46 protein-coding genes and 2 pseudogenes (1 of these 48 running past the window's edge) are annotated in these 57,671 nt (G+C 67.5%); 18 read left to right on the top strand and 30 right to left on the bottom strand.

Going from position 1 to position 57,671, the window contains the following annotated elements:
- Nucleotides 1-183 precede the first annotated feature (183 nt).
- A complete protein-coding gene (locus J7J50_RS12575) occupies nucleotides 184-390 on the top strand; it encodes a hypothetical protein (RefSeq protein WP_215058465.1) in 207 nt (68 codons plus the stop codon).
- 119 nt (nucleotides 391-509) lie between these two features.
- On the opposite strand, the gene J7J50_RS12580 is transcribed toward J7J50_RS12575, so the two are convergent.
- The gene (locus tag J7J50_RS12580) at nucleotides 510-1,376 is read right to left on the bottom strand and encodes an alpha/beta hydrolase (RefSeq protein ID WP_215058466.1); all 867 of its coding nucleotides are present in this window, start codon (nucleotides 1,374-1,376) and stop codon (nucleotides 510-512) included.
- Between the two features lie 413 nt (nucleotides 1,377-1,789).
- On the opposite strand from J7J50_RS12580, the gene J7J50_RS12585 reads away from it, so the two are divergent.
- Nucleotides 1,790-1,969: a hypothetical protein gene (locus J7J50_RS12585; RefSeq protein ID WP_215058467.1), complete on the top strand. Its 180-nt coding sequence runs from the start codon at nucleotides 1,790-1,792 to the stop codon at nucleotides 1,967-1,969.
- 147 nt (nucleotides 1,970-2,116) lie between these two features.
- On the opposite strand, the gene J7J50_RS12590 is transcribed toward J7J50_RS12585, so the two are convergent.
- The 4 genes and pseudogenes from J7J50_RS12590 to J7J50_RS12605 all read right to left on the bottom strand — a co-directional run.
- The gene (locus tag J7J50_RS12590; protein ID WP_215058468.1) at nucleotides 2,117-2,839 is read right to left on the bottom strand and encodes a hypothetical protein; all 723 of its coding nucleotides are present in this window, start codon (nucleotides 2,837-2,839) and stop codon (nucleotides 2,117-2,119) included.
- 120 nt (nucleotides 2,840-2,959) lie between these two features.
- Nucleotides 2,960-5,692: a methionine synthase gene (gene metH / locus J7J50_RS12595; RefSeq protein WP_215058469.1), complete on the bottom strand. Its 2,733-nt coding sequence runs from the start codon at nucleotides 5,690-5,692 to the stop codon at nucleotides 2,960-2,962.
- 151 nt (nucleotides 5,693-5,843) lie between these two features.
- Entirely contained in the window at nucleotides 5,844-6,971 is a 1,128-nt protein-coding gene (locus J7J50_RS12600; protein WP_215058470.1) for a homocysteine S-methyltransferase family protein, read from the bottom strand.
- A gap of 43 nt (nucleotides 6,972-7,014) precedes the next feature.
- A pseudogene (locus J7J50_RS12605) lies at nucleotides 7,015-7,944 on the bottom strand (metalloregulator ArsR/SmtB family transcription factor); the annotation flags it as partial.
- Nucleotides 7,945-8,454: 510 nt separating this feature from the next.
- Between J7J50_RS12605 and J7J50_RS12610 the strand changes: the two are divergent.
- The 3 genes and pseudogenes from J7J50_RS12610 to J7J50_RS12620 all read left to right on the top strand — a co-directional run bounded on the left by J7J50_RS12610 (nucleotide 8,455) and on the right by J7J50_RS12620 (nucleotide 16,091).
- A complete protein-coding gene (locus J7J50_RS12610) occupies nucleotides 8,455-9,615 on the top strand; it encodes an acyl-CoA dehydrogenase family protein (protein ID WP_215058472.1) in 1,161 nt (386 codons plus the stop codon).
- Between the two features lie 574 nt (nucleotides 9,616-10,189).
- Nucleotides 10,190-15,103 (top strand): annotated as a pseudogene (locus tag J7J50_RS12615) (NAD-glutamate dehydrogenase domain-containing protein); the annotation flags it as partial.
- A gap of 208 nt (nucleotides 15,104-15,311) precedes the next feature.
- Nucleotides 15,312-16,091: an NAD kinase gene (locus J7J50_RS12620; protein ID WP_215058474.1), complete on the top strand. Its 780-nt coding sequence runs from the start codon at nucleotides 15,312-15,314 to the stop codon at nucleotides 16,089-16,091.
- Nucleotides 16,092-16,143: 52 nt separating this feature from the next.
- Here J7J50_RS12620 and J7J50_RS12625 read toward each other — a convergent pair whose 3' ends face one another.
- Together J7J50_RS12625 and J7J50_RS12630 are read right to left on the bottom strand one after the other, a co-directional pair.
- Nucleotides 16,144-16,569 (bottom strand): NUDIX domain-containing protein, encoded by a 426-nt coding sequence (locus J7J50_RS12625; protein WP_215058475.1) that lies wholly within the window; start codon nucleotides 16,567-16,569, stop codon nucleotides 16,144-16,146.
- A complete protein-coding gene (locus J7J50_RS12630; protein ID WP_215058476.1) occupies nucleotides 16,566-17,516 on the bottom strand; it encodes a LysR family transcriptional regulator in 951 nt (316 codons plus the stop codon). The genes J7J50_RS12625 and J7J50_RS12630 overlap by 4 nt, the downstream gene beginning before the upstream one ends.
- A 167-nt stretch (nucleotides 17,517-17,683) precedes the next feature.
- On the opposite strand from J7J50_RS12630, the gene J7J50_RS12635 reads away from it, so the two are divergent.
- A complete protein-coding gene (locus J7J50_RS12635) occupies nucleotides 17,684-18,280 on the top strand; it encodes an NADPH-dependent F420 reductase (protein ID WP_215058477.1) in 597 nt (198 codons plus the stop codon).
- Nucleotides 18,281-18,292: 12 nt separating this feature from the next.
- On the opposite strand, the gene J7J50_RS12640 is transcribed toward J7J50_RS12635, so the two are convergent.
- A complete protein-coding gene (locus J7J50_RS12640; RefSeq protein ID WP_215058478.1) occupies nucleotides 18,293-19,669 on the bottom strand; it encodes an amino acid permease in 1,377 nt (458 codons plus the stop codon).
- Nucleotides 19,670-19,856: 187 nt separating this feature from the next.
- Between J7J50_RS12640 and J7J50_RS12645 the strand changes: the two genes are divergently transcribed.
- On the top strand, nucleotides 19,857-20,777 hold the full coding sequence (locus J7J50_RS12645) for a 5'-nucleotidase (RefSeq protein ID WP_215058479.1): 921 nt from the start codon (nucleotides 19,857-19,859) through the stop codon (nucleotides 20,775-20,777).
- A 293-nt stretch (nucleotides 20,778-21,070) separates the two neighbouring features.
- Here J7J50_RS12645 and J7J50_RS12650 read toward each other — a convergent pair whose 3' ends face one another.
- The 17 genes from J7J50_RS12650 to J7J50_RS12730 all read right to left on the bottom strand — a co-directional run bounded on the left by J7J50_RS12650 (nucleotide 21,071) and on the right by J7J50_RS12730 (nucleotide 37,258).
- Nucleotides 21,071-21,460, bottom strand: coding sequence for a lysozyme inhibitor LprI family protein (locus J7J50_RS12650; RefSeq protein ID WP_215058480.1), 390 nt, complete (start codon nucleotides 21,458-21,460; stop codon nucleotides 21,071-21,073).
- A gap of 158 nt (nucleotides 21,461-21,618) precedes the next feature.
- Nucleotides 21,619-22,140 (bottom strand): CHRD domain-containing protein, encoded by a 522-nt coding sequence (locus J7J50_RS12655; protein WP_215058481.1) that lies wholly within the window; start codon nucleotides 22,138-22,140, stop codon nucleotides 21,619-21,621.
- 214 nt (nucleotides 22,141-22,354) lie between these two features.
- On the bottom strand, nucleotides 22,355-22,906 hold the full coding sequence (locus J7J50_RS12660; protein WP_215058482.1) for a DUF2939 domain-containing protein: 552 nt from the start codon (nucleotides 22,904-22,906) through the stop codon (nucleotides 22,355-22,357).
- A gap of 249 nt (nucleotides 22,907-23,155) precedes the next feature.
- Nucleotides 23,156-24,331, bottom strand: a complete 1,176-nt coding sequence (locus tag J7J50_RS12665; protein WP_215058483.1) for a DUF4785 domain-containing protein — start codon at nucleotides 24,329-24,331, stop codon at nucleotides 23,156-23,158.
- Nucleotides 24,332-24,342: 11 nt separating this feature from the next.
- Nucleotides 24,343-25,251 (bottom strand): hypothetical protein, encoded by a 909-nt coding sequence (locus J7J50_RS12670; protein ID WP_251044107.1) that lies wholly within the window; start codon nucleotides 25,249-25,251, stop codon nucleotides 24,343-24,345.
- A gap of 359 nt (nucleotides 25,252-25,610) precedes the next feature.
- The gene (locus tag J7J50_RS12675; protein WP_215058484.1) at nucleotides 25,611-26,066 is read right to left on the bottom strand and encodes a DUF6196 family protein; all 456 of its coding nucleotides are present in this window, start codon (nucleotides 26,064-26,066) and stop codon (nucleotides 25,611-25,613) included.
- A gap of 137 nt (nucleotides 26,067-26,203) precedes the next feature.
- Nucleotides 26,204-27,403, bottom strand: coding sequence for an MFS transporter (locus tag J7J50_RS12680; RefSeq protein ID WP_215058485.1), 1,200 nt, complete (start codon nucleotides 27,401-27,403; stop codon nucleotides 26,204-26,206).
- A 164-nt stretch (nucleotides 27,404-27,567) separates the two neighbouring features.
- On the bottom strand, nucleotides 27,568-28,254 hold the full coding sequence (locus J7J50_RS12685) for a DUF2461 domain-containing protein (RefSeq protein WP_215058486.1): 687 nt from the start codon (nucleotides 28,252-28,254) through the stop codon (nucleotides 27,568-27,570).
- Nucleotides 28,255-28,467: 213 nt separating this feature from the next.
- The gene (gene sbcB, locus J7J50_RS12690) at nucleotides 28,468-29,919 is read right to left on the bottom strand and encodes an exodeoxyribonuclease I (protein WP_215058487.1); all 1,452 of its coding nucleotides are present in this window, start codon (nucleotides 29,917-29,919) and stop codon (nucleotides 28,468-28,470) included.
- 2 nt (nucleotides 29,920-29,921) lie between these two features.
- A complete protein-coding gene (locus J7J50_RS12695; RefSeq protein ID WP_251044105.1) occupies nucleotides 29,922-31,292 on the bottom strand; it encodes an NAD(P)/FAD-dependent oxidoreductase in 1,371 nt (456 codons plus the stop codon).
- 109 nt (nucleotides 31,293-31,401) lie between these two features.
- Nucleotides 31,402-31,698: a GIY-YIG nuclease family protein gene (locus J7J50_RS12700; protein ID WP_215058488.1), complete on the bottom strand. Its 297-nt coding sequence runs from the start codon at nucleotides 31,696-31,698 to the stop codon at nucleotides 31,402-31,404.
- Between the two features lie 63 nt (nucleotides 31,699-31,761).
- Nucleotides 31,762-33,048 carry a kynureninase gene (kynU, locus tag J7J50_RS12705; protein ID WP_215058489.1) on the bottom strand — a complete coding sequence of 429 codons (1,287 nt, stop codon included), beginning with the start codon at nucleotides 33,046-33,048 and terminating at the stop codon, nucleotides 31,762-31,764.
- A gap of 43 nt (nucleotides 33,049-33,091) precedes the next feature.
- The gene (locus J7J50_RS12710; protein ID WP_215058490.1) at nucleotides 33,092-34,102 is read right to left on the bottom strand and encodes an amidohydrolase family protein; all 1,011 of its coding nucleotides are present in this window, start codon (nucleotides 34,100-34,102) and stop codon (nucleotides 33,092-33,094) included.
- A gap of 7 nt (nucleotides 34,103-34,109) precedes the next feature.
- Nucleotides 34,110-34,655: a 3-hydroxyanthranilate 3,4-dioxygenase gene (locus J7J50_RS12715; protein ID WP_215058491.1), complete on the bottom strand. Its 546-nt coding sequence runs from the start codon at nucleotides 34,653-34,655 to the stop codon at nucleotides 34,110-34,112.
- A gap of 5 nt (nucleotides 34,656-34,660) precedes the next feature.
- Entirely contained in the window at nucleotides 34,661-35,098 is a 438-nt protein-coding gene (locus J7J50_RS12720; RefSeq protein ID WP_215058492.1) for a RidA family protein, read from the bottom strand.
- Nucleotides 35,095-35,823, bottom strand: a complete 729-nt coding sequence (gene can, locus J7J50_RS12725; RefSeq protein ID WP_215058493.1) for a carbonate dehydratase — start codon at nucleotides 35,821-35,823, stop codon at nucleotides 35,095-35,097. Before can ends, J7J50_RS12720 begins: the two co-directional genes overlap by 4 nt.
- Before the next feature lie 7 nt (nucleotides 35,824-35,830).
- Nucleotides 35,831-37,258 (bottom strand): aldehyde dehydrogenase, encoded by a 1,428-nt coding sequence (locus J7J50_RS12730; RefSeq protein ID WP_215058494.1) that lies wholly within the window; start codon nucleotides 37,256-37,258, stop codon nucleotides 35,831-35,833.
- A gap of 438 nt (nucleotides 37,259-37,696) precedes the next feature.
- Here J7J50_RS12730 and J7J50_RS12735 point away from each other — a divergent pair, with 438 nt between their 5' ends.
- The 9 genes from J7J50_RS12735 to J7J50_RS12775 all read left to right on the top strand — a co-directional run bounded on the left by J7J50_RS12735 (nucleotide 37,697) and on the right by J7J50_RS12775 (nucleotide 50,610).
- Complete coding sequence (locus J7J50_RS12735) at nucleotides 37,697-39,325, top strand: TldD/PmbA family protein (RefSeq protein WP_215058495.1); 1,629 nt, start codon at nucleotides 37,697-37,699, stop codon at nucleotides 39,323-39,325.
- 20 nt (nucleotides 39,326-39,345) lie between these two features.
- Complete coding sequence (locus tag J7J50_RS12740) at nucleotides 39,346-40,680, top strand: TldD/PmbA family protein (protein WP_215058496.1); 1,335 nt, start codon at nucleotides 39,346-39,348, stop codon at nucleotides 40,678-40,680.
- Nucleotides 40,681-40,775: 95 nt separating this feature from the next.
- Nucleotides 40,776-42,401 carry a TldD/PmbA family protein gene (locus J7J50_RS12745; protein WP_215058497.1) on the top strand — a complete coding sequence of 542 codons (1,626 nt, stop codon included), beginning with the start codon at nucleotides 40,776-40,778 and terminating at the stop codon, nucleotides 42,399-42,401.
- 98 nt (nucleotides 42,402-42,499) lie between these two features.
- Nucleotides 42,500-43,174 (top strand): DUF4159 domain-containing protein, encoded by a 675-nt coding sequence (locus J7J50_RS12750; protein ID WP_215058714.1) that lies wholly within the window; start codon nucleotides 42,500-42,502, stop codon nucleotides 43,172-43,174.
- A 225-nt stretch (nucleotides 43,175-43,399) separates the two neighbouring features.
- Nucleotides 43,400-44,407, top strand: coding sequence for a MoxR family ATPase (locus J7J50_RS12755; RefSeq protein ID WP_215058498.1), 1,008 nt, complete (start codon nucleotides 43,400-43,402; stop codon nucleotides 44,405-44,407).
- 98 nt (nucleotides 44,408-44,505) lie between these two features.
- Entirely contained in the window at nucleotides 44,506-45,399 is an 894-nt protein-coding gene (locus tag J7J50_RS12760) for a DUF58 domain-containing protein (RefSeq protein ID WP_343222495.1), read from the top strand.
- Nucleotides 45,396-46,574 carry a BatA domain-containing protein gene (locus J7J50_RS12765; RefSeq protein ID WP_215058500.1) on the top strand — a complete coding sequence of 393 codons (1,179 nt, stop codon included), beginning with the start codon at nucleotides 45,396-45,398 and terminating at the stop codon, nucleotides 46,572-46,574. The genes J7J50_RS12760 and J7J50_RS12765 overlap by 4 nt, the downstream gene beginning before the upstream one ends.
- Nucleotides 46,571-48,760 (top strand): DUF4175 domain-containing protein, encoded by a 2,190-nt coding sequence (locus tag J7J50_RS12770; RefSeq protein WP_215058501.1) that lies wholly within the window; start codon nucleotides 46,571-46,573, stop codon nucleotides 48,758-48,760. Before J7J50_RS12765 ends, J7J50_RS12770 begins: the two co-directional genes overlap by 4 nt.
- 8 nt (nucleotides 48,761-48,768) lie before the next feature.
- Entirely contained in the window at nucleotides 48,769-50,610 is a 1,842-nt protein-coding gene (locus J7J50_RS12775) for a carboxypeptidase regulatory-like domain-containing protein (RefSeq protein ID WP_215058502.1), read from the top strand.
- 145 nt (nucleotides 50,611-50,755) lie between these two features.
- On the opposite strand, the gene J7J50_RS12780 is transcribed toward J7J50_RS12775, so the two are convergent.
- The 4 genes from J7J50_RS12780 to asnS form a co-directional block, all read right to left on the bottom strand.
- Complete coding sequence (locus J7J50_RS12780; protein WP_215058503.1) at nucleotides 50,756-51,541, bottom strand: SDR family NAD(P)-dependent oxidoreductase; 786 nt, start codon at nucleotides 51,539-51,541, stop codon at nucleotides 50,756-50,758.
- 43 nt (nucleotides 51,542-51,584) lie between these two features.
- Nucleotides 51,585-51,896, bottom strand: a complete 312-nt coding sequence (locus tag J7J50_RS12785) for a hypothetical protein (RefSeq protein WP_215058504.1) — start codon at nucleotides 51,894-51,896, stop codon at nucleotides 51,585-51,587.
- The gene (locus J7J50_RS12790; protein ID WP_215058505.1) at nucleotides 51,896-52,201 is read right to left on the bottom strand and encodes a hypothetical protein; all 306 of its coding nucleotides are present in this window, start codon (nucleotides 52,199-52,201) and stop codon (nucleotides 51,896-51,898) included. The genes J7J50_RS12785 and J7J50_RS12790 overlap by 1 nt, the downstream gene beginning before the upstream one ends.
- A gap of 251 nt (nucleotides 52,202-52,452) precedes the next feature.
- A complete protein-coding gene (gene asnS / locus J7J50_RS12795) occupies nucleotides 52,453-53,853 on the bottom strand; it encodes an asparagine--tRNA ligase (RefSeq protein WP_215058506.1) in 1,401 nt (466 codons plus the stop codon).
- 118 nt (nucleotides 53,854-53,971) lie between these two features.
- On the opposite strand from asnS, the gene J7J50_RS12800 reads away from it, so the two are divergent.
- Both J7J50_RS12800 and J7J50_RS12805 read left to right on the top strand, forming a co-directional pair.
- Nucleotides 53,972-55,198 (top strand): DUF2891 domain-containing protein, encoded by a 1,227-nt coding sequence (locus J7J50_RS12800; protein WP_215058507.1) that lies wholly within the window; start codon nucleotides 53,972-53,974, stop codon nucleotides 55,196-55,198.
- A 228-nt stretch (nucleotides 55,199-55,426) separates the two neighbouring features.
- Nucleotides 55,427-55,765: an iron-sulfur cluster assembly accessory protein gene (locus J7J50_RS12805; protein WP_215058508.1), complete on the top strand. Its 339-nt coding sequence runs from the start codon at nucleotides 55,427-55,429 to the stop codon at nucleotides 55,763-55,765.
- A 36-nt stretch (nucleotides 55,766-55,801) separates the two neighbouring features.
- On the opposite strand, the gene J7J50_RS12810 is transcribed toward J7J50_RS12805, so the two are convergent.
- Nucleotides 55,802-57,671: the 3' portion of a glycosyltransferase family 39 protein gene (locus J7J50_RS12810; protein ID WP_215058509.1), read on the bottom strand. 260 nt of this gene lie beyond the right edge of the window; 1,870 of the gene's 2,130 nt are visible here — the last part of the coding sequence; its start codon lies beyond the right edge, outside the window; it ends in the stop codon at nucleotides 55,802-55,804.

A 57,671-nucleotide genomic window follows, 5' to 3' on the forward strand; every position in this document is an offset into this window, starting at 1 on the left:
GCAGGATCAAACGCCTAAAGCTTCCGCCATGGAGCGGCGGGTCACTTTCTTTGTCCAAAGCGACAAAGAAAGTAACCAAAGAAAGGGCTTTAGCTGTTTCGAGTCAAAAGCCACGAGTGCGATGCCGACGCAGGCAGGTGCCACATTGGGCATCCTGCCCAAGGCGGCACCCGGCGCACGTCCATGTGCGCCGCCCTCCGGGTGTCCATCGGTCTCGCGAGTTACAAGCGGCGCCGGGCAACAGCAATAGCAATAGCTGAAGCCAAAACCAAAACCAAAACCAAAACCGAAGCCGAAGCCGAAGCCGAAGCATGGCAAAGCGAAGACGAGGAAAGCAAAATCTTGGCAACGGCAACGGCAACGGCAACGGCAACGGCAACGGCGAAGTAAATTTCATCTTTCGCCGGAATGACAGGCGTGAAAGATCGACTCCCATTGCAGCGATGAAGCAGCGACCGGCTTCTGTCGAAATTACGGGATCGTGGAGATCACAAACCCACGAACCGATCTCAGGCCCTCACAGCCGCCGCCAGCGAAGCCTCCGCGACTTCCCGATGCCCACCCGGCGCGATCGTATCGATCATCGCCTCGATCGCCTGCGCCGTTTCCATCGGACGCTCCATCGGAAACAGATGACCGCCCTCTATCCACGCCCAGCGTTCGCCGACCAGACGCCGGGTCGCGGCGGTGCCGGCGTTGCGCAGTTCGCGCGAATGCGTGCCGGCAAGAAAACCGACCGGAACCCGCAACTTCGACGACAACCCACTGAGCGTCGTGGTCGGCAGACTGCGATAGATTCGGTATTCGATTTCACGCTCGAACGCGAGTTCGCGCGCGCCGGCGTCGTCGGCGCGCGTGCCGTGTTCGACGTAATCGTTCAACACCCGCGCATCCCAACGCGCGAACGCCGGCTTGGCCAGGAAATGCGCGCGCACCGCGGCGCGGTCGGGCCAGTGCTTGCGCCGCTGCAAGGTCGCGCGCGTCGGCATCACCAGATTGTCCAGGCCGGTGCGGCGGCCGATCGACACCAGATGCGCGCGCCAGCCGGCGATCAGCGGCGAGTCGAGCATGATCACCCCGGCCAGGCGCGAGGCGCTCGCCGAATCGGCCAGACGGTGCGCGGCCAGCAGGCTCAGGTAGCCGCCGAGCGAATGCCCGACCAGCCAGATCCGGCGCGCGTTGCCGGCGGCCGCCTCGACCCGCGCGGCCAGCTCATCGACCAGATGTGGCCAGTTCAAGGTCACCGGATAACTCGGATCGTGGCCAATCCGCTCCGGTCGCACGACGCGGTAGCGCGCGGCCAGCGCGTCGAGCATCACGCGGTAGACCGGCGCGGGAAAACCGTTGGCATGGGAGAACAGCAGAAGATCAGGCATGCAGGCCGCGTCTGGGGAGAGGGCGGCGGCCAGGAACGGCCGCCGACACGATGACGGGCGAAACATACCATTGCGTACTGTCCGGCGATAGGACGCCGGACAGGGCGGCCGTCGAAAATCCGGACGGCCGGGCTCAGGCGGCGGCGCGGTAACGCGGCGCCGGCTGGGATTGCATGAAATTCGCCAGCATCGCCTTGCGCGCGGCCTCGAAGACGTCCCACTGGCCGGCGTCGTGCAGGGGCGGATCGTCACCGGCTCGCGGCGGTCGTAACCGGCCAGCGCGGCATCGACCAGATCATCGACCTCCATGACCGCCGGCAAAGCGTTGACGTCCTTGCCCGAGCGCTCCCAGATCCCGGTGCGCGTCGCCGACGGCAGCACCGCATGATCCGCGCCGGGAGCAGTCGCCGCGCGTGCGCGTGGTGCACAACACCATCATGTCGCGCGAGCCGACCGTGGCCCAGGGCATCAGCGGCGCGGCCGACGCCACCTGCATCGAGAACGTGTTCATCAACACCCAGCGCTCGGGTTTCTCCGAGTGCGCGGTCACCCGCTACAACGTCGAACAGCCGGCGCCGCCGCAAGGCCCGTAAGCGGTTCGGGCCCGGTATCGGGTCGTCTGCGCTCCGCCGGCGGTGTCACCGCCGGCAGAGTTTTCGTTTGCGGATCGGCGATGTCGGAGCGAGCCCGACGCGGCGAGGGATGCCGAGTCGCGCGGGCGCTGACCGCTCAACCGCCGCTCAATCGAGCGCGGCATCGATCCACTGCAGCGAGCGATGGCCCAGTTCGCGCACGGTAGACACGCCCAGGTCGCGGATGATGCGATGGGTGCTGTGCGGCAGCGGCGATTCGTCGATGTCGTGCGGGGCGATGTTCTTGCCGGGGACGCCGGGCAGGAATTCGATGCCGCCGGCGGCGTAGCAGTGCTGCACCAGCGCCGAGCAGTACAGCGCGCCTTCCTTGGCCAGCAGATTGCTGCGCTTGCGCAGGCGGCGGCTGTGCATGGCCATCAAGGTGCCGACCAGCTCGCTGATCGAATAGCTGGACAGCCCCGATAGCAGGTCGAGCCCGGCGATCTGGATCTTGCGCAGCTGTTCCTCGTTCAGGCCGAAATCGAGGATCGCGATGTTCGGGAACGCTTCGGCGTCGTAATAGCGCTCGACGCGGTTTTCCTGCACGCCCAGACGGATCTGCTTGTAGCGCATGTCGAGGTCGGACTCGATCACCCACCAGTGGCCGTCGATGCGCCGCTCGCTGAACAAGAACGCGTGCGACCACAGGCTGCGATGGCCGTCCACGGTCAGCGGCGACTGCGCCTTGCGGATCAGCTTGTTGATGAAATCGCGGCCGCCGCACAGGCCGATGCGGCCGGGGCCGGCGTGCTTCTCGATGAAGGCGGCGTTGCCGCGCGGATCCGAGGATGCTTCGTCGACGATGTCTTCGGGCAGGAGAATGTCGCTCATCCGTGCAACTCTCGTATCGGTCCGGTGGATCGGCAATGGCTTCAGGCCGGCGCGCGCGGAAGGGCGGCCGGCGAGGGCTGGGGATCGAGCGACGCGGGCCGGGCGGCCCGCATCGGCGCGTCAATCCGGATCGTAATCCAGATTCGAGGCCAGCCAGCGCTCGGCCTGGATCACGCTGACGCCCTTGCGGCGGGCGTAGTCCTCGACCTGTTCCTTGTTGACCCGGCCGACCACGAAGTACTGGCTGCCCGGGTGGCTGAAGTAATAGCCCGAGACCGCCGCGGCCGGGTACATGGCGAAGCTCTCGGTCAGCTCCAGGCTGGTGTGGCGGGTCGCGTCGAGCATCTGGAACAGTGTGGCCTTCTCGCTGTGCTCCGGGCAGGCCGGGTAGCCCGGGGCCGGGCGGATGCCGCGGTAGCCTTCGTCGATCAGCGCTTCGTTGTCCAGGGTCTCGTCGCTGCCGTAGCCCCAGAACTCCTTGCGCACGCGCTGGTGCAGGCGCTCGGCCAGGGCCTCGGCGAGGCGGTCGGCCAGCGCCTTGACCATGATCGAGTTGTAGTCGTCGTGATCGGCCTCGAAACGCGCCACGTGCGGTTCGATGCCGATGCCGGCGGTGACGGCGAAGCCGCCGATCCAGTCCTGGCGGCCGGAATCCTGCGGCGCGATGAAATCGGCGAGGCAGAAGTCGGGGCGGTCGACCGGCTTGTCGGCTTGCTGGCGCAGGAAGTGCAGAGTTCGGGAATGGGGAATCGAGAATCGGGAATCGGAAGACGCTTCGGCCGTCTGAGCCGATTCCCAGACGACGACATCGTCGCCCACTGAATTCGCCGGCCACAGTCCGAACACCGCCTTGGCCCGGATCCATTTCTCCTCGACCAGTTGCTTGAGCATCTTGCGCGCGTCGCGATACAGCTCGGTGGCCTGCTTGCCGACGATCTCGTCGCTCAGGATCGCCGGATAGCGCCCTGCCAGTTCCCAGGTGTTGAAGAACGGCGTCCAGTCGATGTACTCCACCAGCTCGGCCAGCGGATAGTCGTCGAACACGTGCAGGCCCGGATGCTTCGGCGCCGGCGGAACGTACTCGTCCCAGCCGCCGTCGAAACGCTGGCCGCGGGCTTTCTCCAGCGACACCAGGCGCTTGCCGTCGCCGCGGTTGCGGTGGCGCTCGCGGATCTCCGCGTAGTCCGAGGCGTTGGCGGCGACGAAGGGCTCGCGCAGCTCGATCGAGATCAGCGACTGCGCCACGCCGACCGCGCGCGAAGCGTCCTTGACCCACACCGTCGGCGATTTGTAGTGCGGGTCGATCTTCAGCGCGGTGTGCGCGCGCGAGGTGGTCGCGCCGCCGATCAACAGCGGCATGGTGAAGCCCTGGCGCTGCATTTCGCGGGCGACGTGGCTCATTTCCTCCAGCGACGGCGTGATCAGGCCGGACAGGCCGATCAGGTCGGCCTTCTCCTCGCGGGCGCGATCCAGAATGGTTTGCGCCGGCACCATCACGCCCAGGTCGACCACGTCGAAGTTGTTGCAGGCCAGGACCACACCGACGATGTTCTTGCCGATGTCGTGCACGTCGCCCTTGACGGTCGCCATGATGATCTTGCCGTTGGACTTGCCGACATCGCCGGTGCGCAGTTTCTCGGCTTCGATGTACGGCAGCAGATAGGCCACGGCCTTCTTCATCACCCGCGCCGACTTGACCACCTGCGGCAGGAACATCTTGCCGGCGCCGAACAGGTCGCCGACCACGTTCATGCCCGACATCAGCGGGCCTTCGATCACGTCCAGCGGGCGCGTGGATTCGGCGCGCGCCGCTTCGGTGTCCTCCTCGATCCACTGGTCGATGCCGTGGACCAGCGCATGGCTGAGGCGGTCGCGCACCGGCTTGTCGCGCCAGCGCAGGTCTTCGACCTTCTTCTCGCCTTTCTTGCCCTTGAAGCGGTCGGCGATTTCCAGCAGGCGCTCGGTGCCGTCGGCGCGGCGGTTGAGCACCACGTCCTCGACGCGTTCGCGCAGGTCCGGGTCCAGGTCGTCGTACAGCGGCAGGCCGCCGGCGTTGACGATGCCCATGTCCATGCCGGCCTTGATCGCGTGGTACAGGAACACCACGTGGATCGCCTGGCGCACGAGCTCGTTGCCGCGGAACGAGAACGAGACGTTGGATACACCGCCGGAGATATGGCTGTACGGGAAGCGCCGCTTGAGCTCGCGCGTGGCTTCGATGAAATCGACCGCGTAGTTGTTGTGTTCTTCGATGCCGGTGGCGATGGCGAACACGTTCGGGTCGAAGATGATGTCTTCCGGCGGAAAGCCGATTTCTTCCGTCAGCAGCCTGTACGCGCGCGAACAGATATCGACCTTGCGATCAATGGTATCGGCCTGACCGACCTCGTCGAAGGCCATCACCACCACCGCCGCGCCGTAGCGCCGCACCAGCCGCGCCTGGCGCAGGAACTCGGTTTCGCCTTCCTTCATCGAGATCGAGTTGACGATGCCCTTGCCCTGCAGGCATTTCAGACCGGCCTCGATGACCGTCCACTTGGAGCTGTCGACCATCACCGGAATGCGGGCGATGTCGGGCTCGGCCGCGATCAGGTTGAGGTAGGTGACCATGGCCAGCTCGGAATCGAGCATGCCCTCGTCCATGTTGACGTCGAGCACCTGCGCGCCGTTCTCAACCTGTTGGCGCGCCACGACGATGGCTTCGTCGTAGCGGCTTTCCATGATCAGTTTCTTGAACTGCGCGCTGCCGGTGACGTTGGTGCGCTCGCCGACGTTGACGAAGTTGCTTTCCGGCGTGATCTGCAGCGGTTCGAGACCGCTCAGGCGGGTTTGGCGGGGAAGGGTTGCGGTCATTGCTCGGTATGTGTCTTAGTCTTGTGCTCTTGCTCGTCATTCCCGCGAACGCGGGAATCCAGGGCCTTTCGTGCGAGAACGTTCGAAGTCCGTGGATTCCCGCCTTCGCGGGAACGACGGTTGGAAAGTGGCGCGGTCGCGGAAAGAAAACTCACGCCGCCGCATCGACCAACTGCAACGGCCGCCGCGGCTCCACGCCCTCGACCACCGCGGCGATCGCGGCAATGTGCGCGGGGGTGGTGCCGCAGCAACCGCCGACCAGATTCAGCAGCCCGGCGCGGGCGAACTCGCCCAGCACCGCGGCCATGTCTTCCGGGGTTTCGTCGTAACCGCCGAAGGCGTTGGGCAGGCCGGCGTTGGGATGGGTGCTGATGTTGGCGTCGGCGATCTGCGCCAGCACGTCGATGTGCACGCGCAGGTCCTTGGCGCCGAGCGCGCAGTTCAGGCCGATCGCCACCGGCTGGTTGTGCCGCACCGAATACCAGAACGCTTCCGCCGTCTGCCCCGACAAGGTGCGGCCGGAGGCGTCGGTGATGGTGCCGGAGATCATCACCGGCAGCCGCGCGCCGCGCGCGTCGAAGGCTTCCTCGATCGCGAACAGCGCGGCCTTGGCGTTGAGCGTGTCGAAGATGGTCTCGACCATGATCACGTCGGCGCCGCCGTCGATCAGGCCGTCGGTGGCTTCGCGGTAGGCGATGCGCAATTCGTCGAAGGTGATCGCGCGGTAGCCGGGGCGGTTGACGTCTGGGCTCAGCGACGCGGTGCGGCTGGTCGGGCCGAGCACGCCGATCACGTAGCGCGGCTTGTCCTTGCCGGCGGCGGCGTCGAGCGCCTCGGCCTCGTCGCAGGCCTTGCGCGCCAGCCGCGCGCCTTCCAGGTTCAACTCGCGCGCCAGATGCTCCAGGCCGTAGTCGCTCAGCGAGATCGTGGTCGAGTTGAAGGTGTTGGTCTCGATCAGGTCGGCGCCGGCGGCCAGGTACTGGGCGTGGATGTCGCCGATGATGTCCGGCCGGGTCAGGGTCAGCAGGTCGTTGTTGCCGCGCTGGTCGCGCTCGCAGCCACAACCCTCGCCGTGGGCGTGCTCGCCGCCGTGCGCGTCGCGCGGCGCGTACAGGCGGTCGTAGCCTTGCGCGAAGCGCTCGCCGCGGTAGTCGGCCTCGGCCAGCTCATGCTGCTGGATCATCGTGCCCATCGCCCCGTCCATGATCAGGATGCGCTGGGCCAGTCCGGTTTCCAGCGCCAGGGCGCGTTCGGGGTTGATCCACGGAAGTCGGTTCATCGATCGGTCCTCACTTCTTGCCGGGCTTGCGCACCGGCTCGCCGCCGGGCTTGCGCGCCATCAGCGCGATCACTTCGAAATGCGGCGGGCGGCGCTCGCGGGTCACGGTCTGGCAGCTGACGATGTCGAAGCCGGCCTTGGTGGCGAACTTCTGCAGGTCTTTCTCGGCGAAGCCCAGGTTGACGTGGCCGAAGGCCTCGACCGCGCCGCGGTGTTCGTGCCTGGCCAGGCTGGTCACCAGCACGCGGCCGCCCGGGCGCAGCACGCGCGCGGCTTCGGCCACGGCCTGGGCCGGGTGCTCGGCGTAGGTCAGCGCATGCATCAGCACGACCAGATCGAAGGTTTCGTCGTCGAACGGCAGCGCGTGCATGTCGCCTTCGCGCACTTCCACGTTCTTGAGCTTGCGCAGGCGCTCGGAGGCGGCGGCCACGACCTTGGTGCTGGCGTCCAGGCAGATGTAGCGGTGCGAATGCGGCGCCAGCAGTTCGGCCAGCACGCCGTCCCCGGAGGCGATGTCGAGCACGTCGCCGGGTTGCAGCAACGGCAGAGCCGAACGCGCCAGCGCTTCCCAGGTGCGGCCGGGCGAGTAGTGGCGTTCCATGTCGCCGGCGACCGAGTCGGCCCAGTTCTGGTCGGACGCGCGCATCGCCAGCACCGCGGTGACGCGTTCGCCGTCCTGGCGCAGCAGCGGATCGTCGCTGCCGGTGCTCAGCGTCTGCCACAGCGCGCGTTGGGCGTGGTCGAGCGCGCCTTCGTCGAAGCGGTAGTACGCCGACACGCCGGCGCGGCGGTCGCGCACCAGTCCGGCTTCCTTGAGCTTGGACAGGTGCGTGGACACCCGCGGCTGAGCCAGGCGGGTGATCGCCGACAGCTCGGCCACGGTCAGTTCCTCGCGCTCGAGCAGGGCCAGCAGACGCACGCGGGTGGCGTCGGCGAACACTTTCAGACGGGACGACCAGCCTTCGAGATCCATGGGGGCCTTGTACGGGAATCGGGAATGGGGAATCGGGAATGGTCAAAGCCAAAGCGAACTGGCACAGCGGGCTTCAGCCGATTCCCGGTTCTCCATGTGCGGGAATAGGCAATCGGGAATGGTCAAAACCACAGCGGGCGGGCAGAACGGGCTTGCGTCCGATTCCCGATTCTCCATTCCCGATTCCCGCTCTTTCATCAACGTATCGCGATATAGCGATAAGTGTGGTGGCGAAGGGCCCTCAGGTCAAGTCGTGCCGCGGCGCAGCAAGTTAGAACGCGGACTGAAAGCGGGCGGGCGTAACGCCAGATCGGGGCAGTCGGATGGGTGGGGTTATTCGGCGCGCGCGGCTACAATTCGCATTCGCGGCTCGACGAACGGGCCGCGGCCCCTGAAACGGGCCGATGTGCAACGAGCAGGAGGTACCGCGTCGGCGCCGTGGCGGCGACAGCGCGGCGCCGACGGCTCGCCGGCTCACCGCCTGCAATCACCACATGAAGAGGTGTCGACGTGGATTTTGGCTTTACCGAAGAGCAGTTGATGATCCAGGACGTGGCGCGCCGTATCGCCCAGGAAAAGATTGCTCCCAGCGCCGAGCACCACGATCATACCGGCGAGTTCCCCCTGGAGAACATCCGCACCCTCGGCGAGAACGGCCTGATGGGCATCGAAGTGCCGGCCGAATACGGCGGCGCCGGCATGGACCCGATCTCCTACGTGCTGGCGATGGTCGAAATCGCCGCCGGCGACGCGGCCCACTCGACCATCGTGTCGGTCAACAATTCGCTGTTCTGCAACGGCATTCTCAAGTTCGGCACCGAGGCGCAGAAGCAGTTGTACGTGCGCGCCATCGCCGAGGGCCGCGAAATCGGCGCCTTCGCCCTGACCGAGCCGCAGTCGGGCTCCGACGCCACGGCCATGCGCTGCAAGGCGGTCAAGCAGGCCGACGGCAGCTTCGTCATCAACGGCAAGAAGAGCTGGATCACCTCCGGCCCGGTCGCGAAATACATCGTGCTGTTCGCGATGACCGATCCGGACAAGGGCGCGCGCGGCATCACCGCCTTCATGATCGACACCGCCAAGCCGGGTTTCCACCGCGGCAAGACCGAGCCCAAGCTCGGCATCCGCGCTTCGGCCACGTGCGAAATCGAGTTCGAGGACTATGTCGCCTCCGCCGACGACGTTCTGGGCGAGGAAGGCCACGGCTTCAAGATCGCCATGGGCGTGCTCGACGCCGGCCGCATCGGCATCGCCTCGCAGGCCATCGGCATCGCCCGCGCCGCCTACGAGGCCACGCTGACTTATGTGCGCGAGCGCAAGGCCTTCGGCCAGCCGATCGGCGCGTTCCAGATGACCCAGGCCAAGATCGCCGACATGAAGTGCAAGCTCGACGCGGCCCTGCTGCTGACCTTGCGCGCGGCCTGGCAGAAGGGCCAGACCGAGAAGCACGGCGGCCGTTTCAGCAACGAGGCCGCCATCGCCAAGCTCACCGCTTCGGAGGCGGCGATGTGGATCGCCCATCAGGCCGTGCAGATTCACGGCGGCATGGGCTATTCCAAGGAAATGCCGCTGGAGCGGTACTTCCGCGACGCCAAGATCACCGAGATCTACGAAGGCACCAGTGAGATCCAGCGCCTGGTCATCGCCCGCAACGAAACCGGTCTGCGCTGAACACGCCGACCGCGCCGAGTCGAACAGCCTCTCGATGAAACGCTCCGCGTCATCCTGGCCCGGCCATCGCTGCGACAACGGCGGGCCGGGCCCGCGCGTTGTCGAGCGCTTCGCGACCGCAGCCGCACTGGCGTTGTCCTCATCGGTATTTCATTCGCGCACGGCGCGCCGGGTTCAAGCCCGGCGCGCCGGTTTGCTTTTGTCCGCTACCACCGATTGTCCAATCACTTCACGACCTGGTCAGATCCTGGCGCGGTAGTTCGGCGTTCTCCGCCGATCCGAGTCAGCGCCTGAGGCAGTGGTTCGGTTTTCTTCGCCGGCATCCGATTCTCAAGCAGACATCCAGCGTCAGCCTCGTCTTTTGGCCTCATTCCATCCGGACCTCAACGTTCCCATGAGCAATAAACCCAAAGCTTCCAAGTCCGAACCCGCCAAACGCGCCGCCGCCAAACCGGCCGCGAAGCCGGCTTCGGCCAAGCAGGCCCCGGTCAAGAAAACGGCGGCGCCCGCCAGCAAGCCGGCCGCGCCGAAGAAAGCCGCCGCGCCCGACCGCAGCCGCTCGGCGCCGCCGGTCGATGCGCAGGCGGTGAATCTGCAGCCGATCGTCGCCGCGATGCACAAGCGCCTGCCCAAGACGCGCCACGCCGAGGCCGAGGCCTTCGCGCAGGCGTTCTACAAGCGCATGAGCGCCGATGAGCTGCCGCAGCACCAGCCCGACGGCTGGGCGGCGCTGGCGGCGGATTTTCTGGATTACGCGCGCGACCGCAAGCAGGGTTCGGCGCTGGTGCGTTTGTTCAACCCGACGCTGAAGTCGCATGGCTGGGAATCGCCGCACACCGTGCTGCAGATCGCCAACGACGACATGCCGTTCCTGGTCGATTCGGTGACCATGGCGCTGGCCGACCAGGGCATCGGCGTGCACGTGCTGGGCCATCCGGTGGTGACGTTCCAGCGCGACAAGGCCGGCAAGCTGCTGGCGGTCGGGCAGGGCGTGGCCGAGTCGCTGATGCATCTGGAGATCGACCGCCAGACCGCCGAATCGGCCGCCAGGATCAAGCACGCGCTGGAAGTGGTACTGGCCGACGTGCGCGCGATCGTGCGCGACTGGTCGCAGATGCGCGACAAGATGCATCAGGTCGCCGACGAACTGCCGGGCCAGAACCTGCCGATCGACGAAGACGGCAAGCGCGAGGCGCAGGCGTTCCTGCACTGGGCCGCCGAGAACCATTTCACCTTCCTGGGCTACCGCGAGTACGAAGTCGTCAAGCAAGGCGGCGACGAAGTGCTGCGCGCGATCAAGGACAGCGGCCTGGGCCTGCTGCGCGGCAAGGAAGTCGGCAAGCCGCGTCTGCTGACTTCGCTGGCGGCGCATTACATGCCGCAGTCCGGCGCGGTCGACGCGCTGATCCTGACCAAGACCAATGCGCGCTCCACCGTGCACCGTCCGGGCTACATGGACTACATCGGCGTGCTGAGCTTCGACGCCCAGGGCCGTCCGACCGGCGAGAAGCGTTTCCTCGGCCTGTACACCTCCAGTGCCTACAACCGCCGCCCCTGGGACATCCCGCTGGTGCGTCAGCGCCACGCCTACGTGATGGAGCAGTCCGGCCTGGCGCCCGACAGCCACAGCGGCAAGGCCCTGCGCCATGTGCTGGAAACCCTGCCGCGCGACGAGTTGTTCCAGTCCAGCGAGGATGAACTGCTCAAGACCACCTCGGGCATCCTCGGCCTGCAGGAGCGCGTGCGCAGCAAGCTGTTCCTGCGCCGCGACCGTTACGGCCGCTATTACTCGGGCCTGGTCTACATCCCGCGCGAGCGCTTCAACACCGATGTGCGCCTGCGCGTGGAGGCGATGCTCAAGGACAAGCTGCACGGCGAGCACATCGACACCACCGTGCACATCGGCGAATCGCCGCTGGCGCAGTTGCACCTGATCGTGCGTCCGAAGTCCGGCGAAGCCGCGCAGAACGGCGCGCGCGTCATCGACAACGCCGCCATCGAAGCCGAACTGGCCGATATCGTGCGCAACCGCCAGGACGACCTGCGCGAAGCGCTGGTGCGCAACAACGGCGAGCAGCAGGGCCTGGCCCTGGCCAATCGCTATGGCCGGGCGTTGCCGCCAGGCTATATCGATGAAGTGTCGGCCGGCGTGGCGGCGCAGGACATCGCCCATCTCGCCGCGCTGAGCGGCCCGGACGATCTGCGCCTGAGCCTGTGCCGCACCCGCCAGGGCGAGGGCGGCCTGCGCTTCAAGTTCTATCGCCAGCTCGACGACATCCCCTTGTCCGACGCGCTGCCGATGATGGAGAACATGGGCCTGCGGGTGATTTCCGAACACCCCTACCGCCTCACCGTCGACGGCCAGCCGGTCTACATCCAGGACTTCGAGGTCGAGACCGCCAACAACGACATCGACGTCGATCGCCTGGACGAGAATTTCGAAGAAGCCTTCGCCCAGATCTGGCGCGGCAACGCCGAGAACGACGGCTTCAACCGCCTGATCCTGACCGCCAACCTGTCCTGGCGCCAGGTCGCGATGCTGCGCGCGTACTGCAAGTATCTGTTGCAGGTCGGCGTGCCGTTCTCGCAGAGCTACGTGGAAGAAACCTTCAGCCGCTATCCGCTGCTGGCGCGCTTGCTGGTGGAACTGTTCGAAGCGCGCTTCGACCCGTGCACCGGCAACGAGAGCAAGGACGAGATCAAGGCCGGGCAGGAGCGCCTGGTCCAGCAGTTCGACACCCTGTCCGGCGGCGACGCCGCGGTCATGGCCGCGCTGAAGCCGGTGATCCAGGCGCGCAGCGGCAAGCGCGACGAACAGGCCCAGGCCACGGTCGCATCGATCAAGGCGCTGCTCGACCGCGTCTCCAGCCTCGACGAAGACCGCATCCTGCGCAGCTTCATCGGCGTGATCAACGCCACCTTGCGCACCAGCTACTACCAGAAGACGCCCGACGGCAGCGAACGCGGCTACGTCAGCTACAAGTTCGATTCGGCCCAGGTGCCGGATCTGCCCAAGCCGCGTCCGTACCGCGAAATCTTCGTGTACGGCCCGCGCGTGGAAGGCGTGCACCTGCGCTTCGGCCCGGTCGCCCGCGGCGGTTTGCGCTGGTCCGATCGCCGCGAAGACTTCCGCACCGAGGTGCTGGGTCTGGTCAAGGCGCAGATGGTCAAGAATACGGTGATCGTGCCGGTCGGTTCCAAGGGCGGCTTCTTCGCCAAGCGTCCGCCGATCGGCGGCGACCGCGACGCGGTGCTGGCCGAAGGCATCGCCTGCTACAAGATGTTCATCAACGGCCTGCTCGACATCACCGACAACATCGTCGGCGGCAAGATCGTCGCGCCGGCCAATGTCGTGCGCCACGACAACGACGACCCGTATCTGGTCGTCGCCGCCGACAAGGGCACCGCGACCTTCTCCGACATCGCCAACGGCATCGCCGCCGAGCACAAGTTCTGGCTCGACGACGCCTTCGCCTCGGGCGGCTCGGTCGGTTACGACCACAAGGGCATGGGCATCACCGCCAAGGGCGCGTGGGAGTCGGTCAAGCGCCACTTCCGCAGCATCGGCCGCGACAGCCAGACCCAGGACTTCACCACCGTCGGCATCGGCGACATGTCCGGCGACGTGTTCGGCAACGGCATGCTGCTGAGCGGGCACATCCGCCTGCTGGCCGCGTTCGACCACCGCCACATCTTCCTCGATCCGAATCCGGACGCGGCGAAGACGTTCAAAGAGCGCGAGCGCATGTTCAAGCTGCCGCGTTCGAGCTGGGACGACTACAACAAGGCGCTGATCAGCAAGGGTGGCGGCGTGTATCCGCGCTCGGCCAAGTCGATTGCGTTGTCGCCGGAGATCAAGGCCGCGCTGGGCATCGAAGGCAACGTCACGGCGATGAGCCCGGTCGAGCTGATGAGCGCGATCCTCAAGGCGCCGGTCGATCTGCTGTGGAACGGCGGCATCGGCACCTACGTCAAGGCCAGCAGCGAGACCAACAGCGACGTCGGCGACCGCGCCAACAACGCGCTGCGCGTCAACGGCCGCGACCTGCGCTGCAGGATGGTGGGCGAGGGCGGCAACCTGGGCCTGACCCAGCTCGGCCGCATCGAAGCGGCGCAGCACGGCGTGCTGCTCAACACCGACTTCATCGACAACTCGGCTGGCGTGGACACCTCGGACCACGAGGTCAACATCAAGATCCTGCTCAACGGCCAGGTCCAGGCGAAGAAGCTGACGCTGCCCGATCGCAACAAGCTGCTGGCGTCGATGACGGATGAAGTCGCCGAGCTGGTGCTCAACGACAACTACCGCCAGAACCAGGCGATCAGCCTGATGGAGCGCATGAGCCTGTCGCGCCTGGGCTCCAAGCAGCACTTCATCCGCACCTTGGAATCGCAGGGCCTGCTCGATCGCCAAATCGAGTTCCTGCCCAGCGATGCTGAGATCGCCGAGCGCAAGGCGCGCGGCCAGGGCCTGACCCGTGCGGAACTGTCGGTGCTGCTGTCGTACTCCAAGCTGGTCGCGTTCCAGCAGATGCTGGATTCCGACGTGCCGGAAGACCCGTACCTGTCGAAGGAACTGGTGCGCTACTTCCCGCAGCCGCTGCAGGCCAAGTACGCCAAGGCGATGGAGAACCACCGCCTGAAGCGCGAAATCATCGCCACCGCGGTGACCAACTCGACCATCAACCGGATGGGCGCGACCTTCCTGCTGCGCATGCAGGAAGACAGCGGCCGCACCCCGGGCGAGGTCGCCAAGGCCTTCACGATTACCCGCGAGACCCTGGACGCGCGCGAGCTGTGGGCGCAGATCGACGCGCTCGACGGCAAGGTCGCCGAATCGACCCAGATCGACGCCCTGCAGGTGATCTGGACCTTGCAGCGTTCCTTCACCCGCTGGCTGCTGTCGCGTCCGGGCGCGATTCCGGACATCACCACCGCGGTCGATCGCTACCACGACGGCTTCAAGAACATCCGCGCCGGCCACGGCATCCTCGGCGACGGCGAGCGTCCGGCCCACGATGCCGCCTTCGCCGACTGGAAGGCCAAGGGCGTGCCCGAGTCGCTGGCGGCGCAGCTGGCGGCGTTGCCGTACCTGGAGCCGAGCTGCGACATCATCGAACTGGCGCGCGAGCGCAAGCTCAAGCCGGTCGATGTGGCCAAGGTCCACTTCCGCCTCGGCGAAGCTCTGCGCCTGCCGTGGTTGCAGGAGCAGATCGACGCGCTCACCGTCGACGGCCGCTGGCATGCGGTGGCGCGCGGCGTGCTGCGCGAAGAACTGGCGACCCAGCAGCGCATCCTGGTCGGCCAGGTGCTCAACATGGCCGGCGCCAATGCCGATGCCAAGGTCAAGCAGTGGCTGAGCCGCGACGACCAGTCGCTGCGCTTCACCTTGGCGATGCTGACCGAACTGGCGGCGCAGAAGACCCTGGACTATCCGACCGCTTCGGTCGCGGTGCAGCGTCTGTCGCAGTTGGCGGCGCGCGGCTGACAGCAACAGCGGGGCCGGCGCTCGCGCCGGCCCCGCGTGGTTTCAAGATCTTTTGTAGGAGGGCCTTCAGGCCCGATGCTTTTCTTTCAGGTCGCCGCGATCCGAGACAAAAGCCTCGGGCCTGAAGGCCCTCCCACACAAAGCGCCCCACAGCACGAATCCCCCGCATCGGCCGGGTTATGCTGACGGCATCCTTCCGGAGCCGCCGATGACCGCGACGCCACGCATCGCCTTCCTCGCCAGTCACACCGACGACGCCCAGCGCGCGCTCGCGACGCTGTTGACCCAGCACGATCAGCACGAACCCGACAACGCCGACGTGCTGGTCGCGCTCGGCGGCGACGGCTTCATGCTGCAGACCCTGCATCGCCACGGCGCGCTCGGCAAACCCGTGTACGGGATGAAGCTGGGTACGGTCGGCTTCCTGATGAACCAATACGCCGACGCCAGCGGCGATCTGCTAGAACGCATCGCCAGCGCCGAGCCGGCGGTGCTGCGTCCGCTGGAAATGGTCGCGCAGACCGAGTCCGGCGCGAGCTTCGGTTCGCTGGCCTACAACGAAGTGTCGCTGCTGCGCCAGACCCGCCAGGCCGCGCACGTGCGCATCGACCTCAACGGCCAGACCCGGCTCGACGAGCTGATCTGCGACGGCGTCCTGGTCGCGACCGCGGCCGGCAGTACCGCGTACAACTTCTCCGCGCACGGGCCGATCCTGCCGCTGGGTTCGGCGGTGATTGCGTTGACGCCGATCGCCGCGTTCCGCCCGCGGCGCTGGCGCGGGGCCTTGCTCAAGGCCGATACCGAAGTGCGTTTCCGCGTGCTCGATCCCTACAAGCGCCCGGTCAGCGCCACCGCCGACTCGCACGAAGTGCGCGACGTGGTCGAGGTGATGATCCGCGAATCGCGCGACCGCACGGTGACGTTGCTGTTCGATCCCGAGCACAATCTGGAAGAGCGGATGTTGATCGAGCAGTTCACGAGCGGCTGAATCTGGCTCTCCCTCTCCCGCTTGCGGGAGAGGGGCTCCAATGTCGCTACCCTTAGCGCCGCAACCGCCCGATCAATTCGATCAGTCGCCCGTCGGCCAGATTAGTCAGCGCCCGCGCCTGCGCCGGATCGAACCACTGCAGCCGCACGTGTTCGTCGCCGCGCATGGCGACTTCGCCCTGCCAGGCGTCGACGCGATAGACGGTCAGGCTGGCGCCGGCCCACATCAACGGTTCGCCCAGTTGGCGGTAATCGGTGGCGACAACGCTGGCCTCTTCCTCCAATTCGCGCAGCAAGGCCTGCTCCAGGGTTTCGCCGGCCTCGACATGGCCGCCGAGGATGTCCCAGCAGTTCGGCGCCAGGCGCTTGTAGGCGTTGCGCAGGCCCAGCAGCAGGCGGCCGTCGCGGATCAGCACCGCGCCGACCATCGGCGCGCCGGCTCGGCTGTCGGCGGACGGCGGGTTCGCGATCTCGCTCATGCCGAAGCTCCCGCGCCCGCATCGGCGCGGCCGGCCAGCCGTTGCGGCAGCCGGGCGTGTTCGCAAGCCTCGATCAGATAGTCCACGAACACCCGCGTCTTGCTCGGCAACAGATTGCGACTAGCGTAGTACAGCGAGATCGAGCCCAGGTCGGCGTACCAGTCCGGCAGCAGCCGTTGCAGGCGGCCGTCGTCCAGGTAGGGCAGTGCGTGCTGCACCGCGACCAGGGTCACGCCCAGGCCATCGAGCGCGGCGCGGCACATGGCTTCGGGATCGTTGAGGACGATGCGTTCGCGGGTCAGCGCCACCGCTTCGCGTCCGCGCGAATCGCGCATCGCCCAATGGCGCACGCGGCCGGTGCGCGCCGAGCGCATCGCGATGCCGTCGTGTTCGGCCAGATCCTCCGGCTCGGCCGGCAGCGGCCGCCCTTGCAGGTAGGTCGGCGAGGCCACCGCGATCACGTGCAGCGGCGCCAGCGGCCGCGCCACCATGCCGGCCGCCAGTTCGATGCCGCCGCCGATCGCCGCGTCGAAACCTTCCGCGATCAGATCGACCTGGCGGTTCTCCAGCAGCCAGTCCAGGCGGATATGCGGGTGCCGGCGGAGGAACTCGGGCATCAGCGGCAGCACGTAATCCATGCCGAATCCCGGCGCCATGCTGAGCTTCAGCGTGCCGGCCGGTTCCTCGTTCTCGACCGAAGCGACGCTGAGCGCGCTGTTCAAGGCCTCGAAGTGCTCGCGCACCGAATCGAGGAAGCGCTCGCCGGATTCGGTCAGGGTCAGCTTGCGGGTGCTGCGCTGGAACAGGCGCAGGCCCAGGTTGCGTTCGAGCACCGCGACATTGCGGCTCACCGCCGCCGGCGTCAGCCCCAATTGGCGCGCGGCGGCGGAAAAACCGCGCAGGTCGGCACTGCGGACGAAGGATTCCAGGTTGGCCAGGGTTTCCACGGGGGCGCAGCCTTCAAGTGATGCTTGAAATTCATTCTAGCCATTGCCGGCTTATCCGGCCTGAGTGGGGCGCGCATAGTTCGCTCCACGGCGGCGGATCGGGTTCGAAACGACTTTAGGTTCCGGCCAATTATCCAATTTTATTAATCACTTGAAGGAGAAACTTCATGCAAATCGGCATTCTCGGCGCGGGCCATATCGGCAGCGCCATCGCACGTACCCTGGCCCGCGCCGGCATCGCGGTTTCGATCGCCAACAGCCGCGGCCCGCAGTCGCTGGCGTCCCTCGTCGCCGAGCTGGGGCCGAGCGTCACCGCGGCCACGCCGGAACAGGTCGCGCAGGCGGATCTGGTGTTCGTGGCGATCGGCTGGTCGAAACTGCCGCAGGCCTTGAAGGGCCTGGACCTGAGCGGCCGCATCGTGGTCGATGCCAACAACCCGATCGAGGCGCCGGAGTTCAAACCCTTCGATCTGCACGGCCGCACCTCCAGCGAAGTCTTCGCCGACCTGGTCCCGGGCGCGCGGGTGGTCAAGGCGCTGAATCATCTGCTCGCCGGAGTGCTCGCCACCGACCCGCGCGGCCACGGCGGCCAGCGCGTGCTGTTCGTGTCCGGCGACGACGTCGAGGCCAAGGCCGAGGTCACGACTCTGCTGCAAGGCACCGGTTACGCCGTCATCGATCTGGGCGGACTGGTCGAAGGCGGCCGCGTGCAGCAGTTCCCGGGCGGGCCGCTGGCGTTGCATCACCTCGTCAAGCAGGCCTGAGCCGGGCTGGCCTCAGCCGCGCGCGCGTACCCGCCGCGCGACTTCGCTGATCGCGGCGATGCACAGGGTCAGCGCCGCGGTCGACAGCAACTGCATGCGCGGGCCTTCGGTCAGCAGCGCCAGCACGAACACCATCGCCAGGATGCCCAGGCCCAGCCAGGTCACATACGGGAAGGCCCACATCTTGAACGGCAGCACGGTGCCGGCGCGATCGGCGCGGCGGCGCAGGATCAACTGCGACACCAGCGACAAGGTCCACACCAACAGGCAGGTCGAACCGACCACGTTGAGCAGCGTCGGCAGCACTTTCTGCGGATACAGCAGCTCAAGCGCGGTGGCGATGAAGCCGAAGGCGACGCTGGCCAGCACCGCCGCCACCGGCACCCGGTTGGCGCTGAGGTGGGCGAGGAAGCCCGGCGCCTCGCGCCGCTGCGCCAGCGAAAAGATCATTCGCGAAGCGCCGTAGAGATTGGCGTTTAGCGCCGACAGCAGCGCGACCACCGCGACCAGGGTGATGGCCGTGGCCGCGCCGGGAATCCGCGCGACTTCCAGCACCGCCGCGAACGGCGATTTCAGGCTTTCGCTGTTCCACGGCACCACCGCGATGATCACCGCCAGCGAGCCGATGTAGAACACCAGGATGCGCCAGGCCACGGTGCGGATCGCGCGGGTGATGCTGCGCTCCGGGTCCTGGGTTTCGGCCGCGGCGACCGCGACGATCTCGGTGCCGCCGAAGGCGAACACCACCACCAGCAGGGCCGCGCCGACGCCGGACCAGCCCTTGGGCGCGAAACCGCCGTGGGCGGTGAAATTGGCGAAGCCGGGCGAGGCCACCTCCGGCAGCAGCCCCAGCAGCAACAGCGCGCCGATCACGATGAAGGCCAGGATCGCCGCGACCTTGAGGATCGCGAACCAGAATTCGAATTCGCCGAAGTTCTTCACCCCGAGCAGGTTGACGCAGGTGAACACGCTCATGAACACCAGCGACATCGCCGCGACCGGCAACTGCGGCCAGATCGTCGCCAGCAGCCCGGCCGCGCCCACCGATTCCGCCGCGATCACGATCACCAGTTGCACCCACCACAGCCAGCCCAGGGTTGCGCCCGCGGTCGGGCCCATCGCATCGGCGGCGTAGACCGAGAACGCGCCGCTGGTCGGCCGCACCGCCGCCATTTCGCCGAGCGCGCGCATCACGATGATCACCAGCACGCCGGCGATCAGATACGACAGCAGCACCGCCGGCCCCGCGGTCTGCACGCCCACGCCCGAACCGAGGAACAGGCCGGCGCCGATCGCGCTGCCCAGGCCCATCATGACCAGCTGGCGGGATTTGAGGGCGTGGCCGAGTTGCGAATCGGCGGCGGCGGGTGCGGCGGGGCTGGACGACATGGGCGTTTCCGGGCCGGGAGGCGGTGCGGAACGATAGCAGGCTGCGGAAAAGAGTGGAGAGGAGTGAGCAGTGAGTAAAACCCCGCGGTTACCCACCCCTGCGTCCTCGCCCGGTGGTCGGCGAAGGAGCGATAGCGGCTCTTACCAGTTCCTCACTTCTCTGCACTCACTCCTGCCACAATAGGCCATGCCCGACCGTGATGCCGACCCGTTGATCGTCGCGATTTCCTCGCGCACCTTGTTCGACATGGAAGAGAGCCATGCGCTGTTCGAGCGCGAGGGCATCGACGCCTACGCCGCGTTCCAGCGCGAGCGCGAGGACGATCTGCTGCGGCCCGGCATCGCTTTCCCGCTGGTGCGCAAGCTGCTCGCGCTCAACCAGGGCGCGCCGGCCGACGCGCCGCGGGTCGAGGTGATCCTGATCTCGCGCAACTCCGCCGACAGCGGCCTGCGCATCTTCAATTCGATCGCCCACCATGGGTTGTCGATCAAGCGCGCGGCTTTCAGCAACGGCGCGCCGCCGTTTCCGTACATCCGGCCGTTCGGCGCGGACCTGTTCCTGTCGGCCAACGCCGAGGACGTCAGCGCCGCGCTCGCCGCCGGAGTGGCGGCGGCGACGCTGTTGCCGGCCACGCCCAACTCGAAGCTGGCGCCGCATCTGCGTCCGGACCAGTTGCGCATCGCCTTCGACGGCGACGCGGTGATCTTCGACGACGAAGGCGAGCGGGTCTCGCGCGAAGGCGGCCTGGCCGCGTTCGCCGAGCACGAGCGCAGCCATGCCGGCGAGCCACTGTCGGGCGGCCCGTTCCGTGGCTTTCTCGATGCGCTGCACCGCCTGCAGGCGGCGTTCCCGGTCGGCCAGGACGCGCCGATCCGCACCGCGCTGGTGACCGCGCGCTCGGTGCCGGCGCACGAGCGGGTGATCCGCACCTTGCGCGAGTGGGGCATCCGCCTGGACGAAGCGCTGTTCCTCGGCGGCCGCGCCAAGGGGCCGTTCCTGGAAGCCTTCGGCGCGGACATCTTCTTCGACGACTCCGAGCACAACATCCTGTCGGCGCGCGATCACGTCGCCGCCGGGCATGTGCCGCATGGGGTCGCGAATCGCTGAGACAAAAGCATCGGGGCTGAAGCCCCTCCCACAAAAGACCTCGCCGCCGCGCAATCTTTTGTAGGAGGGGCTTCAGCCCCGATGCTTTCCGCTCAGACCAAGCCAATCCCGCCCCACCCACAGACGAGCCGGGACAAAAGCCATAGTCCTGCAATCAGTTCCAGGAAGTCCAAAAGGCTGCGCAGCCGCGAAGTCTTTTGTGGGAGGGGCTTCAGCCCCGATGCTTTCCGCTCAGACCAAACCAATCCCGACCCGCCCAAAGGCGAGCCGGGACGAAAACCAGGGTCCTCAGATCAATTCCAGGACTGCTTAACGATCTCATCGTTCCGGCAAGTACCAGCCTTGCACTCGCGCACACGATCGCGCAGGTACTCGCCGCGCTCGCGGTTGACCCGGTAATTGCAATCGACATTGATCGCGCCCGACGACTCGCAACTGTTGTCGCGGTACTTGATCCAGTCCAGCTGGGTGGCCTTCAACTGCTGCTTCACCGGCTCCTTGATCAGGCCGCGCAGGTCGTTGTAGGCGGTGTTGAGTTCCTTGTCCGATTCCAGGAACAGCTTGGCGAAACAGTAGGTCTTGTCGTAGCTGGTCCGGTACTTGTCGCATTCGCCCTGGGCGTTCGCGGCGAAGGAGGCGAAGCCGAGCAGGCCCAGAGCCAGGGCGGAGAAAATCGTTTTCATGGAATTCCTGTCCAAACGATGTGAGTGACGATCGATGCGGGACATGCCTGTCCCGGTGCCCGCCGCGCGCGTCGGCGCCGCGGGCACGCTGCAAAGTATTTCGCGCGATGCGCAAACGCAAGCTTGCGGGCGCAACACGAGCGCTCAGCGCTTATCGCTCAATCGTCGCCCCGGCCGCGGTTGTCGCCGAGCTGGCTGCGCACCTCTCCGCCCGGGAACTTGCTGCTGTGAACGTTGGCGTAGGCTTGCCCGCGTCGCAGCGCCCGCACCAGTTCCTCGAATTCGCCGGCGGCGATGCCTTGACCGCCCGGCCCGACGACATCGGCCGCGGTGATGATGCCCTGGACCCGCCCCGGCGATGCCGGACAGGCCTGCACGCCGGGCGGCGTCGGCGGGCTGGCGAGATTCGAGCACAGCCACACGGCGATGCCGCCGTTGACGCTCTTCTGGCCCAGATGGATATGCGCCTGGGTGACGTCGCCTTCGAGACCGGAATACGACAGTTCGTAATGGATCGCGCCGCCGGAGGCGATACGGGCGCGGAATCCGCCGCTGGCGGCGCTGGAAACCAAAGGCACTTCCTGACTGCTTTCCAATACCGCGCGGAACTCGCGGTGATCGGCGTGCGCTGGCGCGAACGCAAGCGACGCGGCCATCGCGAACAAGGCGATGCGTGTCATGTCGTCGTTCTCCTGGTTAAGAGCAGCGGGGCGGATGCGGGGGCATCCGAGCGGACGCTGCGCCCGCTGCCGTTAGCCAGGAGTGAAAAATACGGCCGGCAAAAAACGCGCCAGAAACGCCATGAATATGACGATTGCGTCCGGTTTCGAACGGAGGATTGCGGAGCTTTGGACTGCGTCGAATCTTTGCGCGGCGCCTTGCGCGCGAAGATGACTAGGGCAGCATCTTGTCCAACGGCAGGCGTATATCGGTCACCTGCCAGCTCAGCCCGTCGCGCGTGAGTACGAACACCACCGGATCGCCGTCGGCGTTGTTCACCGTGGCGGTGAAGCGCGAGGGCGATTCGAAGCGATAGCTCAGATGCTTGAGCGGCTCGGCCGGTTCGACCGGCGCGTAGGTATCGCGGCCCGCGCCGCTGCCATCGAAGCGCTTGAAGACTTTGCGGCCTTCGAGCACCGCGCCGATGCCGACCGGCGTGGCGATCGCGTCCACCGCGGTGCCGGTGACGGTGCTGGCCAGGCTCAGGCCGATCGCGCCGAGCACGCTGGATTGCACGCTGGGACCGGCGCGGCGGATCAGGTAACCATCGACCTGGGCCTTGAGGCTGAGCCGCACTTGGGCGAAGTCGATGTGCTTGGACAACTCGCCGGTATTGCCTTCCTTGACCGCGGCGCGGATGGCGTTGACGGTCAGGAACGGGCCCGCGGCGAGGTAGCCGAGCAGCAGCACCGCGATCAGAACGAGGGCGGCAATCCATTTCTTCATGACGGCGATCCAGGTTGCGGACCGTCAGATTAGCGGGGTTGGCATTACCTGGGCTTAAGACGCAGCTGCCATTAATCCTTCTCCCGCTTGCGGGAGAAGGTGCCCGGAGAGCCTGCCCCCGCGAAGGCGGGGGCGGATGAGGGCAACCAGGCCTTGCTGCCCTCACCCCAACCCCTCTCCCGCAAGCGGGAGAGGGGCTATATCAGGCTGAGGTATGACCTGCGCGGGGAGCCATGCTTTCAACTCTACTCAACGCCCCACGCGCGCCACTCGCTGGCGCCGCTCGATGGGCGCCAACCGCGTCTGATCGTTGAGCTCGACATCGCGCAGCTCATACGGCGCGCCATACCCCTTGGGCAGTTGCGCGCGATCGAAAGCGAGTTCGATCCGCGCCGCGCCGCCGTCGAGCCATTGCGCGCTGTGCGCGATCGCCACCGGACGCAGTTCGCGCCGGGCGTTGCTCGCGTACAGAGTGCCGCGCACCTCATAGCGGCCCGGCGAGGCCGCGCGCAAGGGCAGGCCAAAGCTCAACTTGCCGGCATCGAAGGCATACGCGCCGTCGAGCTTGGCGGTCGGCTGGGCCACCGCGATCGCGGTGCGCGCATCGCGCTGGATCTCGCCGTCGCCGGCGAACACCTGCACTTCCCACAAGCCGGGCGGTTGCTCGCCTGCGTCGCTCGGCAACGGCACCGATGCGCGCAAGCTGCCGTCGCTGGCGCGCTTGAGCGCCAGCGGCCAGCTGCGGCCCGACGGCGCCACCAGCAGCGCGCCGCCCTCGGCCTTGAGCGTGGCGTCGCCGCGCTTGAGGTCGACCACGACTTCGCGCGTGCCGCCGGCGAGGGCGTGATCGCGGTTGAGATGAGCGAGCAGGCGCACCTCGCTGCGCGGTTCGAACACGTGCACGACATAACGGCCGTTGGCCTGGGCGACCTGCACCGCGTAGCGGCCCGGCGCGGCGTCGGCGCCGAGTTGCACCGCGGCGGTGCCGGCGCCGACCGCGAGACCGGCGGCCTGCAGTTGCTCGGCGCCGGTGCGCTTGGCCGCGCCGACGCTGCGCCCGGCCTGGGTGATGCGCACCGCGTCGGCGGCGACCTTGGTCGCGCCCGCGACCGGGCTGACCCGGATCAACGCGCCCGGCGCGCTGGTGGCGATATCCAGGCCGCGTTGCAGGGCGGCGCCATCGGTTTCCTGCCAGTACTCGCGGCTTTCCACCACGGCCGGCGCGGCGTCGGCGACCAGTTCGGCCTCGGGATTCAAGGCCCAGGAAAACCGCACGGGCGCGCGTTCGGACGCGGCCTTGGGCGCGGCGAGCACCGCCAGGCGTTGCGGAATCTGATCGGATTTCGCCGACGGCAGCATCGGCGCATCGGCCGCGGCGGCATCGCTGAGCGCGGCGAGCAGGGCGAGGGTCAATATCGTTCGCATGGTCGTCGGCCTCACGGGGTCATGTCGCTGCGCAGGATGGTGTTGAGGTTGAAGCACGCGCGCCGGCTCTGGTTGTGGCTGAGCGGTTCGGCGCCGGCGGTGCGCTGCTTGTCCTGGAACCACACGCTGCCCGCGGCCGATTGGCTGGAGCAGTTGAGGAAGCCGTCCGAGCAACTGTTCAACCAGTTCTGCGTGGTCTCCAGACCGACGTTCTCGGTGTAGCCGCCGCAATAGCTGTCGCTGTCGAACGGCGAAGAATCCACGTCGGTGCCGACCACGGCGCGGAAGGTCTTGGGCAGCGCGGGGCGTCCGGCGGTGCCGTAGAGATTGTTCGCGTTGTAGGTCGCCATCCAGCTGACCTGCTGCATCTTCACCGCGTCGGACTTGTAGCCCAGCAGCCAACCCACGGCTTGTTCGAAGGCGTTGCCGTTCATGGCCGCGTCGGCCAGCGGCGTGCCGGCCGAGGACGGGGCGATCGCATCGACGCGCACGATCTTGCTGATGATGTTCGGGTAGCGGCTGTCGTAGGTCGGATTCGACATGATCCAACGCATCACGTTGCCGCCGTTGGAATGGGTGATCACGATCAGCTGGGTGATGCCGCGGGCGTTGATGAAGTCGGTGAGTTGCTGGGCGAGGCAGCCGGCGGCGCGGCTGTCCCACATGTATTGCTCGAAATCGCAGTTGACCACGGTGTAGTTGGACGGATTGGCCAGGCCGCCGCGGACGCTGTCGACCATCGTGGGTTGCCAGTAATCCTGGTAGGCGTTGGTCTGCTTGCCGGTGCCGTGCACGAAGGCGACGCCGGTGGCGGCGGCGTGCGCGGCCGAAGGCGCGGCGAGCGACGACAGGCCGAACAAAGGCGCGGCCGCGAGCAGCGCCGCGGCGAGCGGCCGCTGCGTGATGCGAAGCTGATGCATGTCTCCTCCCCAAGAGGCCGAGGGCGCGAGATCGCGGGCGTCCTGCCCGCAGGCCTTCGGTCGATATGCCGCGCGCTCCTGCACGGCGATCGGTCGAGCATACGTGGGCGAATGTTACTGTCATGCCGCAACGCCGCAGCGCGGCGCGGCAAAACGTGATCGCCAGCGGAAGCGAAAACGACTCAGCGCACAGATACGCAAAACGCCAGCGCAAATGGGCGCTGGCGACTACCGCGTCGCGGCTGGGCGCAGCGGCGATGTTTCGTCCCTTCTTTTGTGGGCAGGGCGGATATGCAGCAGCCTGTCGAAGTCATCGATGCGATGACTTCGATCGGGAAACCGATCCGTGCCGGTGCGGCTTAGACGCCGCCGCGATTGTCTTCGAGGGGCGAAGCTCGAAGATCGTCGATGGCTTGCGCAGCGAGGTCGCGCATCGATACCGGCACGCCCCAATAATCGAAAATGCCGCCACGCCGGGAGTTCTGGCCGCATACCACGAACACGCCCGTGCCCAGCCGCCGCTTGAGTTCCGACGCCAGCCAGCCGACGAAGCCGCTGTTGTCCAGACCATCCTGGAAGTGGAACGAAAACACGGCGAAGGTTTCTGCCGCGGGTCGATCGGCCGACTTGAGAATGCTCCAGACCTCGTCGTCCGCGACCGCCGCCAAAGCTCCGCTCAACGTGTCGAGGCCGAGTTCGTTTTTCGGCAGCTCATAGAATGCATACGGACCGTCGTACCAGACCAGATCCGCGGAGGCGACAACGCGCCGCAATCGCGCCTGAGTTTGGCTTGGAGTTTCACGGCTTATGTACATGCAGCGACTCCAGATGGCGAAGAAGGGCCAAGTAGCGGTAGACACCGGGAATCAGGGTTCGTCTGAAACCGCCAAACAGCGCAGCCTCCGACTTGCTTGCCATTACGCGCTCGATCGCGACAGCCCTGCGTGTTCGCTCATGTCTCAACGGCTGGCGCGGTGCTGGTCCGGCGCTGCGTGCCCAAGTGCACGGCCAGCGACAACAGCGCGCAGACCGCGCCGGCCACGAACGCCGCCGCGCCGCCGCCGTGCTGCCAGAAGAACGCCGCCATGCCCGCGCCGAGCACGCCCCCGATGCCGCCGCTGAAGCCGTACAACATGCCTTGCGCCGAGGCCATGTCGCGCCGCGCCGGAAACAGTTCGGCCATGCGCCGCATGCAGCCTGCATGGAACGCGGCGAAGCTCACCGCGTGGCCGGTCTGCGCCACCGCCATCCAGGCCAAGGAGTCGGTGAAGAATGCGACAAGAATCCAACGCAGCGCAGTGGCGAGAAGACACGCCGCCATCAGCCGGTGCGCGCCGAAGCGCTGCACCAACCGCGGCGCCTGCCAGAACATCACGATCTCGCACAGCACGCCGATCGCCCACAGCAGGCCGACCGCGAAGCCGTCGTGGCCATGCCCCTGCAATTGCAAGGTGTAGAACACGTAGAACGGGCCGAAGCCCAGTTGCATCAGCATCGCCGTGCCGAGCAGGGCGCGCACGCCGGGCCGTCGCCACAATTGTTCGCGCGGCGCGCCGGCTTCAGGCGCCGGCGAGGGCGGGTCGGCGCGATGCAGCCAGGCCGCGGCGGCGGTCAACGCCACCCAGGGCAGGGTGAGCCAGACGAAAGCGTCGTTGCCGAGCCGGTCGAGCAGCCAACCGTAGCTGGCAGCCACGAGCAGAAACCCGACTGAGCCCCACATGCGAATCTTGCCGTAATCGTGATTGCGCGTACCCAGCGCGTTCAAGGTCATCGCCTCGAACTGCGGCATCACCGCGTTGAAGAACAGCGCGAACGCGCCCATGACCACGAACAGCATCGCGCCATGATCGAATTGGAGGAAGCCGGCGAACATCGCCAGCGCGATCACGCAGCCGGCGACCAGCCAATGCCCCGGCGCGGGACTGCGGGCGACCTGTCGCGCCCAGGTCGGCGGTGCCAGGATGCGGCCCCCATACCAAAGCGCCAACATCGCCCCGACCGCATACGCGCCGTGACCGTTGGCGCTGACCCATCGACCGATATAAGGCGTATAGGCGCCGAGCGCGCCGAAATAACCAAGGTAGAACAGCGCGTAGCGGCGGAATTCGGCGGTGGACAAGCGCGACTCGGCGATGGGCGGACTGGCGCTCACGATACCGGAACTGCCGCGGATTCCTATCGAGATTTGGACTCGGGATCGCGGGTGGTCGGCAAGTTCGGGGCGGCGGCCGCCGCCGGTCGCGGCCGAGCCGCGAACCGGTTCAGGACAGGCGCCTTGAACCGGCGTTCTTCCTCGCTTCAGACGTGCTGACCCGCTCAGAACTCCAGATCCAGCGCCGCGCACAGGTAATCGGTGAACGGCGCCAGCCCGGCCAGATCCTTTTCCAGGGTCTTGAGCAGGCGCGGGCCGGTCATGGTCTCGTCGTCGAGCGCGCGCAGGGCGACGAAGTTCTTGCGGCGCAGATCGTCGGCGAACTCGAATTCGGGCGGAAACCCGCGCGGCGAGCGCGTCAGCATTTCGCTGTCGTCCAGATCGAAGCGGCGGCGGAACTTGGCATCGTGCGCGGCCGCCTTCCAACTGCCGGGGTTGTCGAACACGAAATGGCGGATCTTGCGCAGCGAATCGGGCTGCGGATGCCACACGCCCGAGGCGATGAAGCATTCGCCGCCTTGCAGGTGGATGTAGAACGACGGCGCCTCGACCTGGCGGCTGCGCTCGTGGAACAGGCGCGCGCCCTGCCAGTTCTTGTACGGCGTCTTGTCGTTGGCGAAGCGGGTGTCGCGATGGATGCGGAACAGCGAGCCGCCGACGGTCTTGGGCTCGCTGCGGTAATGCGGGCTCACTTGCGCCAGCACCGGCTGCAGGTCGCCGAGCAGGCTCAGGAACGGCCCGCGCACATGCTGCTCGTAGGCGTCCTTGTGCGCGTGGAACCATTCGCGATTGTTGTTGCGCGCCAGCGAGCGCAGGAACTTGAAGCTGGCCTCGGAGAAATAGCGGCTCATTCAAAAGTCTCGAAAGTATGCTTTTGGCTCAGTGGGAGGGGCTTCAGCCCCGATGCTCTTGGCTCAGATCGCCGATGGCTGAGAGAAAAGCGTCGGGGCTGAAGCCCCTCCCACAAGCTCCGTCTGGCTCACATATAGCGGCGATTGCGCAGATTCCAAGCAAGGCGGCCGCGAACACAGGGCAATGCGGATACGCACCCGACCGGATCGCATTCAAGCTGAAGCATTCAGATCCAGATCGATCTCGACGGCCCAGGCTTCCAGGCGATCGAGCAGCGCCTGCCTGGCGCCATCCTCGCCGGCCGCGGCGCGGGCCTGCAGCAACTCGGCGCGGAAGCGATCGAAGCTGTATTCCGACAGTCCGGACTCGGTGTACAGACGTTGCCGGCGATATTCGTTCCAGCGCTGATGCTCGGCCGGGCTCAGCGTTTGCGGCCAGTTGCGCGCGCGATAGCGGAACAGCAGCTCGGGCAGGCGCGCGTCGCGGAATTCGAACGCGGCCGCGCCCAGCGCTTCGGGCCGGGTGGTGCGCACGTTGCGGAACAGACGCTTGTCGCCGTCGCCGATGAAGGCGTCGTAGAGCGAAGCATCGACGTCCGACGGCGCGCGCGCCTGATCGTTGGCATAGACCCGGCGCACCTTCTCGACCAGTTCCGGGCCGGCTTCGCGAATCTGCGCGGCGCGGCGTTCGGCCACGGCCGGATCGATCTGCAAACGCTCGAAATCGGCCGGGCGCAGATGATTCCAGGCGATCAGCGCCGGGCAGCGGTTGAGGTGCACTTCCTTCAGCGCGACGCGTTCCTCGCCCTCGGGCAGGTCGGCGAACGGCGTATACAGGCGGTCGGCGATCTCATCCGGCGCCAAGGTCAGCAGCGCCTGCGGGTCCTGGGCCAGATCGAACACCAGCACGCGATTGTCGATGCGCGGATGCCGCGACAGCGGGATCACCGGCGCCGCGCACAGGCGCGCGGCCGGATAGCGCTGCGAAACGTGCAACGCCGGCGTCATCGCGATCACATCCAGCAGGCCGGCGGCGAAGCGCTTGTCGCGCAGCCGCAGCGCGTATTCCCACAGCTTCGGCTGCGCCTGCTTGAACTTGCGGGCGATGCCGATCAACGCGCGCACGTCCGACAGTGCTTCGTGCGCGTCGCCGATGCGGACTTCGTTGGCGGTGGCCAGGTGTTCGAGCTTGAACGAAGTCGCGCCGTCCTCGCGCTTGGGCCAGATCAGCCCGTCGGGGCGCAGCGCGTGCGCCAGCCGCAGCACGTCGAGCAGGTCCCAGCGCGAATTGCCGCCGCGCCACTCGCGTTCGTAGGGATCGTAGAAATTGCGGAACAGGCCGTGGCGCACGAACTCGTCGTCGAAGCGCAGCGAGTTGTAACCAGCGCTGCAGGTTTCCGGCCGCGCCATTTCGTCGAAGATCAGCGCGAAGATTTCCGCTTCGCTGACGCCGTCGCGCAGGGCGTCCTGCGGGGCGATGCCGGTGATCAGCGTGGCCGCGGGCGAGGGCAGCAGATCGTCGGCGGGTTTGACGAACACGCTGATCGGCGCTTCGACTTCGTTGAGATCGGTATCGGTGCGCATCGCCGCGAACTGGGCGATGCGGGTCGTGCGCGGATCGGCGCCGAAGGTTTCCAGGTCGTAGAACAGGAAGCTCGCGGGCATGATCAGGCGTCCGCCGGCAACGGGGTCAGGCGTTCGCGCACGGCCGCATCGACCGCGCTCCAGTCCAGCGAATCCAGGCTGTCGTGGCCGCGGGTGAGTTCGACCAGCAATTCGCGCTGGCGCTGGCCGCGTTCGAAGGCGACTTCGTACGGCATGCGGTGGAAGGTCACCATCGCATAGCGCGGCATGAAGCGATCCGGGTGGCGCTCGGCCAGCTCGCGTTCCAGTGCGCGTTGCAGCAGGTAGTCGTCGTTGTCGACGCGGTCGCGCATTTCCAGATAGTTCTCCAGCGCCATCGCCTGGATCGCGCGGGCGCTGCGCAGGCGCTGTTGCTGGAAATCGGCGAAAGCGCGGGCGCGGTCGTCGCCGGCGAGCAGGCGCTCGGCCAGGGCGACGCAGTCTTCGAAAGCGCAGTTCATGCCCTGGCCGTGGAACGGCACCATCGCGTGCGCGGCGTCGCCCAGCAGCACGGCGCGGTCGTCCAGATGCCAGCGATCCAGGTACAAGGTCGCCAACAGGCCGGTGGAGTTGTGCTCGAAATCGCGTTCCAACTGCGGGATCAGCGGCAAGGCATCGGCGAAGTCGCGTTCGAACAACGCGCGCGCCTGGGCGCCGGTGCGGATGCTGTCGAAACTCGGCTCTCCCTCGTTGGGCAGGAACAAGGTGACGGTGAAGGTGCGTTCGTCGTTGGGCAGGGCGATGCACATGTAGCGGCCGCGCGGCCAGATGTGCAGCGCGTTGGGTTCGACGCTGAAGCCGCCGTCGGGCGTCGGCGGTATTTCCAGTTCCTTGTAGGAATGGCCGAGGAATTCCGTGCGCTCGCCCAGGTCGGTGGCCTGATTCATCGCCGCGCGCAGCGCCGAACCGGCGCCGTCGGCGCCGACCAGACTGTCGAAGACGATCTCGTGCGTGCTGTCGTCGCGATCGTCGTTGAAGCGGGCGATGCGCGCGTCGAAATCGACCGAACTCAGGCCGCGGTGGAAATGCAGCCTGGCGCCGGCGTCCTCGGCGATCTGCAGCAGGATCACGTTGAGCTCGCCACGATGCACCGACCAGATGACTTCGTTGTCGTCGCGGCCGTAGCGTTGCAGATCGGTGCGTCCGTCGAGGAAATGCACCATGCGCCCACGCATCATCACCGCCTGCGCCATGACCGCCTCATCCGCGCCGGCCAGCCGCAGCGCGTGGCGGCCGCGTTCGGCCAAGGCCAGATTGATCGAGCGGCCGCCGGCGTAACCCTTCAGGCGCGGATCGCCGCGCTTCTCATACACGTCCACCTGCCAGCCCTGGCGGGCGAGCAGGGTGGCGAGCAGGGCGCCGGCGAGGCCGGCGCCGATCAGGGTGATGTGGTTGGGGTTTTCAGAGGTGTTCAAGAATCCCGATCCCTATGTCGGTATTTCGGTTACCGCAATGCGATGAATGACGCTGGAAGAAACCCCCACGGCCGTCATTCCCGCGAACGCGGGAATCCAGCGGCTTTCGTCAAGCGTCGAGCAAGCCCGGCCACAAGTCGAGCCAATACGGGTTGGCTGTTTCGATCAGATCGATCTTCCACTCGCGTCTCCACTTCTTGATCTGTTTCTCGCGTTTGATCGCGCTTTCGAAGGTGTCGTGCAGCTCGAACCAGACCAGCAGCTCCACTTTGTAACGTTGGCTGAAGCCGGCGACGACGTGGTCCCGATGCTGCCACGCTCGCCGGACCAAGTCACCCGTGACGCCTGCGTACAAGGTGCCGTTGCGGCCGCTGGCCATGAGGTATGCCGCGGGTTGTTTGTTCATGCCTCGTCCTTGAGGAATAAAGTCGCTGGATTCCCGCGTTCGCGGGAATGACGGTTGTGGGGGTTACGGATTCCTCCAATGCTCCACCACCTCGGTAAACCGCAGCACATCCCCATGCGTGTTGTACAACGGCGCCGGCGAGATGCGGATCACATCCGGTTCGCGCCAATCGCCCAGTACGCCGTGCTCGGCCAGATAGTCGAACAAGGCCCGCCCCGCCGCCCGGCCGGTCAGGCCGCGGCCGCCGATCACGCGCAGCGACAGCTGGCAGCCGCGCTGTTCCGGCGCGGACGGGGTCAGGATGTCGAGGGTGTCGCTCAGGCGGTCGCGAATCAGGGTTTCCAGGTAACCGGTCAGGCGCCGCGATTTCTCGCACAAGGCGCGCATGCCGACCCGGTCGAACAGATCCAGCGACGCGCGCAGCGGCGCCAACCCGAGGATCGGCGGATTGCTCAGCTGCCAACCGTCCGCGCCCGGGGTCGGCACGAACTGCGGGCCCATGCGGAAGCGGGTCGAGGTCTCATGCCCCCACCAACCGGCGAAACGCGGGCGATCGCTGCGGGCGTGGCGCTCGTGCACGAAACAGCCGGCGACCGCGCCGGGGCCGGAATTCAGATACTTGTAGTGACACCACACGGCGAAATCGACGCCGCTGTCGTGCAGCGCCAGTTCCAGATTGCCGACGCCATGGGCCAGATCGAAACCGCATACCGCGCCCTGCGCATGCGCCAACCGCACGATCCGGTCCAGGTCGAACGCCTGCCCGGTGCGGTACTGCACGCCCGGCCACAGCACCAGCGCCAGGCGCGGGCCGTGCTGCGCGATCGCGCGCTCGATGCTCTCCATCGAAATCAACCCGCCGGGTTCGTCCGGCTGGAGTTCGATCAGGTCGGTGTCCGGGTCGAAGCCGTGAAAGGCGATCTGCGAGGCGACCGCGTAGCGATCCGACGGGAACGAACCGGCTTCGATCAGGATCGCCGGCCGCTCGCGAGTGGGCCGGTAGAAGCTGACCATCATCAGATGCAGATTGGCGGTCAGCGAGTTCATCGCGACCACTTCGTGCGGCAGCGCGCCGACCACGCGCGCCAGCGGTTCGCGCACCAGTTCGTGGTACGGCATCCACTGCGCCTGACCGGTGAAGTGGCCTTCGACCGCTTCCATCGCCCATTTGTCCATGACCTCTTCGACATGCGCGCGCGCGCCGCGAGGCTGCAGGCCGAGCGAGTTGCCGACGAAGTAGGTCTGTTCGCGATCGCGGTGCTTCGGGATCAGGAACTCGCCGCGCAAGGTCGGCAGCGGGTCGGCGGCGTCGAGCGCGGCGGCGTGGGCGGGCGAGTGCAGGTCGGTCATCGAAGTCCAGAACAAAAGTGAGGCGGGCGGTGCGGGACGGGACTCATGCGAAGCGCGACTTCGACAGCCCCAGCCATTCCAGCGCGGTGCCGTGATACAGCCGCGCCTGCTCGGTTTCGCCCAGATTCAACGAAGCGATGCCGGCGCCCGGCGTCTGTTCGCCGAGCGGGAAGGGATAGTCGGTACCGAGCATCACCCGCGACACGCCGCAGGTGTCGAGCAGATATTGCAGGGCGCGCGGATCGGCGACCCACGAATCGAAGTAGAACTGCGACAGGTAATCGCGCGGATTGCGCGGGTTGTCGGTCGCGACCAGATCGGGGCGCATGTTGAAACCGTGTTCGATGCGGCCGATGGTGTACGGGAAGCTGCCGCCGCCGTGGGCCAGGCAGATCTTCAGCTTCGGCAGGCGTTCCAGCACGCCGCCGAACACCAGACAACAGGCCGCGCGCGATTGCTCGGCCGGCATGCCGACCAGCCAGGGCAGCCAGTACTTGGGCATGCTGGGCGTTCCCATCATGTCCCAGGGATGCACCAGGATCGCCGCGCCCAGGTCGGCGGCGGCTTCGAAGAATTCGAACAGTTCCGGCGCGTCGAGATTCCAGTCGTTGACGTGGCTGCCGATCTGGCAGCCCTGCAGGCCGAGTTGGTCCATGCAGCGCTCCAGCTCCTGCACCGCCAGCCGCGGCGATTGCAGCGGCACGGTGCCAATGCCGGCGTAATGGCGCGGATTGTCGCGACAGGCCTGGGCCATGTGATCGTTGAGGGCCTGATGCAGTTCCAGCGCCTGATTGGCCTTGGCCCAGTAGCTGAACATCACCGGCACGGTGCTGATCACCTGCACCTGCACGCCGAAGCGCGCGTAGTCGTCGATGCGTTCCCGCGGGTCCCAGGTCTTGGACCAGATCTCGCGAAAGAACTTGCCGTCCTTGTAAATGCGATGACGGCCGTCGTCGGTGTGATGGATCACCGGAAAGCGATCGTCGCCGAACTTGCGCGCCAGATCGGGCCAGTCGCGCGGCAGATAGTGGGCGTGGGTGTCGATCTTGAGCATCGCGGCCTCAGGTGTCCGGCATCACATAGCGCGCGGGCGCCGGGTTGAGGTGACCGCATTGCTGGCAAGTGCGGTGCTCGCGCGAGGAATAGAAACGCTCGAACACCGGCGGGAAGTCGGTCTCGATGTTGCGCAGGTGGAAATATTCCTCGTAGATCTTGTGGTTGCACTGCTCGCAGAACCACAGCAGGCCGTCGTCTTCGTGCGGCAGGCGCTTGCGCTCGATCACCAGCCCGATCGAATCGGGCATGCGCTGCGGCGAATGCGGCACGCGCGCGGGCAGCAGGAAAGTTTCGCCGGCGCGGATCGGGATGTCGCGCACCGCGCCGCTGCCGTCGGCAAGCGTGTCCTGGATGCGCAGGACCATCTCGCCCTCGAGCTGGTAGAACCACTCCGGGCCTTCGTCCCAGTGATAGTCGGTGCGCTGATTGGGACCGCCGACCACCATGACGATGAAGTCGCCCACGTAGATCACCTTGTTGCCGACCGGCGGCTTGAGCAGATGGCGATGCTCTTCGATCCAGGCGGCGAGGTTGATCGGTCCGGCAAGCATGGTTCTTACTCCGTTGCGGCGCCGCGCAGGTGCGCGACGCATTTGAGTTCGATCGCGATCGGCGTGGGCAGCGCGGTGATGCCCAGCGTAGTGCGGCACGGAGCGCGGTCGATATCCGGGAAATACTCCGCCCACACCGCGTTATAGGCGGTGAAATCGCGCTCCATGTCGGTCAGGTAGACGGTGACATCGACCAGATCGTCCCAGCTCGCGCCGCTGGCCTGCAGCACCGCGCGCACGTTGGCGAACACCGAGCGGCACTGCATGTCGATGTCGTACGCGATCAGCCGGCCCTCGGCATCGTGGACATTGCCGGGTATGGCGTTGCTGGCCGCGTCGCGCGGGCCGATGCCGGACAGGAACAGCAGATCGCCGACCCGGCGCGCATGCGGGTACAAGCCGACCGGCCTGGGCGCGTCGCCGGTGCGTACCGACCGGCTCATCGCGGCGAGCCGCCGTGGGTGGAATGGACCTTGGCGATGGCGCGCTCGTAGGCCGGTTGCAGGCTCTCGAACGAATCCACGTTCATGCCGGTGTCGTGCACGCGGCCGTTGCGCAGGCTGTAGACCCAGCCGTGCACGCTCAAGGGCTGGCCGCGCGACCAGGCGTCGCGCACCACCGTGGTCAGGCAGACGTTCTGCACCTGCTCGATCGCGTTGAGCTCGCACAGGCGGTCGTGACGCTCGCTCTCGTGCACGTGGGCGATGCAGCCCACGTGCTTGTCGGCGACATCGCTGACATGGCGCAGCCAGTTGTCGGCCAGGCCCACGCGCAGCCCGTGCAGGGCCGCGTGCACGCCGCCGCAGCCGTAGTGGCCGACGACCAGGATGTGCTTGACCTTGAGCACATCGACCGCGTACTGGATCACCGACAGGCAGTTCAGGTCGGTATGCACCACCACGTTGGCGATGTTGCGGTGGACGAAGACCTCGCCCGGCGCCATGTCGATGATCTGGTTGGCCGGAACGCGCGAGTCCGAGCAGCCGATCCACAGATACTCCGGCGCCTGCTGATGCGAGAGGCGGTCGAAGAACTGCGGGTCTTCGGCGTTGATGCGTTCCGACCACTCGCGATTGCGTTCGAGCAGATCGTCCAGCGTGGTCGAGGCGCCGGCGTTGAGCTCGCCGGTCGCGCCGGAATTGTTGGAACTTGAATCCTTGGAACTCATGCAGCGGTCATCCCAGGTGAAGACCGACGTTCTTCGCGTCGGTGAAGAAACGCATGGCCTCGATACCGCCTTCGCGGCCGAGTCCGGACGCGCCGGTGCCGCCGAACGGCGTGCGCAGGTCGCGTTGCAGCCAGGTGTTGATCCAGACCATGCCCACGTCAAGGCGCGCGGCGACGCGGTGGGCGCGGTTGAGATCGCGCGTCCACAGCGAAGCGCACAGGCCGTAGTCGCTGGCGTTGGCCAGGGCGAGGGCGTGTTCGTCGTCGTCGAAGGACTGCAAGGTCGCGACCGGGCCGAAGATTTCCTCGCGATTGCTCACGCAGTTCGGGCCCAGGCCTTCGATCAGCGTGGGCGCGACGTACCAGCCCGGCCGATCCAGCGCCGAACCGCCGCACAGCACGCGGCCGCCCTCATGGCGGGCGCGGGCCAGCGCCGCCATCACCTTGTCGAAATGCGCCTGCGAGACCAGCGGGCCGAGCGTGGTAGTTTCATCGGAGGGCTCGCCGATCTTCAGCGCCAGCGCGCGCTCGACCAGCGCGTCGCGGACTTCGGCGTAGATGCCGCGCTCGATCAGGATGCGCGAACCGCATAGGCAGATCTGCCCGGAGTTCTGGAACGCCGAGCGCACCAGCACGTCGAGGTTCGCGCGCCAGTCGCTGTCGGCGAAGATCAAGGTCGGGTTCTTGCCGCCCAGCTCCAGCGAGACCTTGCGCAGCAGCGGCGCGGCGATGCCGGCGATGCGCCGGCCGACCGAGGTGCTGCCGGTGAACGACACCGCGCGCACGTCGCGGTGACCGACTAGCGCTTCGCCGACCTGCGGCCCCAGGCCGTGCACGATGTTCAGCACGCCGCGCGGAAAACCGATCTGCGCGCACAACTCGCCGAGCATCGCCGCCGTGGCCGGGGTGACCTCCGAGGGCTTGGCCACCACGGTGTTGCCGGCCGCGAGCGCCGGCGCGATCTTCCAGGTGAACAGGTACAGCGGCAGGTTCCAAGGCGAAATCGTCGCGACCACGCCCAGCGGCGCGCGCAGGGTGTAGTTGAGCCCGGCCTGGCCGTGATGGGATTCGCTCGCGAACTGGGTCGCGGCCTGGGCGAAGAAGCGCAGGTTGGCGACGGCGCGCGGAATCTCGGCCTCGCGCGCGAGCCGGATCGGCTTGCCGCCGTCGCGCGATTCGGCCTGGGCGAACTCGTTCAGGCGCGCCTGAAGGGCCGCGGCCAGGGCCTCCAGCCAATGCGCGCGTTCGCTGTGGGGCAGGCCCGACCAGGCTGGAAACGCGGCCTTGGCGGCGGCGATGGCGGCCTCGACATCCTCCGCGTCGCCGGCGGCGACCTGCGCATACGGCTGCGCATTGGCCGGATCGAAGACGTCGAGCCAACGGCCGCCGGCCGCATCGCGCGGCTGGCCGTCGATCCAGTGCCGGAATCTTTGCATGCGCCAAGCTTAACGCGTGGGCGCGATGGCGCCCATAGCGCGACCGGGCGGGTGCGGGGACGGCGCTCGCAGCACCGCGGGACGGACGCCGCGGCGTCGCGACGGCGCGGGCCGAACGCTCGTTCGTCATGGCGCGGCGGCCGCATCGCCGCGCGCATCTTGCGCTTCATCGCAAGCTCACCGCGACATCACGGCTTTGCCGATCGTGCTGTCACGATTTCGTCGTAGGTCGAAAGTAATGCTCGATGCGTCCGCTGCGCAAAAGCGCCTGGACCAAGCGCGAAAAACGCTCGATCACGGCGATCGGCAAATGCGTCGATAGCGCCTCTCGGCACTTGACGCGCAAGTACGACGCTGCGCACATTCCGGCGGGGACACTTTCATCCATGCCTGGCGATCGCCACGCGCGCTCGTGGGCCACAACGGCGGAACCATCACGTGGATAGACGCAACTTTCTGGGCATGTCCGGACTCGGCATCGCCGGGCTCATGATTCCCTTCGGTAATCTCATCGCCGCCGAGGATTTGCTGGCGCCGCTGGACGTGGGCAAGAAAAAGGTCTGGGCCGACGCCGCGCTCACCGCCGCCAAGGCCGCCGGAGCCAGCTATTGCGACGTGCGCATCGGCCGCTATCTGCGCCAGTTCGTGATCACGCGCGAGGACAAGGTCCAGAACGTGGTCAACACCGAATCGACCGGCATCGGCATCCGCGTGCTGGTCGACGGCGCCTGGGGCTTCGCCGCGACCAATCAGCTCAACAACGACGCGGTGGCCAAGGCCGCGCAGCAGGCCGCGGCGATCGCCCGCGCCAACGCCAAGAGCCAGACCGCCAAGGTCGAGCTGGCCAAGGCGCCCGGCGCCGGCGAGGTCAGCTGGAAGGCGCCGATCCGCAAGAACGCGATGGCGGTGCCGCTCAAGGACAAGGCCGATCTGTTGCTGAGCGTCAACGCTGCGGCGATCAACGCCGGCGCCGACTTCGTCAACTCGATCCTGTTCCTGGTCAACGAGCAGAAATACTTCGCCTCCACCGACGGCTCCTACATCGATCAGGACGTGCACCGCATCTGGGCGCCGCTGACGGTCACCGCCATCGACAAGGCCAGCGGCAAGTTCCGCACCCGCGACGGGCTGTCCGCGCCGATGGGCATGGGCTACGAATACCTGGATGGCGCGGCCGCGGGCAAGATCGTCTCGCCCAACGGCGTGATCACCTATCACAAGTCCTACGACATGCTCGGCGACGCGGTCGCCGCGGCCAAGCAGGCGCGCGAGAAGCTCACCGCGCCTTCGGTCAAGCCGGGCAAGTACGATCTGGTGCTCGATCCTTCGCACACTTGGCTCACCATCCACGAATCCATCGGCCATCCGCTGGAACTCGACCGCGTGCTCGGCTACGAAGCCAACTACGCCGGCACCAGCTTCGCCACGCTCGACAAGCTCAAGGCCGGCTTCAAGTACGGCAGCGATCAGGTCACCGTGTTCGCCGACAAGACCCAGGAAGGCAGCCTGGGCGCGGTCGGCTACGACGACGAGGGCGTCAAGACCAAACGCTGGAACCTGATCAAGGACGGCGTGCTGGTGGACTATCAGGCCATCCGCGATCAGGCCCACATCCTGGGCAAGACCGAGTCCGACGGCTGCTGCTATGCCGATTCGTGGTCGTCGGTGCAGTTCCAGCGCATGGCCAACGTGTCGCTGGCGCCGGGCAAGAATCCGCTCAGCGTCGCCGACATGGTCAAGAACGTGGAGAACGGCATCTACATCATCGGCGCGGGCTCGTTCTCGATCGATCAGCAGCGCTACAACGCCCAGTTCGGCGGCCAGCTGTTCTACGAGATCAAGAACGGCAAGATCACCGGCATGCTCGAAGACGTGGCCTATCAGATCCGCACGCCGGAGTTCTGGAATTCCTGCGCCGCGGTCTGCGACCAGAGCGACTACCGCTTCGGCGGCTCGTTTTTCGACGGCAAGGGCCAGCCCGGACAGGTCTCGGCGGTCTCGCACGGTTCCAGCACGGCGCGGTTCAACGGCGTCAACGTCATCAACACCGCCCGCAAGCTCGGCTGACCGGCGCAGGAGAATCCAACATGAGCATTTTCACCGAAGCCCAGTCCAAAGCCATCCTCGACAAGGTCATCGCCCTGTCCAAGGCCGATGAGTGCACCGCCAGCCTGACCGGTTCGATCGAAGGCAACGTGCGGTTCGCGCTCAACAACATTTCCACCAGCGGCATCGTCAGCGACGTCAGCCTGGCCGTGCAGGTCGCCTTCGGCAAGCGCGTGGGCACCGCGACCATCAACGAGTTCGACGACGCCGCGCTCGAACGCGTGGTCCGCCGCGCCGAGGATCTGGCGCGCCTGGCCCCGGAAAATCCCGAGTTCGTTCCGGCGATCGACAAGCAGACCTACAAGTCCAGCCCGACCTTCAGCGCCGCCACCGCCGCGATCACGCCCGATTACCGCGCCAAGGTCGCCGCCGACGCGATCGCGCCGTGCCGCGAAAACAAGCTCACCGCGGCCGGCTTCCTGGAAGACGGCCAGAGCTTCGTCGCCATCGCCAACAGCAAGGGCAACTTCGGCTACCAGACCTCGACCGGCTTCAACTACACCTGCACCGTGCGCACCGACGACGGCCGCGGTTCGGGCTGGGTCGGGCGCAACCTGCAGGATTCGACCGACTTCAAGGGCGAGTCCGACGTGCGCGTGGCCATGCGCAAGGCCACCGAGTCGGCCGAGGCCAAGGCGCTGGAGCCGGGCAAGTACACGGTGATCCTGGAGCCGCACGCGGCCGCCGGCCTGATCTCGTTCATGATGGCGTTCTTCGACGCGCGCCAGGCCGACGAAGGCCGCAGCTTCCTGTCGAAGAAGGGCGGCGGCAACAAGCTCGGCGAACTGGTCTACGACTCGCGCGTCAACATCAGCGCCGATCCCTGGGATTCGCGCGCACCGGTGCTGCCCTGGGACCAGGACGGCCTGCCGCGCGAGAAAATGGCGATCATCGAGAACGGCAAGGTCGCCTCGCTGAACTATTCGCGCTATTGGGCGCAGAAGCAGGGCAAGAAAGCGGTCGGCGCGCCCGGCAACCTGCTGATGGCCGGCGGCGACAAGTCCACCGCCGAGCTGATCAAGGGCACCCAGAAGGGCATCCTGGTCACCCGCACCTGGTACATCCGCATGGTCGATCCGCAGACCGTGCTGCTGACCGGCCTGACCCGCGACGGCACCTTCTACATCGAGAACGGCGTGATCAAGCATCCGGTGAAGAATTTCCGCTTCAACGAATCGCCGGTGATCATGCTCAACAACATCGAAGAACTCGGCCGTCCGGTGCGCGTGGCCGGCGACGAGTCCAGCTTCGTGATGATGATCCCGCCGATGAAGCTGCGCGATTTCACCTTCACCTCGCTGTCGGACGCGGTCTGACCGGGTGACCCGGGCGGCGCGGCCGGTGCATCGGCCCGCCGCCCGCCGCTTCGTCGCCGCATCACGCCCCTTGTCTTCCTGCGAGTCTGTCCGCTGTGCAACGACGCGATTTCCTCAGTTTCACCGGCCTGGGCCTGGCCGGCCTGGCGCTTCCCTACGGCCGCAGCATCGCTGCCGAAGCGCTGCTTGAACCGGCCGACACCGCGCAGCGCCGGCGTCTGGCCGACATCGCCCTGAACGCCGCGCGCGAAGGCGGCGCGGATTATTGCGATGTGCGCATCGGCCGCTATCTGCGCCAGTCGGTCATCACCCGCGAAGCGCAGGTGCGCAACATCGTCAACGCCGAATCGGCCGGGATCGGCATCCGCGTGCTGAGCCAGGGCGCGTGGGGCTTCGCCGCGGTGGCACATGCGAACCCGGACACGGTGGCCGCCGCGGCGCGTCAGGCCGTGGCGATCGCGCGCGCCAACGCCCGCGTGCTCACGCGCAAGGTCGAACTGGCGCCGGTCAGCGGCGTCGGCGAGGTCCGCTGGGCCACGCCGGTGCGCAAGAACGCCATGGCGGTACCGATCAAGGACAAGGTCGATCTGCTGCTCTCGGTCAACGCCGCCGCGCTCAAGGCCGGCGCCGATTTCGTCAATTCGACCTTGTTCGCCATCAACGAACAAAAATACTTCGCCTCCACCGACGGCAGTTACATCGACCAGGACGTGCACCGCATCTGGCTGCCGCTGACCGCGACCGCGGTCGACAAGGCCAGCGGCAAGTTCCGCAGCCGCGACGGTTTGTCCGCGCCGATGGGCATGGGCTACGAATACCTCGACGCCGATCCGGCCGGAAAATTCGCCTTGCCCGGCGGCCTGACCGGTTACGGCCGCTCTTACGACGTGATCGAGGACGCCGCCGCCGCCGCGCGCCACGCCCGCGCCAAGCTCAAGGCGCCGTCGGTAAAACCGGGCAAATACGATCTGGTCCTGGACCCGTCCAATCTGTTCCTGACCATCCATGAGAACGTCGGCCATCCGTTGGAACTCGACCGCGTGCTCGGCTACGAGGCCAACTACGCCGGCACCAGCTTCGCCACCCTGGACAAGCGCGATCAGGGTTATCGCTACGGCAGCGAGGTGGTCAACTTCGTCGCGGACAAGACCCGCCCCGGCAGCCTGGGTGCGGTCGGCTACGACGACGAGGGCGTGAAAACCCGCGAGTGGGACCTGATCCGCGACGGCATCCTGGTGGACTATCAGGCCACGCGCGATGAAGCGCATCTGCTCGGCCACAAGCAGTCGCACGGCTGCAGCTATGCCGACTCGTGGTCGAGCGTGCAGTTCCAGCGCATGGCCAACGTGTCGTTGAAGCCGGGCAAGCAGCCGCTGAGCGTGGCCGAGATGGTCAAGGGCGTGGAGCGCGGCCTGTACGTGCACGGCCGCGGCTCGTATTCGATCGATCAGCAGCGCTACAACGCTCAGTTCGGCGGGCAGTTGTTCTTCGAGATCAAGAACGGCCAGGTGACCGGCATGATCGAGGACGCGGCCTACCAGATCCGCACGCCGGAATTCTGGAATTCCTGCGTGGCGGTGTGCGACGAACGCGACTTCCGCCTGGGCGGCTCGTTCTTCGACGGCAAGGGCCAGCCCAGCCAGGTCTCGGCGGTGTCGCACGGGTCGAGCACCTCGCGCTTCAACGGCATCAACATCATCAACACCGCGCGTGCGCTGTAAGCGATGGGCGTGATCGGCCAGGCCGCTTCATCCGCTTCATCCGCCGCGGCGCGCGGCGCGGGCAGGGCGCCGTGAACCGGGCGCAGTTCCTGCGGCTGATGCTCGGCGCCGCCGCCGGCGCGTGGCTGGCGCGTTCGCCGCCGGCGCGGGCGGGCGCCGACTACGATTTCTGGTTCACCCGGCTCAAATACGATTCCGGCGACTGGGACGTGGATCAGCGCATGCCGGCGAACCTGATCACCTCGCTGATCGACTACACCAACCTGCGCGTGGACCCGAAGGAACACGTGCTGGCGCTGGCCGATCCGAAGATGCTGACCGCGCCGTTCTGCTATCTGGCCGGGCACAAGCTGGTCGAATTCAATCCGGACGAGCGGCGCAATTTCGAACGTTATGTGCGCAATGGCGGTTTCGTGTTCGTGGACGACTGCAATCACGACATCGACGGTTTGTTCGCGAAGTCGTTCGAAGCGCAGATGGCGAAGATCTTCGGCGCCAAGGCGCTCAAGCGCTTGCCGAAGAACCACCCGATCTACCGCAGCTTCTTCGTCTTCGACGGCCCGCCGGCGACCGGCTTCGAGCTCAATGGCTGGGGCGACGATCTGGTGCACGATTATTTGCGCGGCATCGACATCGACGGCCGGCTCGGGTTGCTGTACAGCAACAAGGACTATGGCTGCGAGTGGGATTACGACTGGCGCAACAAGCGGTTTTTGGCCGAGGACAATACGAAGTTCGGGGTCAATATCGTGATGTATGCGTTGAATTCGTGAGCCGGGAGTAGGGCGTCGAGCTAGTGATTGTGCAAGGACGCGACGGCAGTTGCCCCCTTTAAAAAAGGGGGAGGCGACCGCGAAGCGGACGCGGGGGATTTGCTTTTGATTTTGCTGTTGCGCGGGAAGGGCAAAGCAAAAGCAAATCCCCCCTAGCCCCCCTTTTTCAAAGGGGGGAACTTTGACGCTGTCGTTTGGGGCAGCGTCGTTTCATGGGAAGCGTAGATGAATACGAACGTGACAAGCGGCGACGAAACCGAACTGAAAGCGCAACTCGCCCGCCTGGGCGAACTGCGCAGCGCGATCGCGCAAGCCATCGTCGGCCAGGACGAAGTCGTCGAACAATTGCTGATCGGCCTGCTCGCCGGTGGACACTGCCAGCTCGAAGGCGTGCCCGGGCTCGGCAAGACCCTGCTGGTGCGTTCGCTCGGACAGGCGCTGGAATTGCAGTTCCGCCGCGTCCAGTTCACCCCCGACCTCATGCCCAGCGACATCCTCGGCACCGAGCTGCTGGAGGAAGACCACGGCACCGGCCATCGCCATTTCCGTTTCCAGCCCGGGCCGATCTTCACCAGCCTGTTGCTGGCCGACGAACTCAACCGCACGCCGCCCAAGACCCAGGCCGCGCTGCTGGAAGCGATGCAGGAACGCACCGTCAGCTACGCCGGCGTCACCCACGCGTTGCCGGCGCCGTTCTTCGTGCTGGCGACGCAGAATCCGCTCGAACAGGCCGGGACCTATCCCTTGCCCGAAGCGCAACTGGACCGCTTCCTCCTGCATATCCGCGTCGGCTACCCCAGCGAGCGCGAAGAACACGACATCCTGCAGCAGACCACCGGCTCGCACAGCGCGCAGGTGCCGCGGGTGATGGACGGCGAGGACGTGCTGGCGCTGCAAGCGCGGGTGCGCGAGGTGCATCTGGGCGAAGACCTGCTGTTGTGGGTGACGCGGCTGGTGCGCGCGAGCCGTCCGGACGAGCGCTCGATCGCCGAAGTCAAACAATGGGTGAAGTGGGGCGCCGGCCCGCGCGCGGGCCAGTCGCTGGTGTTGGCGGCCAAGGCGCGGGCGTTGCTGCACGGGCGTTTCGCCGCGACGCGCGAGGACATCGCCGCGCTGGCCGCGCCGGTGATGCGCCATCGCCTGCTGCTGTCGTTCGCGGCCGAGGCCGAGAACAAGAGCGCCGACGACGTGATCGCCGCGTTGCTGCGCGGCGTGCCGTTCCCGGACGGCTGAGCGGCGGTGAACGGCATCGCGATCGGCCATCGTGCCGGCATCGCCGCGTCCGCGGCGGCGGCCGCGCGTGCATGCGCGCCCAGCCGCGGGAGCCGCCCGTGCACGATCTGATTCCGCCGAAAGTGCGCGCGCGCCTGCGCAACCTGCACCTGACCTCCAAGCGCGCGGTCGGCACCCACGGCATCGGCATGCACAGCAGCCGCAGCCGCGGCGCCGGCCTGGAATTCGCCCAGTACCGCGCCTACGAGCCCGGCGACGAACTGCGCCAGATCGACTGGAAACTCTACGCGCGCTCGGACCGCTTCTTCGTGCGCGAGGCCGAACGCGAAAGCCCGCTGGCGATCTGGCTGTTGCTCGACGCCACCGCCTCGATGCGCCAGGAAGACGCGGCGCGGCCGGGTTGGTCGCGACTGGACGCGGCCAAGGCGCTGAGCGCTTGCGTGGCCGAACTGGCGCTGCGCCAGGGCGACCGCTTCGGCCTGATCGTGCTGCGCGGCGACGGCCTGCGCCTGCTCGCGCCCGCGGCCGGCGCGCGCCAGCGCGATCGCCTGCTGCTGGAACTGCACACCGTGTCGGCGCAGGGCGCGTGGCCGGCGGCCGAGCAATTGCGGCCGCTGTGGGAGCGCATCGGCGCCGGCGATCTGGCGCTGATGATCGGCGACGGCTTCGATGAAGACGCGGTCGCCATCGCCGAGCGCCTGGCTTCGGCGCGGCGCGAAGTGCTGAGCCTGCGCATCGTTACCGCAGAAGAACGCGATTTTCCGTTCCGCGGCGGTTACCGCTTCCGCGACCCGGAAACCGGCGAAGAACTGCTTGGCGACGGCGCAGCGCTGCGCGATGAATTCCTCGCCCGCTTCGCCGCCGCGCGCAAGGCGCTGGACGCGCGCCTGGACGCCAGCGGCATCCGTCACGCCGAGTACGTGCTCGACGAAGAACTCGATCTGCCTCTGCGCCGTCTGTTCGGCGCGCGCGATGCGATGGAGGCGTCGTGACGCCGGTGCTGTTGCTGCCGATCGGCCTGGCCGCGCTGGCGGCGCTGGCGATCCCGCTGCTGATCCATCTGGCCCGGCGCAGCGAACAGCGGCCGACCGATTTCGCCGCGTTGCGCTGGCTGCGGCAAAAACCCAAGCCGCGTCATCGCATCCGTTTCGATGAGTGGCTGTTGTTGGCGCTGCGCCTGTTGTTGCTGGCGGCGCTGGCGCTGCTGCTGGCCCGGCCGGCGCTGTTCGGCGCGCACAGCGACACGCCCTGGGCCGTGGTGGTGCCCGGGGTCGACGCCAAGGCCGCGATTGCGCAGGACGGATCGCGGGGCCTGGAATGGCATTGGTTGGCGCCGAGGTTCCCAGCGCTCGATCGCCCGGCGCCGACGTCAGTACAGCCGGTCGCCAGCCTGCTGCGTGAGTTGGATGCGACGTTGCCGGCCGAGGTCGCCTTGACCGTGTACGCACCGCGACGGTTGACCGGCGCCGATGGCTCGCGCCTGCAACTGTCGCGGCCGCTGCAGTGGCGGATCGTGGACGGCGCCGTGACCGATGCGTCCGCGCCCGCGTCGCCGCGTTCGCCGCCGCCGCAGATTCGCTACGCCGCCGATCGCGCCGCGGCCCTGCCGTATCTGCGCGCCGCCATCGCCGCGGGCGTCGATGCGAACGCCGCGGGCGATCCCGCATCGGCGTCCATCGCGCCGATCGAACAAGCCTTCGACCCGCAGGGCCGCTCGTTGATCTGGCTGGCGCCGGGCCCGGTGCCCGCGGCGGTGAGCGCGTGGGTGGAGCAGGGCGGCAGCGTGTTGATCGATGCCGACAGCCGCTGGCCCGGTGCGGCGTTGCGGTTCGACGCGCCGGTCTGGCGCGATGGCGACGGAACGCTGCGCATCGAAGGCGCGCCGTTCGGACGCGGCCGCGTGCTGCGCCTGACCGGGCCGTTGTCGCCGCGCGCCTGGCCGCAGATGCTGCAACCCGGATTCGCCCAGCGCTGGCTCGCTTTATTCGAACCGGCCGTCGCGCAACCGGCGCGAGTGCTGGCGCAGGATTACGCGCCCAGCGCGGGCGGGCCGTCGTTCGCGCGGCCGCCGCTGGATCTGCGGCCGTGGCTGGCGCTGCTGATCGCCTTGTTGTTCCTGATCGAGCGCTGGTTCGCCACCGGCCGTCGACGCGGAGCGGCGCCATGAGCGCGGCGCAACGCCTGCATCGATACCTGCGCGATGCGCGGCGCCGGCGCGGCGTCGACCTCGCGCTGACCTTGCTGCCGTGGTTGGCGCCGGTCGCGCTACTGATCGCTCGCTGGCAGGGCGCGGCATCGGCCGGGATCGCGGTGTTCGTGGGCCTGGGCTTGATCGTAGCGATCGCCTGGCGACATGGCTCGCGATTGGATACGCCGTGGCTGATCCGCCGGCTCAACGCCTTGCGCCCCGACATGGACGACAGCGCCGATCTGTTGTTCGCGCGCGAGGAAGCTCTAAACGGGCTGCAACGCCTGCAACAGGCGCGGCTGCGGCAGCGGATCGAAACCGCACCGACAACGGAATTGCGTCCGGCGTGGTCGCGGCGCCGCTCGATCGTGTCGCTGCTGCTCGCCGCGCTCGCGTTGGCGGCTGTGGCGTTGTGGCCGGCCGCATCGGCGCCGGCCGCGCTCGATCGCTTGTCGCCATCGCCGCAAATCGCCGCCGCGCCGGGCCAAGCCCGGCTGATCCAGCAGGCCTTGCGCATCGACTCCCCGGCGTACACCGCGCTGCCGCCGCGCAACGAGCCGAGCCTGGAAGGCCGCGTCGCCGAAGGCGCACGCCTGCGCTGGACGCTGCGCTTCCAACCGCAGCCCAGCGCAGTGGCGCTGGTGTTCCACGACGGCCAGCGGCTGGAGCTGAGCCGCGCCGGCGAGGACTGGAGCGCGCAACGGGTGATGACGAAGTCGGTGCTATATCGCATCGAAGCGACCAGCGCGCCGCCAGCGCAGACGCGCAGGCTCTATCGCATCGACGTCACTCCCGACCGTGCGCCGCAACTGCGCGTAGTCGAACCCGATCGCGGACTGAGCCTGATGACGCCCGGGCAGAAGGCCTGGCCGCTCGCGTTCGAGGCCAGCGACGATTACGGCCTGGCCGACAACGCGCGGCTGCGCATCACCCTGGCCCAGGGTAGCGGCGAGAACATCACTTTCCGCGAGCAGTTCGTCAACGTGCGCGGCAGCGGCGGTGCGCGGCTCAAGCGTTACCGGCACCGGCTGGATCTGGCCGCGCTCGGCTTCGCCGTCGGCGACGATCTGATCGTGCAACTCGCGGTCGACGACCATCGCGCGCCCAAGCCGCAGAGCGCCTTGAGTCCGAGCCTGATCCTGCGCTGGCCGGCCGATCTGGGCAGCGAGGCCACCGGCATCGAGGGCATGGTCAAGACCACCTTGCCGGCGTACTTCCGCAGCCAGCGCCAGATCATCATCGACGCCGAAGCGCTGATCGCGCAGCGGCGCAAGCTCGACGGCGAGCGTTTCCTCAAACGCTCGGACGAGATCGGCGTGGATCAGCGCCTGCTGCGGCTGCGCTATGGCCAGTTCCTCGGCGAAGAAGCCGAGGGCGAGCCGAAGTTGCCGACCAGCGACAGCGAACAGACGGCAGACGACGCGCACCCGACCGAGGCCGGCGCCGCGACCAAGTCCGAGGCGCACGACGATCACGACGATCACGATCACGACCACGCGCCCGACGCCAAGCCGGCGGTGTTCGGCGAAGAAGGCTCGGTGCTGGAGCAATACGGCCACACCCACGATCACGCCGAGGCCGCGACCTTGCTCGATCCGCAGACCCGCAAGCTGCTCAAGTCCGCGCTCGACGAGATGTGGCAATCGGAGCTGCATCTGCGCCAGGGCCATCCGCAACAGGCCTTGCCGTATGCGTACAAGGCGCTGGCCTTCATCAAGCAGGTGCAGCAGGCCAGCCGCATCTATCTGGCGCGGGTCGGGCCGGAGTTGCCGCCGATCGACGAAACCCGCCGGCTCGGCGGCGAACGCAAGGGACTGGCGCGGCGCGGCGATGAGCTGCGCGCGGCCACCGCGTCCGATCCGACCCTGACCGCGTTGTGGCGCGAACTCGAACCCGGCGCGGGCGGCGCGGCATCGGCGTCGATCGACTACGCCGCGCTGGAGCGCTGGCTGCGCGAACACGACGAGCGCGTGCCCGATCCGCTGGCCTTCGCCGCCGCGTTGGCGGCCTTGCGCGATCAACCCGATTGCGTGAGCTGCCGGGCGCAACTGCGCGGCCTGTTGTGGCCGCTGTTGAACCGGCCGGCGGCGTCGGTGCGGCCGCGCGACGGCGGCGACGCCAGCGACCGGCGTTACTTCGACGCCTTGCGGCAGGCGCGGCCATGAGCGCGGGCATGAACCTCGAACTCGCCGTCGCCCTCGTGCTGGGACTGGCCGCGATCCTAGCGACCGCGCGGCTGTTGTATCGCCAGTACCGTAGCGATGCGTCGACGCGCTCGCGCGGCTGGCGCATGGCGGTGCTGCTGATCGCGCAACCGCTGATCGCCGCGCTGCTGTATTTCGCCGTGTTGCCGCCGCGGTTGCCGGGTCAGGCCGGAACCATGATCGTCAGCACTGCCGGCACCGCCGACGGCGCCAGCCAGGGCGCCGGCGATATCCGCGTGGCCTTGCCCGAAGCGCCGCCCGCCGCGGTCGGCGAACGCGTTGCGGATCTGGCCAGCGCGCTGCGCCGCCATCCCGGCACCCAGCGCTTGCGCGTACTCGGCGCGGGTCTGCCGCCGCGCGATCGCGACGCCGCGCGCGGGCTGGCGATCGAATTCGTCGCCGCGCCATTGCCGCGCGGGTTGAGCGGGCTGTGGTCGCCGGCGCGGGTCGGCGAAGGCGAAGAGTTCTGGCTGTCCGGACGGGTCGAAGCCATGCCGGGCGGCAGCGTGGAACTGCTCGATCCAGGCTCGCAGCGGGTGGACCGCGCGGAGCCGCGCGGCGACGGCGGCTTCGCCCTGAGCGCGGTCGCGCGCAGCGCCGGGTTGGCGATGTTCCGGTTGCGTTTGCGCGATGCGCGCCAGCAGGTGATCGAACAGGTCGACGTGCCGGTCGCGATCGAAGCGCGGCCAGCGCCGAAGCTGTTGTTGCTGGCGGGCGCGCCCGGTCCCGAGCTCAAGTATCTGCGCCGCTGGGCCGCCGACGCCGGGCTCAAGCCGCACACCCAGATCAGCGTCGGCGCGGGGCTGCAGCTCGGCGATGCGCCGTTGAGTCTGAACGTGGCGACCCTGGCCGGATTCGATCTGCTGGTGTTGGACGAACGCGCTTGGGAATCGCTCGGCGAAACGCAGCGCAACGCGGTGATCGCGGCGGCGCGCGGCGGCCTGGGCGTCTTGTTGCGCGTCGGCGGGCCGTTGTCGCCGCGCACCCGCGCGCAGTTGCGCGAACTGGGGTTCGAGCCCGGTGCCGGCGCGGACGCGAGCGAACTGCGTCTGCCGGCGCTCGGTGCCGACGAAGCGGCCACGCGCGCGCGCCTGGGGCCGGGCAGCGTCGACGCGCCGCGTCCGCGCGATCAGGCGCCGGCCGAGGCGCCGGTATTGACGCGGCGCGTGCTGGCGCTCGACGGCGCCACCTTGCAACCGCTGGCGCGCGATGCCGACGGCAAGGCGTATGCGGCGTGGCGCGCGCTCGGGCAGGGACGGATGGCGCTGTGGGGCCTGAGCGACAGTTTCAAGCTGGTGCTGGCCGGGCGCGACGATCTGCATGGCCGGCTGTGGAGCGATGCGTTGTCGACGCTGGCTCGGGCGCGTTCGAGCGAAGCGGCGCGCATCGACGGTTGGCCGCGCCAGGATGAGCGCACGCGCATGTGCGGCCTCGCCGACGGCGCGCAGGTTCTGCCGCCGCGCGGGCCGGCGGTGGCGCTGGCGATCGATCCGGATGCGGGACGCGAGCGCTGCGCCGGGTTCTGGCCGGCGTCGGCGGGCTGGCATTCGCTGCGGCAAGGCGAGCGCTTGCTGCCGTTCTATGTGCGCGCTCGCGATGAAGCGCCGGGGTTGCGGGCCAGCGAGTTGCGCGAGGCCACGGCGGGGTTGAGTCTGGCGTCGGCGCGACGCGGTAGTGCGGCGGGACTGCCGGCCGCCGATGGCGAACGCGGCTCGCCTTGGCCGTGGTTCTTCGTCTGGCTGATGCTCAGCGCGGGCTTGTGGTGGTTCGAGCGTTCGCTGCGCGGTCGCTATTCGCCGGCGGCGGAGTAGGGCGAGCCGGGCTTTGATCGGAAAGCGTCGGGGCTAAAGCCCCTCCCACAAAAGATTGCCCGGTCTTCGCGAGGCGACGAGGTTTTTTTGTGGGAGGGGCTTCAGCCCCGATGCTTTCCGCTCAGCCACCGCGAACCAAAAACCCTCAAATCGACTGCATCCGCCCGCCATCCACCGCCAGACTCACGCCGTTGACGTACCCCGCCGCCGGCGAACACAGAAACGCGATGCACGCGGCGATCTCCGCCGCTTCGGCGAAACGGTTGAGCGGCACGGTCCTGCGCATGGCCTCGATCACCGCGTCCTCGCTCTGGCCGCTGTTGCGCGCGCGATCGCCGATGATCTGTTCGATGCGCGCGGTCTTGGTATAGCCGGGCAATACGTTGTTGACGGTGATGCCGTCGATGGCCAGTTCGCGCGACAAGGTCTTGGCCCAACTGGCGACGGCGCCGCGGATCGTGTTGGACACGCCCAGGCCGGCGATGGGTTCCTTGACCGAGGTCGAGATCACGTTGACCACGCGGCCCCACTGCGCCGAGCGCATGCCCGGCAGCACCGCGCGCACCAGGGTCTGATTGGCGATCAGGTGGCGCGCGAACGCGTCCTGATAGGCCGCATCGAGCGCGGTATGCGCCGGCCCGCCCGGCGGACCGCCGGTATTGTTGACCAGGATATGCACCGGCTTGCCGGCCGCCAGCGCCGCCACCTGCGCGCTGAGCGCGGCGGCGTCGCCGACGTCGGCGGCGATCCAGCCGTGCGCCTGCGCGCCGCTGCGCGGCAGGCCTTCGGCGACCGCGGCCAGGGCCTCGGGGCGGCGCGCCAGCACGGTGACGTCGCAGCCGAGCAGGGCCAGTTCGTGCGCGCTTGCGCGGCCGATGCCTTCGGAGGCGCCGCAGACCAGGGCATGTTTGCCGGTGAGGTTGAGGTCCATGCGGGGCTCCGGATGCGGCGACGGTGAGCGTTCGTGTAGCGCGTCAGTGGCGCGGCGGCAGCTTTTGCATCATCAGCGCGGCCAGCGCCTGATCGTCGGCGGCCTGCGGCGGCGTCAGTTCGGCCAGCGAGAAACCGCGGCTTTGCGCGTCGTCATCGTCCAGGCCGCTGAGTTCGACGAACTCCGCGTCCATCAGCGCCGCACGCGCGGTGTCTTCGCTGTCGTAGGGCAGGACCTTGCCGTCGCTGTCCAGGACCTCGGCGGTGCCGGCTTCGAGCACGCGCAGCCGCGCCCAGACCAGGGTGCGGCCGAGCGTGGCCAGCCACCATTGTTCGTTTTCGTACGTATCGTTCATCAGGACACCACGGAGGAAAGCAGCCAGAGCAGGCCGGCGCAGGCCAGCGACGCGAACACGATCAGCAGCGACACCCGCGCCGGCGTCGCCAGACCGTCGAGATTGCGGTCGGCGGCGGCGCGATAGCGCTGGCGCAGCAGCCAGTTCCACGCCGCCGGATGCACGAACGCGGCCTCGCCGAGTTGCCCGCGCAGGGCCGGATGGCGGTCGCGCAGATGCACCAGCGCCAGCGGCCAGAAGATCGCGAAGGCGCAGAACGCGGATATCGCGATGCCTACGAAGGTCAGGGCCAGGAACAAGATCACTTGAGCATTACCTCTTTAACCGGACGAAGCGGCGATGCGAGTCGAACTGCCACTTGGCGATTCAAGTCGAGTGCCGCGCCGTTTCACGCGTATCGCGTACTTTTCAGACCGTCATCCCCGCGAAGGCGGGGATCCAGGGCTGTACCGCGACATGGCTCTGAAGTCTCTGGATCCCCGCCTTCGCGGGGATGACGAGCAAAAAAGCGAAGACCGAAGCACACGCTCCGCCTCGACGGGGCGCGTGCCGCGAATCAGAATTCCGCATTACCCGGCGCGCGCGGATACGCGATCGCATCGCGGATATTGCTCAGCCCGCACACGTACACCACCAGGCGCTCGAAGCCCAGGCCGAAACCGGCGTGCGGGACCGAGCCGTAGCGGCGGAAATCGCGGTACCAGCCATAGTGCGCCGGGTCCAGGCCGAACTGCGCCATGCGCGCGTCGAGCACGTCCAGACGCTCTTCGCGCTGGCTGCCGCCGATGATCTCGCCGATGCCCGGGGCCAGCACGTCCATCGCCGCGACGGTCTTGCCGTCGTCGTTCAGGCGCATGTAGAAGGCCTTGAAGTGCTCGGGGTAATTGGTCACCACCACCGGGCGGCCGACGTGCTGCTCGGTCAGCCAGCGCTCGTGCTCGGTCTGCAGGTCCAGGCCCCATTCGACCGGGAACTCGAACTTCTGCCCGGACTTCTGCAGCAGGCCGATCGCATCGGTGTAGTCGATGCGTTCGAACGGCGCGTTGACGAAATTCTCGAGCCGGGTCAGCGCGGTCGGCTCGACCCGTTCGGCGATGAAGGCCAGATCGTCGGCGCGTTCGCTGAGCACGGCGCGGAACAGGTACTTGAGGAAGTCCTCCGCCAGCTGCGCGTTGGCGGCCAGATCGTTGAACGCGACCTCCGGCTCGATCATCCAGAACTCGGCCAGATGGCGCGTGGTGTTGCTGTTCTCGGCGCGGAAGGTCGGGCCGAAGGTGTAGACCTTGCTCATCGCCAGCGCGTAGGCCTCGGCGTTGAGCTGGCCGGACACGGTCAGGAAGGTTTCCTTGCCGAAGAAGTCGCGCGAGAAATCCACCGCGCCTTCCTTGTCGCGCGGCAGGTTGACCAGGTCCAGCGTGGACACGCGGAACATCTGCCCGGCGCCTTCCGCGTCGGAGGTGGTGATGATCGGCGTGCTGATCCAGAAATAACCGTTCTCATGGAAGAAACGGTGCACGGCTTGGGCCAGCGAGTTGCGGATGCGGGTGACCGCGCCGAACAGGTTGGTGCGTGGGCGCAGGTGGGCGAATTCGCGCAGGTACTCCAGCGTGTGCTGCTTGGGCTGCATGGGGTAGGTGAGCGGGTCCTCGACCCAGCCGACCACGTCCAGCTTGCTGGCCTGGATCTCGAAACTCTGGCCCTGGCCTTGCGATGCGACCAGATGGCCGGTGGCGATCACCGCGCAGCCGGCGGTGAGGTGCTTGACCTCATCGTCGTAATTCGACAGCGCATTGGTGGCGACCACCTGGATCGGCGCGAAGCAGGAGCCGTCGCTGACGTTGACGAAGCTCAGTCCGGCCTTGGAATCGCGCCGGGTGCGCACCCAGCCGCGTACCGTGACCTCGCCGCCCGCCGGGATCTTGCCCGCGAGTGCCTGTTCGACGCTTACCACCGTCATGTCGTGCCGCCTTAGCGCAATGAAAAGTGAGGGACGGCGATCATAACGGATGGGACCGGCGCAGCGCGCCGCCGGCGGCGCCCGTAGACTGCGCTATCGATCACGGGTGGGGCGCGGCATGAGCGGAATCGGGGCGGGCGGCAAGGGCCGGATCGGCGCGCGGCGATGGCTGCGGGGCGGTGCGCGGACGGCGCGGGCGTGGGCCGCGCTGGCGCTGCTGTGCTGCGCGGGCGGCGTATCGGCGCAGGAGCCGATGCCCAAATCGGCGCTGTTGCCCGAGCCGGAGATGGTCTCGCTGGACGAAGCCCACGCCGCCCATTTCGCCGGTCTGGCGCTGAGCTGCGTGGGCCGCGAGTACCCGAACAAGATCGCCCACCGCCTGGAAGGCGCCGGCGATGTCGCCGCGCCGAGCAAACTCTATCCGGCGTTTTTCGGCTGCTACGACTGGCATTCCTCGGTCCACGGCCACTGGCTGCTGGCGCGGCTGGCGCAGCGGTTTCCGCAGGCGCCGTTCGCCGTCCAGGCCCGCGCGGCGCTGGCGCGCAGCCTGACGTCGGGCAATCTCGCCGGCGAACTGGCCTATCTGCGCCACGCCGACGAGAGTTTCGAACGTCCCTACGGCCTGGCCTGGCTGCTGCAACTGGGCGCGCAACTGCGCGGCTGGGACGACCCGCAGGCGCGGCAATGGGCGAAGGCGCTGGAGCCGCTGGAACGCGAGGCGTCGGAGCGGTTGCAGCGCTGGCTGCCCAAGCTGACCAAGCCGATCCGGGTCGGCGAACACAGCCAGACCGCGTTCGCTTTCGGCCTGGCCCTGGACTGGACCCGGGTCAGCGGCGACAACGCCCTGCGCGAGGCGCTGATCGTCCGTTCGCGCATCTATTACCTGCGCGACCGCGACTGCCCGCTGGCGTACGAACCTTCGGGTCAGGACTTCCTCTCGCCGTGCCTGGCCGAGGCCGATCTGATGCGGCGGGTGCTGCCGGCGCCGGAATTCGCCCGCTGGCTCAAGGACTTCCTGCCGCGGATTCCGCGCCGGGCCCGCGCCGACTGGCTGAGCCCGGGGCTGGTGCTGGACCCGGGCGACGGCAAGCTGGCGCACCTGGACGGGCTCAATCTCAGCCGCGCCTGGATGTTGGAAGGCATCGCCCGCGGCCTGCCGCCGCGCGACCGCCGCATCGGCGCCTTGCGCGCGGCCGCGGCGGTGCATCGCGAACTGGGGCTGATCGCGGTCGGCGACACTCACTACGCCGGCGCGCATTGGCTGGGCAGTTTCGCGACCTATCTGCTGGCGCCGCCGGAGTCAGAACCGGCGCCGGGCGCGAGCGCGGCGGGCGGGGGCGGGTGACTCCAATTGCGGCCGATCGGCGCTGATCGGCGCCGATCGAAGCCCGAACCGCGGCGAACCCTGGCACCGCCGCCGGTTCAGCCCGGCTTGAACCGGCCGCACATGCCGCCATATCGGGTACAGCCCCCGAATGCCGGACTGATAAGATTCCGTCATCGGTGAATCATCGCAGCCGGCCGGACCGACCGGCTCAGCCAGCACGTCGAGCCGCATCCTACGAGTACCGTCATGCCCGTCACCCTCGCTCCCGCCGCTCTTGCCCGCGTCCAGAACTTCCTGGCCGAGACGCCGACCGCCCTGGGCCTGCGTTTCGGCGTGACCCGCACCGGTTGCTCGGGCTGGCAGCACACCGCCGACCTGGCCCGCGAAGAACGCGCCGGCGACACCGTGTTCGAACAGGACGGCGTGCGCATCTACGTCGATCCGATCAGCCTGCCGCTGGTCGAAGGCACCCGCATCGATTTCCTCAAGCAGGGCCTGGGCGAGATGTTCGTGTTCCAGAACCCCAATGCCACCGCGGAATGCGGTTGCGGTGAGAGCTTCACCACGCAGGTCGACGCGGCCTGACGCCACGCGGCCCGAAACCGGGCCGGCGGTTTCCCATCACTGCTCCGGTTGGCCGGAACGCTCGCCGTCGGCGACAGGCTGGCAGCCTGCGTCGAGACGCTTGCAGACGCGCATGGGCTGGTTGTTTTTCGGGCCGATGCTCAACCGAACCAGCGAGATGCCGAGTGTGCGCGGGTCCTGGCCGATCCCGAGCTGCCGCGGCGAGGTCGGCTGCGGCACGCGGATCACCAAGGTCCGGGCATCGACCACATCGGGAAAATACAGCGTGCGAACCTGCGCCGTGGCCTCCAGCAGCAGCGGCCGCTCCATGTCGCCGAGCGCAATGGCGAACGGTCGACCGATGTTGGGTCCGAACGCGCTGGCTTCGATGGTCACCTGCAGGTCGCCGGAAATCGGCTCATCGAGAACCAGCACGACTTGTTTGTCCTGCGACCAGCGTCCGAACGATTCCGGCGCCGCCAGGCCTTGCGCCGATTTCACCGAAGCCGGCAGCGGCTTGCTGAAATCCAGCGTATCGCGCTTGCGCAGCCAGTAGACAGTGAAACCCTCGTACGCCCGCTTGCGGTGGTAACTGCCGGGCGGCAGTTGCCAATCGTCGAACAACACCGCGCTATCGCGCGTCCAGTCCAGGCCTTTGTCGAAGCCGCCGCTGGGATTGGTGGCGACGACTTCGAGCGTGTTCGAGTCGGCATAGAACTTCGCCTTGAGCAGTCCGGCGTATAGATCGCCCACCAACTGCCCATGTCGGGCGACATCGGGGTACTGGGTACGGAGCAACTGCCCGGCCTGCGTGAACGGGTCGGCGTAGGTGCGCGAACGCGTCGTCACCGTCGCCGCCGTCGTGCCCGCGGCGACGATCAGCACGTAGTAGCCCAGGGCGGCCAGACGGGCCTTGCGCAGATCGCTGAAAATGAAACTCAAGCAGGCGATCGCGCCGATGCCGCCGATCAGCGCCGGCAACAGGCGCCGGCCCTGGACCCAGCTCAATTCGGGCGAATCGACGAAATACGGGGTGTAGAGCCGAAGTCCGATGGTGGCCGCATACAGCATCAGCAGCGCGATGATCACCGTCGCGACGCGGGTGAGCGTCTTCTTCCACGCTGCCGGATGGGACTCCAGTCCGCGCCAGGCGAGCGGACCGAGCAACAGCAGCGGCAAGCAGAAATCGTAATAGCGCTGGTGCAGGCGGCCGATGTTTTCGCTGTAGCTCATGCTGGCGGTGAAATACGCGGTGATCGTCACCAGCGCCGCCAACATGGTCAACCCGAACAGGACCGCGCTGCGCGCGCGTTGCGATTCCTCGTCGTTGCCACGCACCAGATTGAACACGGCGGCGACCAGCAACGGTCCGAACAGCATGCACAGCCCGATCACATGGCCCCAGCCGGACTTCATCGTGTTCAAGATCAGCGCGCCCAGCGGAAGTTGTCCCTTGCTCACGTTCGCCTGGGTCGAATAGAACTCGCCCATCAAGCTCAGCGCGCCCTTTCCGCCGAGCACATAGCCCAGGCCGAAGCGCACGGCGAAGAACACCGCGACGGTCGCAGCCAGTACGACCAACGCTGGTTTAAGCCGGCCGCGCACTCCGGGCCACAGCGCGTCGATCAGCACGAAGGCGCAAAAGCCGCCCAGCAAGAACAAGGCATGCAGCTTGACCAGGCACATCAGGCCGAGCATCGCGCCGCATTGGGCCGCATAGCGCCAAGGGCGGGCGGCATACGGACGCAGCGCCACGAAGCTCAGCACCCAGAACATGAAGAAATACAGCGATTCGGGCATGAACAAGGTGGCGAACGAATTGGCCGGCGCGGCGATCGCCACCAGCGTCAGCGCCACGGCTTTTCCCGGGCTGGTGTAAGGCTTGAGCACCGCGTAGATGAAGGGCGCCGCGGCGACGAAGAAAATC

The sequence above is a fragment of the Lysobacter sp. ISL-50 genome (assembly GCF_018612875.1).
GTDB lineage: Bacteria > Pseudomonadota > Gammaproteobacteria > Xanthomonadales > Xanthomonadaceae > Lysobacter.

Coding starts and splice junctions, on each gene's coding strand:
- J7J50_RS12575 (WP_215058465.1), top strand. CDS start 184: ATGTGCGCCGCCCTCCGGGTGTCCATCGGTCTCGCGAGTTACAAGCGG.
- J7J50_RS12580 (WP_215058466.1), bottom strand. CDS start 1,376: ATGCCTGATCTTCTGCTGTTCTCCCATGCCAACGGTTTTCCCGCGCCG.
- J7J50_RS12590 (WP_215058468.1), bottom strand. CDS start 2,839: ATGAGCGACATTCTCCTGCCCGAAGACATCGTCGACGAAGCATCCTCG.
- metH (WP_215058469.1), bottom strand. CDS start 5,692: ATGACCGCAACCCTTCCCCGCCAAACCCGCCTGAGCGGTCTCGAACCG.
- J7J50_RS12600 (WP_215058470.1), bottom strand. CDS start 6,971: ATGAACCGACTTCCGTGGATCAACCCCGAACGCGCCCTGGCGCTGGAA.
- J7J50_RS12620 (WP_215058474.1), top strand. CDS start 15,312: ATGACCGCGACGCCACGCATCGCCTTCCTCGCCAGTCACACCGACGAC.
- J7J50_RS12625 (WP_215058475.1), bottom strand. CDS start 16,569: ATGAGCGAGATCGCGAACCCGCCGTCCGCCGACAGCCGAGCCGGCGCG.
- J7J50_RS12635 (WP_215058477.1), top strand. CDS start 17,684: ATGCAAATCGGCATTCTCGGCGCGGGCCATATCGGCAGCGCCATCGCA.
- J7J50_RS12640 (WP_215058478.1), bottom strand. CDS start 19,669: ATGTCGTCCAGCCCCGCCGCACCCGCCGCCGCCGATTCGCAACTCGGC.
- J7J50_RS12645 (WP_215058479.1), top strand. CDS start 19,857: ATGCCCGACCGTGATGCCGACCCGTTGATCGTCGCGATTTCCTCGCGC.
- J7J50_RS12650 (WP_215058480.1), bottom strand. CDS start 21,460: ATGAAAACGATTTTCTCCGCCCTGGCTCTGGGCCTGCTCGGCTTCGCC.
- J7J50_RS12655 (WP_215058481.1), bottom strand. CDS start 22,140: ATGACACGCATCGCCTTGTTCGCGATGGCCGCGTCGCTTGCGTTCGCG.
- J7J50_RS12660 (WP_215058482.1), bottom strand. CDS start 22,906: ATGAAGAAATGGATTGCCGCCCTCGTTCTGATCGCGGTGCTGCTGCTC.
- J7J50_RS12665 (WP_215058483.1), bottom strand. CDS start 24,331: ATGCGAACGATATTGACCCTCGCCCTGCTCGCCGCGCTCAGCGATGCC.
- J7J50_RS12670 (WP_251044107.1), bottom strand. CDS start 25,251: ATGCATCAGCTTCGCATCACGCAGCGGCCGCTCGCCGCGGCGCTGCTC.
- J7J50_RS12675 (WP_215058484.1), bottom strand. CDS start 26,066: ATGTACATAAGCCGTGAAACTCCAAGCCAAACTCAGGCGCGATTGCGG.
- J7J50_RS12685 (WP_215058486.1), bottom strand. CDS start 28,254: ATGAGCCGCTATTTCTCCGAGGCCAGCTTCAAGTTCCTGCGCTCGCTG.
- sbcB (WP_215058487.1), bottom strand. CDS start 29,919: ATGCCCGCGAGCTTCCTGTTCTACGACCTGGAAACCTTCGGCGCCGAT.
- J7J50_RS12700 (WP_215058488.1), bottom strand. CDS start 31,698: ATGAACAAACAACCCGCGGCATACCTCATGGCCAGCGGCCGCAACGGC.
- kynU (WP_215058489.1), bottom strand. CDS start 33,048: ATGACCGACCTGCACTCGCCCGCCCACGCCGCCGCGCTCGACGCCGCC.
- J7J50_RS12710 (WP_215058490.1), bottom strand. CDS start 34,102: ATGCTCAAGATCGACACCCACGCCCACTATCTGCCGCGCGACTGGCCC.
- J7J50_RS12715 (WP_215058491.1), bottom strand. CDS start 34,655: ATGCTTGCCGGACCGATCAACCTCGCCGCCTGGATCGAAGAGCATCGC.
- J7J50_RS12720 (WP_215058492.1), bottom strand. CDS start 35,098: ATGAGCCGGTCGGTACGCACCGGCGACGCGCCCAGGCCGGTCGGCTTG.
- can (WP_215058493.1), bottom strand. CDS start 35,823: ATGAGTTCCAAGGATTCAAGTTCCAACAATTCCGGCGCGACCGGCGAG.
- J7J50_RS12730 (WP_215058494.1), bottom strand. CDS start 37,258: ATGCAAAGATTCCGGCACTGGATCGACGGCCAGCCGCGCGATGCGGCC.
- J7J50_RS12740 (WP_215058496.1), top strand. CDS start 39,346: ATGAGCATTTTCACCGAAGCCCAGTCCAAAGCCATCCTCGACAAGGTC.
- J7J50_RS12750 (WP_215058714.1), top strand. CDS start 42,500: ATGCTCGGCGCCGCCGCCGGCGCGTGGCTGGCGCGTTCGCCGCCGGCG.
- J7J50_RS12755 (WP_215058498.1), top strand. CDS start 43,400: ATGAATACGAACGTGACAAGCGGCGACGAAACCGAACTGAAAGCGCAA.
- J7J50_RS12770 (WP_215058501.1), top strand. CDS start 46,571: ATGAGCGCGGCGCAACGCCTGCATCGATACCTGCGCGATGCGCGGCGC.
- J7J50_RS12775 (WP_215058502.1), top strand. CDS start 48,769: ATGAACCTCGAACTCGCCGTCGCCCTCGTGCTGGGACTGGCCGCGATC.
- J7J50_RS12780 (WP_215058503.1), bottom strand. CDS start 51,541: ATGGACCTCAACCTCACCGGCAAACATGCCCTGGTCTGCGGCGCCTCC.
- J7J50_RS12785 (WP_215058504.1), bottom strand. CDS start 51,896: ATGAACGATACGTACGAAAACGAACAATGGTGGCTGGCCACGCTCGGC.
- asnS (WP_215058506.1), bottom strand. CDS start 53,853: ATGACGGTGGTAAGCGTCGAACAGGCACTCGCGGGCAAGATCCCGGCG.
- J7J50_RS12800 (WP_215058507.1), top strand. CDS start 53,972: ATGAGCGGAATCGGGGCGGGCGGCAAGGGCCGGATCGGCGCGCGGCGA.
- J7J50_RS12805 (WP_215058508.1), top strand. CDS start 55,427: ATGCCCGTCACCCTCGCTCCCGCCGCTCTTGCCCGCGTCCAGAACTTC.